This window comes from Arachidicoccus rhizosphaerae (assembly GCF_900107765.1).
GTDB classification, from domain to species: Bacteria; Bacteroidota; Bacteroidia; order Chitinophagales; family Chitinophagaceae; genus Arachidicoccus; species Arachidicoccus rhizosphaerae.
This window is the reverse complement of record NZ_FNQY01000027.1, coordinates 1-54,677: the sequence shown is the minus strand read 5'-3', so window position 1 is coordinate 54,677 and position 54,677 is coordinate 1. Positions and strand designations below refer to the sequence as shown.

Annotated in this window: 39 protein-coding genes and 1 tRNA gene; 15 read left to right on the top strand and 25 right to left on the bottom strand. The window is 43.5% G+C overall.

The features are described 5' to 3' along the window. The 3 genes from BLU80_RS20180 to BLU80_RS16725 form a co-directional block, all read right to left on the bottom strand. The coding region (locus BLU80_RS20180) for an AAA family ATPase (RefSeq protein WP_139188187.1) at positions 1 to 91 on the bottom strand (91 nt) is incomplete at its 3' end. Positions 92 to 152: 61 nt separating this feature from the next. Beyond that, positions 153 to 1,889, bottom strand: coding sequence for a TonB-dependent receptor plug domain-containing protein (locus BLU80_RS16730; protein WP_091400769.1), 1,737 nt, complete (start codon positions 1,887 to 1,889; stop codon positions 153 to 155). Then, positions 1,889 to 2,518: an RNA polymerase sigma factor gene (locus BLU80_RS16725; protein ID WP_211481888.1), complete on the bottom strand. Its 630-nt coding sequence runs from the start codon at positions 2,516 to 2,518 to the stop codon at positions 1,889 to 1,891. Before BLU80_RS16725 ends, BLU80_RS16730 begins: the two co-directional genes overlap by 1 nt. Positions 2,519 to 2,591: 73 nt before the next feature. On the opposite strand from BLU80_RS16725, the gene BLU80_RS16720 reads away from it, so the two are divergent. After that, positions 2,592 to 3,563: a DMT family transporter gene (locus BLU80_RS16720; protein ID WP_244518988.1), complete on the top strand. Its 972-nt coding sequence runs from the start codon at positions 2,592 to 2,594 to the stop codon at positions 3,561 to 3,563. 22 nt (positions 3,564 to 3,585) lie between these two features. Here the strand turns inward: BLU80_RS16720 and BLU80_RS16715 are convergent, their stop codons facing one another. After that, positions 3,586 to 6,030 (bottom strand): glycosyl hydrolase family 95 catalytic domain-containing protein, encoded by a 2,445-nt coding sequence (locus BLU80_RS16715; RefSeq protein ID WP_139188186.1) that lies wholly within the window; start codon positions 6,028 to 6,030, stop codon positions 3,586 to 3,588. 599 nt (positions 6,031 to 6,629) lie between these two features. Between BLU80_RS16715 and BLU80_RS16710 the strand changes: the two genes are divergently transcribed. The 3 genes from BLU80_RS16710 to BLU80_RS16695 all read left to right on the top strand — a co-directional run bounded on the left by BLU80_RS16710 (position 6,630) and on the right by BLU80_RS16695 (position 12,071). Beyond that, entirely contained in the window at positions 6,630 to 8,972 is a 2,343-nt protein-coding gene (locus BLU80_RS16710) for a vWA domain-containing protein (RefSeq protein WP_211481887.1), read from the top strand. A gap of 256 nt (positions 8,973 to 9,228) precedes the next feature. Further along, positions 9,229 to 11,016, top strand: a complete 1,788-nt coding sequence (lepA, locus tag BLU80_RS16705) for a translation elongation factor 4 (protein WP_091400765.1) — start codon at positions 9,229 to 9,231, stop codon at positions 11,014 to 11,016. Between the two features lie 191 nt (positions 11,017 to 11,207). Then, positions 11,208 to 12,071, top strand: coding sequence for a glycoside hydrolase family 25 protein (locus tag BLU80_RS16695; protein WP_139188185.1), 864 nt, complete (start codon positions 11,208 to 11,210; stop codon positions 12,069 to 12,071). A gap of 195 nt (positions 12,072 to 12,266) precedes the next feature. On the opposite strand, the gene BLU80_RS16690 is transcribed toward BLU80_RS16695, so the two are convergent. Further along, positions 12,267 to 13,007, bottom strand: coding sequence for a DUF4290 domain-containing protein (locus BLU80_RS16690; protein WP_091400760.1), 741 nt, complete (start codon positions 13,005 to 13,007; stop codon positions 12,267 to 12,269). 153 nt (positions 13,008 to 13,160) lie between these two features. After that, positions 13,161 to 13,649, bottom strand: a complete 489-nt coding sequence (locus tag BLU80_RS16685) for a YajQ family cyclic di-GMP-binding protein (protein WP_091400758.1) — start codon at positions 13,647 to 13,649, stop codon at positions 13,161 to 13,163. Positions 13,650 to 14,164: 515 nt separating this feature from the next. Between BLU80_RS16685 and BLU80_RS16680 the strand changes: the two genes are divergently transcribed. Genes BLU80_RS16680 through BLU80_RS16670 form a run of 3 tightly spaced genes read left to right on the top strand, consistent with a single transcriptional unit; the run spans position 14,165 to position 16,306 of the window. Next, entirely contained in the window at positions 14,165 to 14,704 is a 540-nt protein-coding gene (locus BLU80_RS16680; RefSeq protein ID WP_091400757.1) for a KdsC family phosphatase, read from the top strand. A 29-nt stretch (positions 14,705 to 14,733) separates the two neighbouring features. Further along, the gene (locus BLU80_RS16675; RefSeq protein WP_091400755.1) at positions 14,734 to 15,669 is read left to right on the top strand and encodes a geranylgeranylglycerol-phosphate geranylgeranyltransferase; all 936 of its coding nucleotides are present in this window, start codon (positions 14,734 to 14,736) and stop codon (positions 15,667 to 15,669) included. A gap of 58 nt (positions 15,670 to 15,727) precedes the next feature. Further along, positions 15,728 to 16,306 carry a Maf family protein gene (locus BLU80_RS16670; RefSeq protein WP_091400753.1) on the top strand — a complete coding sequence of 193 codons (579 nt, stop codon included), beginning with the start codon at positions 15,728 to 15,730 and terminating at the stop codon, positions 16,304 to 16,306. A 20-nt stretch (positions 16,307 to 16,326) separates the two neighbouring features. Here the strand turns inward: BLU80_RS16670 and BLU80_RS16665 are convergent, their stop codons facing one another. From BLU80_RS16665 to BLU80_RS16640, 6 genes are all read right to left on the bottom strand, one after another. Further along, positions 16,327 to 16,953, bottom strand: a complete 627-nt coding sequence (locus BLU80_RS16665; protein WP_091400751.1) for an alpha-ketoglutarate-dependent dioxygenase AlkB family protein — start codon at positions 16,951 to 16,953, stop codon at positions 16,327 to 16,329. 57 nt (positions 16,954 to 17,010) lie between these two features. After that, on the bottom strand, positions 17,011 to 18,162 hold the full coding sequence (locus BLU80_RS16660; protein ID WP_091400750.1) for a hypothetical protein: 1,152 nt from the start codon (positions 18,160 to 18,162) through the stop codon (positions 17,011 to 17,013). Continuing rightward, positions 18,159 to 18,791, bottom strand: coding sequence for an ATP-binding cassette domain-containing protein (locus tag BLU80_RS16655; protein WP_091400748.1), 633 nt, complete (start codon positions 18,789 to 18,791; stop codon positions 18,159 to 18,161). Before BLU80_RS16655 ends, BLU80_RS16660 begins: the two co-directional genes overlap by 4 nt. A 203-nt stretch (positions 18,792 to 18,994) precedes the next feature. Beyond that, positions 18,995 to 21,457, bottom strand: coding sequence for an AsmA family protein (locus BLU80_RS16650; RefSeq protein ID WP_091400746.1), 2,463 nt, complete (start codon positions 21,455 to 21,457; stop codon positions 18,995 to 18,997). Between the two features lie 126 nt (positions 21,458 to 21,583). Next, on the bottom strand, positions 21,584 to 21,940 hold the full coding sequence (locus BLU80_RS16645) for an ArsC family reductase (RefSeq protein ID WP_091400744.1): 357 nt from the start codon (positions 21,938 to 21,940) through the stop codon (positions 21,584 to 21,586). 32 nt (positions 21,941 to 21,972) lie between these two features. Beyond that, positions 21,973 to 22,716 (bottom strand): pyridoxine 5'-phosphate synthase, encoded by a 744-nt coding sequence (locus BLU80_RS16640; protein WP_091400743.1) that lies wholly within the window; start codon positions 22,714 to 22,716, stop codon positions 21,973 to 21,975. Between the two features lie 196 nt (positions 22,717 to 22,912). Between BLU80_RS16640 and BLU80_RS16635 the strand changes: the two genes are divergently transcribed. From BLU80_RS16635 to rnr, 5 genes are read left to right on the top strand one after another with little or no spacing between them, the layout of a single operon-like run. Further along, positions 22,913 to 23,752, top strand: a complete 840-nt coding sequence (locus BLU80_RS16635; RefSeq protein ID WP_091400741.1) for a DUF3822 family protein — start codon at positions 22,913 to 22,915, stop codon at positions 23,750 to 23,752. A 34-nt stretch (positions 23,753 to 23,786) separates the two neighbouring features. Next, positions 23,787 to 24,353: an RsmD family RNA methyltransferase gene (locus BLU80_RS16630; protein ID WP_091400740.1), complete on the top strand. Its 567-nt coding sequence runs from the start codon at positions 23,787 to 23,789 to the stop codon at positions 24,351 to 24,353. Between the two features lie 59 nt (positions 24,354 to 24,412). Continuing rightward, positions 24,413 to 25,012 (top strand): 5-formyltetrahydrofolate cyclo-ligase, encoded by a 600-nt coding sequence (locus BLU80_RS16625; protein WP_091400738.1) that lies wholly within the window; start codon positions 24,413 to 24,415, stop codon positions 25,010 to 25,012. Next, positions 24,999 to 26,066, top strand: a complete 1,068-nt coding sequence (lpxK, locus tag BLU80_RS16620) for a tetraacyldisaccharide 4'-kinase (protein ID WP_091400736.1) — start codon at positions 24,999 to 25,001, stop codon at positions 26,064 to 26,066. The genes BLU80_RS16625 and lpxK overlap by 14 nt, the downstream gene beginning before the upstream one ends. A 2-nt stretch (positions 26,067 to 26,068) precedes the next feature. After that, entirely contained in the window at positions 26,069 to 28,387 is a 2,319-nt protein-coding gene (rnr, locus tag BLU80_RS16615; RefSeq protein ID WP_091400771.1) for a ribonuclease R, read from the top strand. A 349-nt stretch (positions 28,388 to 28,736) separates the two neighbouring features. Here rnr and BLU80_RS16605 read toward each other — a convergent pair whose 3' ends face one another. From BLU80_RS16605 to BLU80_RS16560, 10 genes are all read right to left on the bottom strand, one after another. Continuing rightward, complete coding sequence (locus BLU80_RS16605; RefSeq protein WP_091400733.1) at positions 28,737 to 31,631, bottom strand: alpha/beta hydrolase family protein; 2,895 nt, start codon at positions 31,629 to 31,631, stop codon at positions 28,737 to 28,739. A gap of 97 nt (positions 31,632 to 31,728) precedes the next feature. Further along, on the bottom strand, positions 31,729 to 33,255 hold the full coding sequence (locus BLU80_RS16600; RefSeq protein WP_091400732.1) for a RagB/SusD family nutrient uptake outer membrane protein: 1,527 nt from the start codon (positions 33,253 to 33,255) through the stop codon (positions 31,729 to 31,731). 21 nt (positions 33,256 to 33,276) lie between these two features. Beyond that, positions 33,277 to 36,750: a SusC/RagA family TonB-linked outer membrane protein gene (locus BLU80_RS16595; protein ID WP_170831270.1), complete on the bottom strand. Its 3,474-nt coding sequence runs from the start codon at positions 36,748 to 36,750 to the stop codon at positions 33,277 to 33,279. A gap of 228 nt (positions 36,751 to 36,978) precedes the next feature. Beyond that, on the bottom strand, positions 36,979 to 38,127 hold the full coding sequence (locus tag BLU80_RS16590) for a FecR family protein (protein ID WP_091400728.1): 1,149 nt from the start codon (positions 38,125 to 38,127) through the stop codon (positions 36,979 to 36,981). A 78-nt stretch (positions 38,128 to 38,205) separates the two neighbouring features. After that, positions 38,206 to 38,790 carry an RNA polymerase sigma factor gene (locus tag BLU80_RS16585; RefSeq protein ID WP_091400727.1) on the bottom strand — a complete coding sequence of 195 codons (585 nt, stop codon included), beginning with the start codon at positions 38,788 to 38,790 and terminating at the stop codon, positions 38,206 to 38,208. A gap of 126 nt (positions 38,791 to 38,916) precedes the next feature. Beyond that, positions 38,917 to 41,031, bottom strand: coding sequence for an endonuclease MutS2 (locus BLU80_RS16580; protein WP_091400725.1), 2,115 nt, complete (start codon positions 41,029 to 41,031; stop codon positions 38,917 to 38,919). Positions 41,032 to 41,087: 56 nt separating this feature from the next. Further along, complete coding sequence (locus BLU80_RS16575) at positions 41,088 to 41,897, bottom strand: O-methyltransferase (RefSeq protein WP_091400723.1); 810 nt, start codon at positions 41,895 to 41,897, stop codon at positions 41,088 to 41,090. Between the two features lie 243 nt (positions 41,898 to 42,140). After that, positions 42,141 to 44,768: a TonB-dependent receptor gene (locus BLU80_RS16570; protein ID WP_091400721.1), complete on the bottom strand. Its 2,628-nt coding sequence runs from the start codon at positions 44,766 to 44,768 to the stop codon at positions 42,141 to 42,143. A gap of 271 nt (positions 44,769 to 45,039) precedes the next feature. Continuing rightward, entirely contained in the window at positions 45,040 to 45,636 is a 597-nt protein-coding gene (locus BLU80_RS16565) for a DUF445 domain-containing protein (RefSeq protein WP_091400720.1), read from the bottom strand. Between the two features lie 202 nt (positions 45,637 to 45,838). Continuing rightward, positions 45,839 to 45,912, bottom strand: a tRNA-His gene (locus BLU80_RS16560). A gap of 219 nt (positions 45,913 to 46,131) precedes the next feature. On the opposite strand from BLU80_RS16560, the gene BLU80_RS16555 reads away from it, so the two are divergent. The 3 genes from BLU80_RS16555 to BLU80_RS16545 all read left to right on the top strand — a co-directional run bounded on the left by BLU80_RS16555 (position 46,132) and on the right by BLU80_RS16545 (position 52,181). Then, positions 46,132 to 48,297, top strand: coding sequence for a carboxy terminal-processing peptidase (locus tag BLU80_RS16555; protein ID WP_170831269.1), 2,166 nt, complete (start codon positions 46,132 to 46,134; stop codon positions 48,295 to 48,297). 184 nt (positions 48,298 to 48,481) lie between these two features. Then, a complete protein-coding gene (locus BLU80_RS16550; protein WP_091400716.1) occupies positions 48,482 to 50,986 on the top strand; it encodes a glycosyltransferase family protein in 2,505 nt (834 codons plus the stop codon). Between the two features lie 34 nt (positions 50,987 to 51,020). Beyond that, positions 51,021 to 52,181, top strand: coding sequence for a glycosyltransferase family 4 protein (locus BLU80_RS16545; RefSeq protein WP_091400715.1), 1,161 nt, complete (start codon positions 51,021 to 51,023; stop codon positions 52,179 to 52,181). 11 nt (positions 52,182 to 52,192) lie between these two features. Here BLU80_RS16545 and BLU80_RS16540 read toward each other — a convergent pair whose 3' ends face one another. From BLU80_RS16540 to BLU80_RS20175, 3 genes are all read right to left on the bottom strand, one after another. Beyond that, complete coding sequence (locus tag BLU80_RS16540) at positions 52,193 to 53,194, bottom strand: glycosyltransferase family 2 protein (RefSeq protein WP_091400713.1); 1,002 nt, start codon at positions 53,192 to 53,194, stop codon at positions 52,193 to 52,195. 30 nt (positions 53,195 to 53,224) lie between these two features. Then, a complete protein-coding gene (locus BLU80_RS16535) occupies positions 53,225 to 54,175 on the bottom strand; it encodes a glycosyltransferase family 2 protein (RefSeq protein ID WP_091400712.1) in 951 nt (316 codons plus the stop codon). A gap of 362 nt (positions 54,176 to 54,537) precedes the next feature. Further along, on the bottom strand, positions 54,538 to 54,677 hold a 140-nt coding region (locus BLU80_RS20175), incomplete at its 5' end, for a transposase (RefSeq protein WP_139188184.1).

The following is a 54,677-nucleotide window of genomic DNA, read 5'->3' as shown; positions in this document are numbered from 1 at the left end:
GGTGGATAATCTTAGTTTTATCAATATAAACATAACCTCCCTGCCGGATTTCCCGGAAACTCTGTATGCCAATGGGGTATTTTCTTAACATACAGCGAAGATACGGATATTCCCTGGCTGGCACCTCAAAATAAGATTTAGCCGAAATTATTCTATTCCAGCAGGCTTATCTTTATTTTTGTGGGGGCCTGTTTTTCCGTAGCCCCGGAAGTAGCATTAGCAGAATTATCCGCCGGCGACTCAGGCTGCCACTGATACCAGTTATCCTGTTTTGTCAGCGCCGATTTAAACCATTGAATAAGGTTTGGATTTTTGGCCCGGATATTAAAAATGTCAATTCTATTATTTCCATTACCAGTTAACCGCAATTCAAAAATCAGGCTACCCTTATCCCTTAGACTAATCACACCACTGGATAAATCAGTATCCAGCTGTTCTGAGAGAGATTTTTTAAAGGCCGCAAAACCCGCAACCGGTCTTAAATGACCACTCAGGCGGCTGACCCTCACTTTTGTCTGCTCATACTTCTTATCCATTAGCTTACGGTTAAGACCTTCCCCGCGTACACGGGCGAGTCTGCTGCCTGCTTTGGTCGTAACCAAAACGGCCCCATACTTACCTTTTTCGCCATAGATGGCGGGGGCTTTCTCAGGGGACAAAACTGAAACACTTTCAATACTGTTGGGACTCAGATTTTCAAATTCACCGCTGTTCAAGAGTCTGCCGTCTATCACATACAGCGGTTGCCCATTTTTACCAGGGGGTAAACTGTCTGACACCGGCCTTACGCCCCTGAGTCTGATTTCATGTGCCTGAGCCTTTAGCTTTGAGCGGGCGAATAACTTTTTACCGGATTTCCCATAACCGACAATAACCACTTCAGCCAGTGCGTCTGCAGCGCTATCAGCAGGAAGCCCCGCTACCTTCTCTGATGACATGGCATGGTTATCCTGATCACTTTGCGCATTATAAGCAGCCGCCGGACGAAGCGCTTTTTCCATGGAGGCCGGATTTTTTTTAGGTGACCGGACGCCTGCATTTTCCCTGCTGATGGCGATACCCGCCACCTTTCCCTGTAAAGCAGTTGCCAGCTGTCCGGGATTGGGTAAAGGAGTTCGCAAAAGACTATCATGGATCAGCTGGCCGGCGGAAATATCTGCCGGCTTTAGACTATTCACAGTGCCTGCCAGATCCGCCGCCGGATTCCTTGCCGGATTCGCTCCGGGCTCCGGCAGGTGCGCTGAACGCTCCGTAATCAATGCCGGACTTTTGGGTATTGCCCGTATTGTTGTCTGTGCTTTTGCGAGTTCTTTGGACTGATCCGCCTGCTCACTATCTGCCAGATTATTTTGATGATCAGACAAAGCCTGCGCTACCGCGTTAGCCACATCCGTTGCGGTATCCAATCCCGAATCTGCCACGGAAGGGCGCTGTACATTATCTTTACTTCCCAGTGCGACAACCTCCGTTGCAGGTGTACCTTTTTTAGTTGCGTCTCCACGCTGCAGGACAAAATACAATAGCCCGCCGCTTAATAAAAAGAAAATGGCGGCTGCAGCGGCCCATAGGCGTCGTTTATTAAAATTAGTTTTATGCGCATTAATAGAGGTTACGGGCAGGTTTATCGCTGCGTCTGCGGTGTCACCGTCTTGTTCCGGCCCGGTAACTGTTTTGCTTTGCGCTACCCTTTGATCCAGTCTGTCTGACAGGCGCTGCATGGTTTGCTCCAGGTCCGGTTCAGACACCTCATTATTTTCTCTAAGTCCTTCCAGCGCTTCACTTAGCAAAGGATCTTCCAACGCCTGCTTTTCCAGTTCGTGCATGGCTCTGGCGTCCAGCTTGCCAGCCAGATAAGCCATCAGGGTCTGTATGTCGTATTGCTTTTGCATTACTGCTTATCTTTTTCCATGCAAATTTTAAGGTTCCTTCTGCCGTTTTGAATATAGCTGCGGACTTTTTCAATCGCAAACCCGGTCATCTCTGCCACCTGCTGATAGCATTTCTGCTCCAGATAAAACAGTTGAATACAGATCTGCTGCTGACTCACCAGCGCTTCCAGACATTTTTCCATACTGGTCAGTAGGACCTCTTTATCCTGGGCCTGCGTATCAGAAAGCTCAAATGGAGCGTAGGCTTCGCCACTAAGATGCAGCGCGTCCTCCGATTGCATAAATGACTTCTCCGGCCTAACTACGCTGTCCGGGGATTTTTTGCGTAGCTGCATCAGACAATGATTTCTGGCAACCATCCCCAGCCAGGGCTTAAAATGCTGAATATCATGCTTTTTAGCCTTTTCTATCAGCTGCTCAAAAATATCCATTACGCCGTCTTCGCTGGCGGGAGCCTGCTTAAAATATTTCAAACAAATGCTGTAAACCAGTCCCATATACCTTTTATACAGTGTGCTCAACAGTTCCAGGTCACCGGAAGCCTTATAGGCTTCCAGGAGCATTTCATCCGTATCAGATGACGTGCTATTAGATAAAGTATTGGTTTTTACCTGCATTTGTTCCTGCAATATAGGCAATTTATGTGGATGGTATCATCCTGGCGTCCATCTTCCGGACCGGGCAAAAAAACACTTTTTTCAGATGGGGCGCCTCCCCTGTAATTTTGTTCAACCGGCGCGCCTTACCTTTGCTCCCGGCAAGGGTATGCCCAGGCCGTTAATCATCCCGTCAAATATGAAAAGAGCCTACTGGTATTTACATATTTCTGTGCTTTTTCTGGCACTTTCCGCCATATTTGGCAAGCTGATCAGTCTAAGTGAGTTATTACTGTCCTGGTATAGAGTTGTTTTTGCCGCCATCATTCTTTGGGTATTATTGCAAAAAAGATCGGGCAGGCCAGCGCTTAGCTTAAGAGAAAAATTCCATATCGGGAAATACGGTGTTCTGCTGACACTTTCCTGGGTCTTTTTTTATGGCAGTATCAAATATGCCAATATATCCATAGGCGTTGTTTGTGCCTGTATGGCCAGCTTTTTCACAGCCATATTCTCTCCCTTAATCACCCGGACCCCATTTATGTTATCAGAGTTTTTACTCAGCGGATTAACCTTATTAGGCATCGGACTGATTTTTAGTTTTGACAGTTCCATGCGCCTGGGTATCCTTTTGGGGATTTTTTCTCCGGTCTTCTTTTCGCTTTATTATATCTACAATAAAAAACTGGCGGCGACTTACGATGTCCTGCAAATCAATTATTATCAGATGATCGGGGGCGCTGCGGGCCTGAGCGTCATACTCCCCTTTTATCTGCACTATTTTCCGGGGACCGAACTTATTCCCGGTTTAAAAGATACGGCGTATTTAATCATCCTGGCCTCCGTCTGTACCGTACTGGTGTATATCCTGGTCACAGAGGCGCTTAAAAAGATCTCTGCCTTTACGGCCAATCTCACCATGAATCTGGAACCTATTTACGCCATCATAATAGCCTTTATATTTTTTCAGGAAGGCCGGGACTTCAATAACTCTTTTTACCTCGGCCTGCTGCTGGTCATTTTATCTGTTATCTTACAATCCCGGATTTCTATAAAGGATTCCAGGCTTACACCTTAATGCGTTTTGCCAGAACGGGCCTTTATTTTTTCAGTTTCTTTCCAAAATAATTCCGGGGTTCCGATGGATCAAAACCAACAGCGCTTAAAGGCACCTGCAGGTCCGCTTGATCCGTATACAGCACCACCTCATCGCCTTTATGCATATACAGCTGGTAGTTTTTTTCGTCTGACACCTTACCGGAAAGCCAGGGCTTTACATCACGGGAACTCAGACTGCCGGAAAGGGTTTTTATTAACAGCGGCTGCTTAGCATCAAAACCTGGCTGCAGGATACAAGGTCCATCTGCTGTCGCCTGCACCTTTACCCATAGGGTTCTGCCACCCTTTCTGACTGCACTCACCAGAAATGCGCCCTCTGTTCTCAGATGATCAAAACTGATATCGGCCCATGCGGTGGGTGCGGCCGGGAAAACACGGATAATGCCGTTATAGCTCTGGATCAGCAGCTCCTGAATAGACGTAGCCGCCGCCAGCGGCGTTTCTATAACGGGTCCGCTTTCCGTATACATCGTATTAGCCTTGACATATTTGTGTATGAAAGTCTTTAAATAATCCAAGGCCTGATCTCCCTTACCCATTAAGGCATAGATGGAGGCCCCTCCGGTAAAAGAATAACCCTGCAGGGCGCCGGGCAAACTATGCCAGTGCGCGAGTGACTTTTGAATCAACGGCTTATAGGCGCTATCCTGCCAGGTGATTAAATGCAGCGGGTAAATCATTAACAGATGTGAATAATGGCGGTGCGACTTGGCAAAAGGTACATCTCTTCCTATCATCAGGCCATTTTCGTTCGTCGGATATGGCGTGAGTTCTTCCAGCATTTGCTGCCATCTTGGAACCAGGGAATCCTTTTTCCCTAAAATATGACTGGCCTCTATCAGGGTCTGACAGCCCCACCTGAATAAGGAAAGTGCATAGTTCGCATCGCGAGTCATGCCACCCGGATATTCCGGAGAATACGTATAGGGCAGATGATAATACCCGTCTGCTTCTTTTTTAGCCAGATGCAGATAATAATTGATATTTCTTTTAAGAATGGGATACAACCTTTCCAGCACGGTTGTATCCATGGAATACCGATACTGCAGCCAGTAATAATACAGGTTCCAGGTAAGATCCCCCAGCTCCATATTGCCATCCGGTTTATTTTTATCCGCTGCAGCTCCCGTGACCATTAACGGAGCTTTCATCTCAGGTCCGCTGGCCCGGCCGAGCCCGGCGCTATTATACTGAAAGGCAGCAGGTACGTTGCCATAGAGATTTACCCGGTTGGCATAAATGGCATGGCCTAACACGGAGGCAATGTCCAGATGGTTGGAGGTATACAGTGGGCTGTAGGTAAGCTCTGTATTGAGGTTCCACCAGTTGGCAGGCCAGGGCGTAGCCGCCATCCAGGGGCCCATCAGATCAATCAAGGGTTTGTTTATTCTGGAAGCGGATGCCAGTTTATAGAGTTGTGCCCAGTAAAAGCTGTTGACCACCGGGTCAGGTAAACTGATAAAACTTTTCTGGTAATAGGCATGCCACCAGCTTTCATGATCTTTCAGAAGGGACGGGATAGTCCCGGCCGCTGCCTTGTGAACGGCAAGCTTTGCTTCTTTTAAGCTGGCGGTCAGATCCTTGCTGTCGTTGCCGATACTGATGTAATAGGTTCGCCAGGTTACCGGTAGCTGCCCCGCAGCCTTTGAATGACCATAATATTCATAAAATGGATCCTGCATCCAAAAGGCATTGGCCAAAGTAGCCTCCGCCGGTGCGACCATCTGCCAAAGGGTTGTATAGCCGCCGCCTGCAAGTAAAGACTGCTTTACGTAACTGAAGAGGCCTTCTCTGCCTTCTCTGGCAGCAGGATTAGCGGTATAGCTGTCTTTTAATTCCGGATGAAAATCTATTCTCGGACTTTTAGCTTCAGCGGGATGGAAGTTCCAGCCGGCGTCTTTTTCCCCTGCACTTAAGCCTACCTGAAAAATAATCACATTTTTATTACTCTCGGTCCAGCTGCGCCAGTATATGCTTCCTTTATCCGTCTGAAGGATGCCTTTTGCCACGGCGTTCCAGATATCCAGCCGGGCTGTATTAGAAAGGATATGCCCAAGGGGTTGCAAACTGAAATATCCGATCGGCAGCCTGGCCCTGGAAAACAGATCTCCCAGCACCGTATCCTTTCTGTGGTCTCTTACGTCCGTTCTGCCTACGTCTATCCTCAGCGTGCTGGCATCCCTTATAAAAATAGTATTCCCCAGCAGCCCGTTACCGGTAAACAGGCCATCTGTCCAGGTAGTCGTCAACGTGTCATACACCATATCATTACGCTGCATAAATGACTGCCAGTCGACCTGGTTTTGTGTTTGCTGCGCCCGGGCAGCATTACCCGTAGTCATAACCGTCCCCATCAGACTAAACAGGGCTGCCACTGAAAATTGACGCAGTTGCAGGCGTACAGAAACGAGACTAAAATTTTCCATGGAATATTTTTTTGAGCTCATCAATATGGATTGTGGCTGGGCTGTCCGGCGACATTTTATCCTCCTCTATCCGACCCTGCCGTAAAAGATAATCCGGCCAAGACGACAAAAACAAGGTCAGTTCTAAAACCGGATACCTGATGTATTATCCTGGTAAAGTTAACCAAGACCAGCCAACAGCCACACACGGCTATTAGCTTTTATATATGATAATTTAGCAGACGGGGTAGACTAGAAAACACCTGCCTTCGTGCTTAATGCGCCATGACCAGCACCGAAAGGCAGCTGTCAGATTGTTACTTACCTGCGCCATCTGAAAACAGAAAATTATTTTCAGAAAAACTTACTACCGGTATTATAGCCACCTCAACCGGCTCATTATCAATTAAATAAATCTGCATAAAAAAATTTCGGACGATTTATGTAATCGGGTTTTATTCAGCATCCTAGTTATAAAAGCGATAAGAAGGTCCCCGCTAGTGAACAGCAAAAACCGCTATGGCCGCATTTTTCTAAGCTTTATAAACCTGCAGATTATATCACTGGAAGAATTTCACCGGTCGCTTTTTTGGAAATAATCAACTTTAAAACATTTTCTTATGGCAACAGTACAATATCCGCAATATTCTGCCTCCGGCCTCAGCCCCGCTCCACTTGCTTCAGTAGCCGGTCGTTTTAATCCCTCTCTAAGACAGGTAAATACCATCCACGTAGGCAAAAGGCGTCTTATGAAAAACCAATGGCTTTTTCTTATGCTATTGAGTCTTTTTATCTTCATTACAGCAGAGGCGCTTCCACCACAGACGGCCACTGAAAAGACGGTGTCTTCCGGCTCTACGCCGGCTGCCGGTTTAGGATCACAGCTGAATATCCAAAAAAAAATCAGCGGTGTCATAACAGATTATAACGGTGTTCCCATTATGGGTGTAATTATTCAGACAATCCCTGCCGGCACCGTTGAATACTCGGATGCCAGGGGTAATTTCTCCATCCTTATTTCCCAGGATTGTCAGCAACTTGTCTTTATTAAAAATGGATATACGCAAAAAACACTTGCCAATAAAGATGTCAGGCCACCTTTAAAGATTCAGTTAACCAGGGACAATACTAATATAGCGGACTCTACCAGCCTTGACAAAAATCTGCCTAAGTCATTATCTGAGGTTGTTATCATAGGATATGGTAAAGCTTCCAATACCCGCACAAAAAAAAGCCATGAACCTGCAGCCGTGATCCCGGCCAGTCAAATGATTACCCCAAACAATACTACGACCCTGTCTTCCGCCTTACAGGGACGTGTCGCCGGCCTTCTGGTTTCAAAGGACCCAAACCGTGCCGCGTTATATGGTAATTTCCCGGCAAACGACTTTGCCGAGTCCTATGCACATGAAAAAGAGGGCGGGTTTAAATCGCCACAGAGCAGCCCGCTGTCCACTTTTTCCATTGATGTAGATAAGGCTTCCTATAGTAACATACGCCGGTTTATCCAGCAGGGCAACCTGCCGCCTTCAAACGCCGTACGCATTGAAGAATTGATCAACTATTTTGATTACCAGTACCAGCAGCCAAAGGGGCAGGACCCTGTAGCTATCCAGACGGAGTTAAGCCAGGCGCCCTGGAACCCGCGGCATTATTTATTACAGGTAGGATTACAGGCTAAAAAAGTTGCCACAGATCAGCTACCCGCCTCCAATCTTGTTTTTTTAATTGATGTATCGGGTTCCATGAATGAACCAGGTAAGCTGCCCCTGCTGGTATCTGCCTTTAAAATGCTGACCGACCAGCTCAGAGCTGAAGACCATGTCAGCATTGTAACCTACGCCGGCAACGCACAAGATGTACTTGCACCTACAAGCGGCAGTCATAAACAACAAATAAAGACAGCCCTGGACGGGCTGCGGGCCTGGGGCTCCACCAACGGTGCCGGGGGGCTTGAGAAGGCCTACCAAATGGCAGAAAAGCATTTTAATAAAAACGGGAATAACCGGATTATCCTGGCCTCCGACGGTGATTTTAATGTGGGAGCCACAAGCCTTGAGGATCTGGAAAAGCTCATTACCGAAAAAAGAAAATCAGGCATCTTCCTGTCTGTTCTGGGATTTGGCATGGGCAATTATAAAGACGATAAAATGGAACTGCTGGCAGATAAGGGCAATGGAAATTATGCCTATATCGATAATAGTGCTGAGGCGCGCCGGGTATTGTTAAAGGAGTTCGGAGGTACGCTTTTCACCATTGCCAAAGATGTCAAAGTACAGGTCGAATTTAACCCGGACAAAGTGGAAGCCTACCGCCTGATTGGCTATGAAAACAGGGCACTGGCGGATGAGGATTTTAATCAGGACACGGTGGACGCCGGCGAGATGGGTAGCGGCAGTACCGTCACCGCCCTTTATGAAATTATCCCTAAGGGACTTAAAGATGCCTTTACACCTGCAGTTGACTCCTTAAGATATGGCTATGCCTTACAATCTGCTGGGCAGGCTGCGAGTGTTCAAAGCGCAGAGCTCGGGCTTATAAAAATAAGGTATAAGACGCCAGCGGGCCAGAAAAGCAAATTGATCCGTCAGTTAATAGCAGACAGCAGCCTGCCACTTGCCTCCGCCTCCGGCCGGTTTCAGCTGGCGGCGGCAGCTGCCAGCTGGGGCATGCTGTTAAAAAACAGTGATTATAAACAGTCTGCCAGTTATGACGAAGTGGAAAAATTGATTCAAAAACCGCTTGCTGAGGATAAAACCGGTCAGATCGGACAGTTTTTAACCCTGGTCCAGACCAGCCAGGCATTAATCGGCAACGAAGTACAAGGAGATGCCGTACAAAAACCACCCGTCATCCGTCCTGTCCCAAGACCTTTCCCCTTACCCAGACGTCACCGGGGCCTTAAAGAAGCGCCTCCCGTGGCTAAAATCATCCCGGCAGGACAGGCCGCAACGGAGCTTTAGCAGACCGGTATCAGCGAACAACAACAGCCTATCAGGTCTCTTTCCCAAAGTGCACCGGCGGATTTTCACCGGTAACGGAGATAAAGTTCCCTTTAACCTGTTGGCGAGGTTAAAGGGAACTTTATGCTCCGGAGCTTCTGTTTATTACTGAATTTCAACTATTTACAAGCAAACCGCGCTGCGACTGAAGCGGTGCCTGTGGAATTCAGTAAATAAGCATGAAAATTCAAAATACCCTTGTTATCTTTGCCGCCAGATGAAGCAAATAAGAAATTTCTGCATAATTGCACATATTGACCACGGTAAAAGCACCCTGGCAGACCGCCTTTTGGAACATACCAAGACGGTGGGTGAGCGTGAGATGACCAACCAGGTGCTTGACGATATGGACCTGGAAAGAGAAAAAGGAATTACCATTAAAAGTAAGGCCATTCAGATGGAATATGCCATGAATGGCACGACCTATATATTCAACCTGATTGATACACCCGGTCACGTGGATTTCAGTTACGAAGTCAGCCGCGCCCTGGCAGCCTGTGAAGGCGCCCTTCTGCTGGTGGACGCCACGCAGGGCATCCAGGCTCAAACCATCAGCAATCTTTATCTGGCCATCGATAATAACCTGGAGATCATCCCGGTCATCAATAAAATCGATATGGATGGCGCGATGATTCCCGAAGTCAAGGATCAGATCGTAGATCTGATCGGCTGCAAGGAAGAGGAAATATTACTGGCCAGCGGAAAAACCGGTATCGGCATCGAGGAAATACTGCAGGCTATCGTTGACAGGATTCCCGCTCCTACCGGAGAGGTCACAGCACCTTTACAGGCGCTGATATTTGACAGTGTCTTTAACTCTTTCAGGGGTATTATCGCCTATTACCGTGTCTTTAACGGTACTATTAAGAAGGGAGATAAAATTAAATTCATCAATACCGGTCAGACATATTACGCCGACGAAGTCGGAAAATTAGGCATCGGGTTACAACCCACCAAAGAAGTTAAGGCGGGTGATGTGGGTTATATCATTACCGGTATTAAAAATGCCAAAGAAGTAAAGGTAGGTGATACCATTACGCTCACCGAAAACCCCGGAACTTCCATCAAAGGATTTGAAGAAGTGAAACCCATGGTATTTGCCGGGATCTTCCCGGTGGTAACAGAGGATTTTGAGGAGTTACGGGATTGTATGGATAAGCTACAGCTGAATGACGCCTCTCTGACCTATGAGCTGGAAACCTCCCAGGCACTGGGTTTTGGCTTCAGATGCGGCTTTCTGGGATTGCTGCATATGGAGATTATCCAGGAAAGACTGGAACGGGAGTTTAACCAGACCGTTATCACAACGGTTCCCAACGTTAGTTTTATAGCTTATACGACAAGGGACGAGAAAATCATTGTCAACAATCCGGGGCAGATGCCGGAAACCACTAAACTGGACCGGATTGAAGAGCCTTTTATCCGGGCACAGATTATTACCCAGTCAGACTATACCGGCAATATCATGACCCTTTGCCTATCCAAAAGAGGGACTTTGACCAACCAGACGTACCTGACACAAACCAGGGTTGAACTGACCTTTGAGATGCCCCTTACAGAAATCGTCTTTGATTTCTATGATAAGCTTAAAAGTCAGACCAGAGGTTACGCTTCCTTTGATTATACCCCACTGGACTACAGAGCCAGCGATATCGTCAAAATGGATATCCTGCTCAACAATGAGAAAGTAGATGCACTCAGTGCCCTGATTCACCGCAGCCGTGCCCAGGATTTTGGCCGGAAGCTCTGTGAAAAATTGAAAGAGCTGCTGCCGCGTCAGCAATTCCAGATTGCCATCCAGGCAGCCATCGGCGCCAAGATCATCGCCAGAGAAAACATCAGTGCCATGCGTAAAGACGTTACGGCAAAATGTTACGGGGGGGATATCTCCAGAAAACGTAAACTACTGGAAAAACAAAAAGAAGGTAAGAAAAGAATGCGCCAGATCGGTAACGTAGAAGTACCTCAGGAAGCCTTTTTAGCCGTACTTAAACTGGACGAATAAATCCTGAATGTACTAAAAAGCATGACCCATACACAATGGCAGCCGCTGAGTGAAGCGGCTGCCATTTTATTTTGACTGCCGCCCTGGCTTACAAGGGCTTTATACTTAATTGATATCAGATAAAAATCTTTTCTATTTATCTTCCCTGAAAAGGATAGATTTTCCCTCACCGACCTTTAACTTTGCTGCAGATGGCAACCGGCAACAAACAGACAGGACAAAAAAATAATACCAGCAGGTCAGTAAATAAAAAAAGACCAAAAACAGGCGCAGCGGCTAAATCAGGGACTGGCCGGTTCTGGAAGATCCTTGGCTGGACAACACTCGGACTTTTTGTCTTCTCCGTTTTATTATATATCTACAATGTCCGCAGGAACAAAGACACCTATTTTGCCCACTATAAGGAGTTCGGTATTGACCTGCCAACCGGATATGAAATCCATGGTATTGATGTCAGCCATCATCAGGGTAAAATCAACTGGCCAATGGTAAAATCCATGGAATCGGAGAACGTAAGGATTGGGTTTGTTTTTATCAAGGCCACAGAAGGCTATCAACTGGTGGATAAGAGTTTTACGGATAACTGGTTTCAGGCGGGCCTGTTAGCCATACCAAGAGGCGCCTACCATTTTTTTATTCCCGGCAAAAGCGGCGCCTTGCAGGCTGCCAATTTTATCAGACATGTGCCCAGAGAACAAAGCACCTTACCACCCGTTATAGACATCGAGCAGCGGTACAATGTTGCACCATCTCTTTTCAGAAAAGAATTACAGGTAATGCTGGACAGCCTGGAACACTATTATAAACAGCGCCCCATTATTTATACCTATGCCAGCTTCTACAATGATTATCTGGACGGCCATTTTGATAATTATCCTTTATGGGTAGCCCATTATTTTGAGCTGAAGCGCCCGAGGACCGACAGAGACTGGCTATTCTGGCAACATAGCGAACAGGGCCATGTCTATGGCATTAAAAAACTGGTGGATTTTAATGTATTCACGGGAGATAGCAGCGATTTTAGAAAGCTGCTGCGCAAAACAGATACGCCATAAAAAAGGGTTCTGATCTGCCATAACTCTTCACCATAGGGAAAGCATACCTTACGCATGGCAAGGATTTTAAAAAAAATCGTCCTCAGATCAATTCTTTTTCCGGCCAACCCAGCATATTTTAAGCAAAGGGTGCCGGCAGGGAAGTTAGCTGCCTGAGGACGATCAGAAATTTTATTTTTGGGAGGGGGAGTGAAACTAGTAACGCTTCTTAAAACCGTTATTTCCTCTGTTATTATTGTTATTGCCGCGGTTGTTGTTTCTGTTATTATTGTTGTTGTTATTATTGCCGCGGTTATTGTTATTCCGGTTATTATTGTTGTTGTTATTGTTGTTACGCTGCGTGTAGCTTTTTCTGGCACCCGTATTGATCTGGGAGAAGCTCGGTTTAAAATCTTCCAGTTCCTTACGGATATATGGCGCATTATTAAAGGTGAGCTGCCCGTGACTTAATATATCCAGCTCTGTTTGCAGCACCTGATCAGAAACGGTTTCCTTATGCCAGTTATTATAAGATAGCTTCATATAATAAGCCACCGCATTGGCCAGTCCCTGTCTCTTCTCTTCATTTTCCTCAGCCAGGGCCTTTTCCACCACTACTTCTATATTCTTACCCAGGTGTTTTTTCCTTGGATATCTTTTAGGATAAGGCAGCGGATCCGGTTTAACTTTATAATTTTCCCGGGTAGGGATAGGATAAGGGCTATCCACATCCAGTTTAAAATCGCTCATATAATAGAGGTGATCCCAGAGTTTATGCCTGAAATCCTCTACATTTTTAAGATGAGGGTTCAAAAAACCCATCAGTTCAATTAAAACGCCGGCTTGTTCCTGTCTTTTCTCTTTATCATCAATGGTCAGCAGGTAATCTACCATTTTTTGGATGTGACGACCATACTCTTTCATTGTAAGGCCGCTACGCGCAGTATTGTATTCCATAAAATTATTGAATTGCAAAATTAATTTATTTTGCTGACAAATTGCAGATACGCACCCGCATGAATCAAGGCCTTGACAACAAAGGGTCGTCATTTTAGCCAATTCACTGCTTTTTGCCAGCAGCTCAGGTAAACCGCAGCCGGTTATAGCTGGTTATTTCATATTTATAAAGGTCAGTGGGAGTTTAATATCCGAAGATTTAAGAGACTGGATAACCGCCTGTAAATCATCTATTTTCTTGCCAGTCACCCGGACAACGTCATCCATTATCTGAGCCTGGACTTTTAATCCGGCATCTTTTATATGTTTTACGATTTTTTTAGCATCTGCCTGGTCTAATCCGTTTTGAACCGGCACTTCTTTTTTGATGACTTTTCCACTGGGAAAAGCATCTTTATCAAAATTAAAGGCGGATGGGTCAATTCCCTGTTTCATGGAGCGGCTGATCAGTACATCAATCAGCTGTTTCATTTTCATTTCTGATTCCACTTCCAGATGGATGACAAAAGCTTTTTTATCCAAGGTTACCTCTACCGGTGAACCTCTGAAGTCAAAACGGTTGCTTACTTCCTTTTTAACGGTATTTACTGCATTATCCAGGGTCTGTAAATCGACCTTGCAGGCAATATCAAATGAAGGCATATATCTATACGATGTTTTACAAAAAATTTGCTATGGTAACGGGTTTCTGATTCAATCATCAGCCAGCTATATGAAAGCATACAACCTGGAGACGCAGATACCCGGATAATTTCAAAAATCTATTCATGTCTATAATTACAAAAATCTCGCCAGCGATTAAAGATCAAGCTATTCTATTCAGCTTTGGGCTGTCCTTTATAAAACCTTTATTCCCCTCAAAGATACAATACTAAACCGGGAAGGTACATCAGGATGACTTGGTAGATCTGAGCGGCATTTGCTGTTACACGCCTATTTGCTTTTGTCAGGCTTGATTTGATCCGGACTTCCCGTGCAATATCCGCTTTTTTTCAGGAAAAGTCCTAAAAAGCGTCCTATTTCGTAACAAAGTTGGGAAATCAGTTAAAAACCAGCGGGCTGGCTGGTTACAAAAATAAGAATTTATTGAAACATAACGCCCCTTTTGGCTTTTTAATTTTACTTTTGTTGGTATACAGACCCAAAATTCCCGGAAAATGAACGCTCTTGAACTATTTAAACAGGTAAAAGCATTTGTCTTTGATATTGACGGAGTTATGACTGACAACTCTATATTACTCCTTCCTGATTTCAATATTGACGGCAAGATTGTCATGGCCAGAACCATGAGTGTACGCGATGGTTATGCCATACAGCTGGCCGTTAAACTCGGCTACCCGGTGGCTGTCATCTCCGGAGGTAAGGATACCGGAGCCGGCAAAAGGTTACATGATCTGGGCGTAAAGCATGTTTTTATGGATGTAAAGGATAAAGTTGCCTGCTTTCAGGCCTTTATCAATGATTTCGGGCTGGATCCCGCTGGCGTGCTTTTTATGGGTGATGATATCCCCGATTATGAACTCATGCAACTTGTCGGCATTAAAACCTGTCCTGCCGACGCCTGTAATGAGATTAAAGCCCTGGCGGCGTATCTGTCTCCTGTTAAAGGCGGAGCGGGCTGTGTCAGAGATGTGATCGAAAAAACACTGAAGCTGCAAAACAACTGGCCTTTAACGACCAATATTCAGGCGAAGTAAATCTTTTAAGGAAAACCTCCATTTTTGGCATGTCAGGCATTCAAGCTTTTATAAAACTCATTCGCTGGCCCAACCTGGTTTTTATTTTCATCACCCAGGTGCTTTTTGAATTTACGGTCATTATTCCCGCCTTCCATGAAGCCGGTAGCACACCTAACCTTGCCGGGGGCTATATTTATTTACTGGCGTTTTCTTCCGTTCTGATTGCCGCCGGCGGCAATATTATCAACGATTATTTTGATATCAATATTGACCTGATCAATAAGCCGCAGAAGGTCATCATCAGCAAATTTATTCATCGGCACTGGGCGATCCTGTGGCATATTCTACTGAGCCTGGGCGGCGTTTTATTAGGCCTGTTTATTGAATTTAAGACCCACGCCTATTTACTGGGACTCACAAATTTACTCTGCGTTGTACTGTTATTCATCTACTCCATTGTCCTGAAAAGGAAGCCCCTGTCAGGCAATATCTTAATTGCCCTGCTGACGGCCTGGACGGTCCTTGTGGTCACTTTCTGTGAGACCAATTTGTTATTTGCCAAAGGCTCCGGTCTGCCTCTTTCTAAAATCACCAGGCTGACCTTCCTGTACGCGGGATTTGCTTTTATTCTGGCGCTTATACGTGAAGTGATCAAAGACATGGAAGACGTCAACGGTGACAGTAAATACGGCTGCAGAACGTTCCCCATCCTTTTTGGCATGAATGCCGCCCGGATTTTTGTGGCGGTCTGGCTGGTCGTGCTGCTGGCGCTGCTTGGCATTATGACCATTTATGTACTGCAGTTCGGATGGTGGCTCAGCGCCATTTACTGTGCGGCTCTTTTGATCGTGCCTTCAGTCAAACTCTTTAAACAATTATTAAAATCCAGGGAAGGAAAAGATTTCCATGAAATGAGCAGTCTGGTGAAATGGATTATGTTAACAGGTATACTGACCATGCTCTTTTTAATCCTGCATATTTAATAGGGATACGGCAAACCGGGATCATCCCCCGTCCTTCTCACCACTTTACCAATCACTTATGTCAGCACAACAACCATTCATCCTGGCCTCCGGATCCCCCAGAAGAAAACAACTGCTGGAGGCTTTGGGTATTGCCTTTTCTGTTCAGACGGCCGATACGCCGGAAGATTACCCCAAAGGACTCTCCACTGAGGAAATTCCGGTACATATTGCGATCAATAAGGCAAAGGCAGTCGCCGCCTTACAAACGTCACCGGCGGTTATCCTGGCTGCTGACACCATTGTAGCGCTGGATGACCAGATACTTGGAAAACCAGTGGACGCTTGTCAGGCCAGGTCTTTTTTAAGAAGCCTGTCCGGCAGAACACATCAGGTGGTAACCGGCGTCTGTTTGTATTACCAGGACACGCCACACGGTTTTGCCGTTAAAACCGATGTCCACTTTAACCTGTTGACCGATGATGATATCAATTATTATGTTGACAAATACGCTCCCATGGATAAAGCAGGGGCCTATGGCATCCAGGAATGGATCGGCATGGTTGGAATAGACTATATCCGGGGCGATTATTACAACGTAGTCGGGCTGCCCGTGAGTGCCGTTAAAAAGAGGCTGGACGCCCTGAATTTGCGGTAAATCCTACAAAAAGTTCACCACTACAGGTTTTGCCCTGCTACGATCGTACGGAAAGTCAGATTTACCCGTGGGGCTCCTATTTTTTTGGTTGGCGGCAAACGGTGCAGCCAGTGGCTCTGCGTAGTCCCCGTCATGATCAGTAAGCTGCCGTGTTCCAGCAGGATCTCCACTTTCTCTGCGCTTTTTTTATGTTTAAAGGCAAATTTACGGGCTGCCCCAAAACTCAGGGAACCAATGGCTCCGTTTTTTTTAAGATCCGTCTCTGCATCGCTATGCCAGGCCATCCCTTCCTGTCCGCTATGATAGAGATTCAGCAGACAGGAATTAAAAGATTCATCGGCCTTGCTTTCTATTGTTTGCTTCAGCTCCAAAAGTGCCTTGGTCCAGGGCAGTGCATACTTCGTCGTGTTCGAATAGGTATAACTAAAGGGCTGATCTCCATACCAGGCCACCTTTCGTTTGGTAACAATCTTCTTTCCGTAAATCACGGCCTCATCGTTACGCCAGTTGATGTTTTCCAGCAACTCCTTAAGATAAAAATCCGCCTTTGTTTTGGGCATGATCACCCCGTGATAATACACCTCCCCGTCATAGGGCAGCCGGTTTATAGCCGGATCCGTCATCTCATGCGCTTCAAATAAATTCATTTAATTTCCATTTTAAAAGATAGTTCACTACCATCCATTGATTGAACAAGCTTTCGCTTAGGACAGACAAAAATATCTCCTGCCATATAATGCTACACTTATAACAAAATAGCCCGTCAGCACCAGCCAAAACCATCCGTATAAGGTAAGGACAAAAGCCACGCACAGCAACAAAAATCCCGATTTCAGCAGCGCCTTTAATTCATATTCAAGGTAGGCAGAAAAATAATGATAGAAAAATAACAGGATCAGTTCCGAGAAATATCCGGTTACTGCATAGTGAAAATATCCCCCACCCGCTACAATCAGTAATTCAGGTAATAACAACAGCATATAACAAGGCAGCACGGAAAATAAAAAACCCTGAATAAAGCCCGTCTGTAGCCCCATTAACTGCTTAAAACGGGTCTCCATAAATAAGGAAGTCTTAAATCCAAGCACCACATGAGCCGCACCTATCAATAGAAAACTCAGCCACCACTGCCGGCTGGTCATGATTTGTTCCTTTTGCCAGTGTACCATTAAAAGGGCTAAAATAACACTGCCGCCTTTGGTAAGCAATAATGCGGTCCGCTCTTTTTTCAGACAATACATCAAAGCCATCCACATCGTCTGGTTCCATCTTACTTTTATATAACTATTGACAAAAGGTACCTTCACGCAGGGCACTCTTATTAACTGGCGGAAGTTCAGACTGGCGATTACCGCCATCCCCAATATAAGGAAAACCGTTATGATCATACCATAGAGCACCACCCCTTTAAATATCGACATAATCAGGCAGGCCACGCCGTAGATCAGCAGCGGCAGGCTGAGAGAGATCTGCAACTTAAACCAGTGCCACCACTGCTTTTTCTGATTCAGGCTGCCAAGACTGTCCCGTAAAAAATAGTAGGCGGGGCTCATCATCAGCCCCTTAACGAAAAGCCTGGATTTGATCAGATAACCCGCCGATACGACCAAAAACAACAGAACCATAAACTGATGGGTCACTAAAAAAATCAGCAGTATAAAATGCCAGAAAAAACTATCCCCTGACGACATTTTCCCCAGGTAGTTGATAAACATAAAACTCCCTAAAAACAAAACAAATAAAAACAGGAAACTACCGGCATGCTGTTTATAAAAGGGCGCCATGAATAATCTGCGCATAAATGCATCCATTCCAAGGCGGGAGTCCAAGGCCTGCGCTGTATTATACTTACTCATACGAATTTTAATTTCCCGTTTTCCAGCAGAACGACCTTTTCAGATCCGCCGGCTAACAGCGCCTCATGGTGCTGATGGGATGCGATAATAAATCCCACACCATACCGGCTGCTTAAATCATTTACATATTCTGTCAATACGGAGCCGGCAGCTATATCCAGCCCGTTAAAAGGTTCATCCAGTAATATCCACTTTGGATGGCCCGTAAAAGCCAGCAACAGTTCCAGCTTTTTCAGCATCCCGCTGGAATAAGTTCCGGTAGGTGCCTGTAGAAATCCAGCTGTCCCAAACCCTTCCATCAGCTCCTCTAAAGACCAGGCGGGGCTGCCTTTTGTTTTCAAGAAAAAATCATACAGATCTTCGCCGCTTATAAATTCGGGAAACAAGGGTTCGCCGGTCGCATAACTCACATCCGCCCTGCACTTTTTCGGACTTTTCTTGATCCGGTTTCCACCGATCAGTATATCTCCTTCAAAAGGCAATCTGGCCGCAATGGATTGTAACAGGGTGCTTTTCCCGGATCCGTTGGCGCCTTTGAGATGATAAATCCCTTTTTCAAATTGCCAATCCGCCAGATCCAAAACGGTCACTAAGTGATATTTTTTACGGAAATTCAACAGTTTAATCATGAGATCTGCCTTTAATCAGAAAATGGATACCGATTCAATTTTAAAAGTAAACGCTTCCTTTAAAATAAATAGTCCGGGCATCACAAAACAGCAATTATATTCCATAAACGGCAATGACACAACCTGGCAATTGGTTGAAATATGAAGCGGGAATCCGTTCATTCAGTGGCTTTTACCGCGACCTAAGTCGTTTAAGATGCGGATCAATCATCCTCGCCCTGCGGCCCCTTATGCAGCGGATCCCAGACGATTTTCACGTCTCCGTTCTTATCGTCTCTGGCCCGCAGATATAAAACAATACCTTTGTTTTTTCGGGGCTTTAATCCTTTGGCCCGGCGTTCTGCCACTTTTTGCGGATTGCGCAGCGGCACTACAATTCCTATATCCGTTCCGCGTTCAAAGGCATAAGTCCCATTCAGACTCAGATTAATGGCGGTGGACTGGATATTCATTTCCGGGATATTCACCTTACCGTTTTTGATGGTCAGCGTATTGGATACAGGCTCAAAATAAATATGATCCAGATTACGGCGTTTGAATACAAATTTCTGAATGGTCTCAAAAGGCCCGAAATTTATCAGCTCTCCGTTTTTCAGGTTAAAGGACACCACTCCGGAGAGACTTCTCTTTACAATGTCAGACTGGTTATTTAACCGGCCATTGATATTTATTTTCCCGGAAAATTCTCCTGCTATATTTTTGGACGTCAGGGTTTTCTGGCCGAGATTATCCAGCCCGTAGAAAAGTTTGGAAGTATTGATGCCGTTCAGGTTAGCGGACAGCTTAAAGGGAACCTCCACGGAATCCGGTTCCATGGAAATGGCCGCATCCAAAGAACCATCCGCAAACTGCATGGAAATAGGGGATAAATTAATTTTATCCTGTTTTAATTCCAGCACCCCCTTAACATTTCTGGCCGTGAATGAACTATAGTACAGCCGGCTTACGGAAGCGTGAATCTTCATGGAACTCTTCTCCATCATTAAAGCCAGTCTTTCATTCACTTTATGATACTGCCTGCGCTGCTGACTGGCCGTTTTATTTGCTTTTACCTGCGTCAGTCCTTTAAATTCAGCGAGGTTCAACGTATCACTATGCAGATACCACTCAAAGGAAGCTTTCTGAGGATCATCAAAATATACATTTAAAAAGTCCCTGGCAATACCATGCAGCTCGATATCGCTTTTGCCTGTAGACAAAGTACTGTTATTAATCACCAGGTCGCGACCATTTAAATCCAGATCGATGAAACCTTCACTAAAGTGAACATTATGGGGAACATAGGTAAAGGCCGCATTTTTAATTTTCAGTCCTCCGGTAATGCTGTGGCCCAATGTATCAATGGTGGCTACCCCACCATGATAATGTACTTTTAATTCTGCTGTACCTTTGGTAAAATTAAAGGTCTGATTCAGCGCCGTATTGAGTTTTTCTACCGCGAATCCGCTGCTTAAGTTAAAATCAAGCAAAGGATGAATCAGGTTCATCAGGCGTATACTATCGGCAATAATTGGGATATCCATATAGTTTGCCGTCAAATGATTGACCGTTATCGCTGAATTATCATCTCCCCTGCCCTTGCCGGCAACCACCTCATTGTTAAAGGATCCGGCAAAGCTTGCCTTTTTAAGCACCCCGAAATTTGTCTGAAAATCATTGCCCGTTGTCTGCCATCTGGCATGAACAAGAGGTGTGTCGGGCGAGCTGAACTTTCCGTTTAAAGAAACCTGCAGGGAAATATCACTAGCCAGATTAAAACGTCTTAATTTATCCGCAATACTCTTGCTTAATATGGACAAGCTTTCTTTGTAGCTGATTTTGGAAGCATCCACCTCAATTTTAAATCCCGGTTTTGCTGCCTTAAAATCAAAAGTAGCAGCGAGCTTCATGGGCGTACTGCCCACCACCAGTTGCTGAAAAGGCAATTGCAATTGCCCTTTTGCCCGGTCATACACCAGCCGCATTTTTCCTTTAAAGTCCTTATCCACCAGATAGCCGCCCTTGTCCAAATTAAAGCCCAACTGACGAATATGAAACCAGGCACCGGCAACAATATGCATCAGGTTATTTTTTTCGGTGGCGGCCCCGTCAAAAGTCTTGATCAGTATCTGGATCTTCTTGTTTTTAATCTTATGATCAAAAGTGAACTGGATGTTTTCCAGGGCGAAATTGGCAATATGTACCTCCTTTTTATTTTTTTTAGCGGGTGAGCCCGGTTTCTTTTTTAATAAATATCCATTGGAATACCCCGTAGAATCAGTAAAAAGATTGACCTGTCCGTCCGACACTGTCACTTTTCGGATTTGCGGATCTCCCCCCACCAGGGAAAACAGATTAAACTTCACATATACTGATTTAAACTGCATTAAAGGCTTGTGGTAAATCCTGTCCAGGCTATCGGTTAAAGTGACATCCTGTAATTCCAGGGCGACATCCGGAAACCCCTTAAAGAAGGCCGGATCCATATCCCGGACCGTAAACTTCCCGTCAATATGCTCACTGACGGAACTGGTGAGTTTCTCCAGCAGCGCCTGCTTATGACTGTTGATATACCATCCGGCTAACAGCCAGATGAGAATCAGTAGTATGAATATCCCGCCTACAGAAATCGCAGTGATTTTTGCCCACCTTGGGAACTTACGTGGAGATTTGGTTGCCGCTTCCATATTTACTTAAACGGTGTTTTCGGGTGGATAAAGTCAATTCCCATCTGCATCGACCTACTTCAATTCAGCAGTAACTTATTGTATGCACCGCTTTCCCCGACTGCAAAGCTCAAAGGCAGGAAGGCCTTAGGAATGCCAGTCTATATTGTCGTATGTCTGTTCATCAAAACCTAATGCAATTACTTTGCCATCCAGTTCAATCAACGGTCTTTTAATAACACTGGTTTTGGCAATAGCCAGGTCAAAGGCGGCCGCTTTACTAGTGATGCTGTTTTTGGTCGCTTCATCCAAGGCCCGCCAGGTAGTGCCTTTTTTATTAATCAGGGGTTCCCACCCTATTTGTGCGGACCAGCTGGATAACAGCTTTTTTGTCACCCCAGCTTTTTTATAATCATGAAAAGAATAGGTTACTCCATGCTGACTGAGATAATCCAGGGCTTTTTTAACGGTATTACAGTTTTTTATGCCATAAACGATATACATAAGATTGTTTTTTAGGTTAGAGGTTACAAATTTCAGGCTGGATTTACGATTGCAGCAGGTCCTGCCAGTCTTCTTCTATACATTTGAATGGTGTTTTCCAATCCCAGATAAAGCGCATCACAGATCAGGGCATGGCCTATGGACACTTCATCCAGATAAGGAATATTATCTTTAAAGAATTTCAGGTTACTCAGATCCAGATCATGGCCCGCATTCAATCCCAACCCTAAGGATCTGGCCTTTTCGGCAGCTGCGATATAAGGAGCAATGGCTTTGGTCCGATTTTCCATAAAGCCGCTGGCATAAGCTTCCGTATATAATTCCACCCGGTCAGCACCGGTAGTTGCAGCGGCAGCGACCATTTCTTCCACGGGGTCTACGAAAAGGCTCACCCGAATCCCTTTTTGTTTAAATACCGCCACGATCTCTTTTAAATAATCCTGGTTTTTAATCGTATCCCAGCCATGATTACTGGTAATCTGTCCGGCGCTGTCCGGTACCAGGGTTACCTGATGGGGCTGAACTTCCAGGACCAGATCCACAAACTTCTGTTCCTGACAATTGCCTTCCACATTAAACTCCACCTGGATATTCCTTCTGATTTCCCTGACATCACTATAGCGTATATGCCGTTCATCCGGCCGAGGATGCACGGTAATCCCTTGTGCCCCAAATCTTTGAGAATCAATGGCTGCCGCAAGTACATCCGGGTTATTTCCTCCGCGGCTATTCCTTAAAACGGCAATTTTATTTATATTTACACTAAGTTTGGTCATAATTTATATTGATTTTACTTGATAGTGGATGCCGACATGTAAGTTCAGCAAAACATTGTACAACTGAACGGATACATTTGCGGCTGCAATATGGATGATTCCCAGGCCACTTCTCTCAAAGTTACATTAAAATTAATCAAAAATTTATGGGCAGCTTTCGTATTATTGCAAACAAACCTTTTTTATATTGAATTATATGCTACAGAAAACCTTTGAATTACAAGCATCTGCCCCTGAAAACGGGATCTTACAACTGGAGTTAGGGAAAAACCATATTACCCTGACAACCTTTTCAGCGGACAATATTGCTTCAGGGCAACTGGAGCATTTTAATTTTAAGGAACAGGATAAAAAGGATTACGGCACTTTACTGCAGCAATTAAAAACGGATTCTACCATCCTGCTTTCAGCAGGCAGCCACCAAAAAGTAATCCTCTGCTGGGAAACAGATTTAGTTCAACCCATACCTGATCCTTTATTTAAACCCGGCCATTTAGCCGACTATTTTAGGTATTACAAGGAAAGCATCGACAAAGACCCGGCAGATTTTGAACATCTAACCGATGCAGGCGCAGGGTACCAGTTTGTATATAGCGTCCCCAAAGAACTCTTTGATTTGATTCAAAAGGACTTTGCCCGGGCCAGCCACCGGCATAAGCAGGCAGCTATTGCCCGTCAACTGGGTGGGTTTACAGACAACTACCCATTAAAGGCACTGCTGATCTTCTACCAGGATCATTATATTTTAACTACCTTTGCGAGCGAGCGTTTGCAGTTAATTATCTCTCGGCCTTTTAATCATGGGGCAGATGTGGTATATCAACTGCTAAGTGCGATCAAAGAAGCAGGATATCATACGGATCAGTGCTGCGTTTACCTGTCTGGCCTGATCGATGGAGATTCGGCCTTATTTAAGGAAATTTACAAGTTTGTGCCGGTTATTGATGTGGACAAAATGGAACATATGCAATCCCTGTCGGCACATCCGGACTACCCTTCCCACTTCTTTGTGCCTTTTTATAAATATGTCCGTTAAATAAATTACAGGACTTTCAATCGGGAATAAAGTTATGAGAATCATATCCGGCATACATGGTGGCAGAAAAATAAAACCACCGGCCAAAATGCCTCACACAAGGCCTACTACAGATATTGCCAAAGAAGGGCTCTTTAATATCCTCAATAACAGAATCAGTTTTGAAGACATTAAGACCCTGGATCTTTTTGGCGGAACAGGGTGCATCAGTTATGAACTGGCCTCCAGAGGCGCGGCTGATTTGACGATCATAGAAAAAGATGCCATCATGAGCCAGTTTATTCAACAAAATATGGAGATGCTTCGTGTGGTGGGCGCTAAAGTGCTCAGACTGGACGTCTTCCAGTATATTGAAAGCTGCAGAGATCAGTACGATTTTATCTTTGCGGGTCCCCCTTATGCACTGGGCACTATTGATGAACTTCCAAGAAAAATTGTGGCAGGCGGCCTGATCGCACCGGAAGGCTATTTTGTTCTAGAACATACGCCCCGCAATAACTATGAAGGCTACCTTGGATTTGAAATGCAGCGCAATTATGGTACTACTGTATTCTCTTTTTTCAGAAGAGTAGAAAACAGTGCCACCAGGCCGCTGTCATAAAGTATAAACAGTCCTCAGACAGCCCGTTATAATCATTCTAAAAATAATACAATTCCATCATGGTCATCTTACGCAGCCATAAAAAACAGGCTTTACGCACTTATTACAAGAAAGTGCGGGCTGAACTGGATCCGGTGGAAATGTCCAAAATGGATGAACAGATAATGGTGCAGTTTTTGAAACTAGGGATTCAGGACAGCGGTTTCCGCTATGCCATGAGTTATATACCCATCCGCATGACAGCTGAAGTTTCCACCGAACACATTAACAATTATCTGTTTAATCATTTGCAGCCTCCTATTCAGATCGCTTATCCCAGAACGGATTTTAAAACCCTGGAAATGGAAGCCGTATTACCGGATGCGCAGACCCGTTATAGTCAGAAATGGCTCCGATTAACGGAACCGGAATCAGGAGAGATCCTGGATCCCCAAAAGCTGGATCTGGTTATCATGCCCCTGCTTGCTTTTGATGTAAAAGGCAACCGGGTGGGCTATGGCAAAGGATTTTATGACCGCTATCTGGCAAAATGCCGGCCGGATGTCCTGAAAGTGGGCATCAGCTACTTACCAGCGGTCAACCAAATCGAAGATGTTGACCAGTATGATATACCTTTAGACTATTGTGCAACACCAGAAAGATTATATGAGTTCAGCTAATCGCAAAAAAAAATTCTGGCAATACCTCTTACTGCCTTTCGCCTGGCTTTATGGCGGGGTTATTTATCTGCGCCATTTTCTATTTGACAGCGGCCTGTTGCCGTCTCAAAGCTTTGCGATCCCTGTTATCTGTGTAGGCAATCTTTCCACCGGAGGCACAGGAAAGACACCTACGGTTCTTTACCTACTTAACTTATTGAAAAACAAAAGAGTTGCTACCCTTAGCCGAGGTTATAAACGAAAAACCAAAGGATTTTTAATCGCGGACGCCACCACCGGTGCAGACCGGATCGGGGATGAACCTTTTTTATTTTATCAGAAATTCCCGGACGCTGTCATCAGTGTAGGCGAAGACCGAACCAGCGCCATCCGGCAGTTGCTTGAACCAACACCCGGTCCCGAGGTCATATTACTGGATGACGGCTACCAGCACCGCAAGGTCAAACCGGGCTTTTCTATTTTACTGACAGACTTTAACGACCTGTTTACGGAAGATTTTTTCCTGCCGGCCGGTCATTTAAGAGACAGCCGGACTGCTGCCAGGAGAGCCCAGATGATACTGGTCACCAAATGCCCCCGACAGATTTCTTTGGCAGATAAGGAAAAAATAACCGGAGAACTCATCAAGTACGGACCAAAAATTGTATTTTTCAGTAATATTAGCTATCAGACACCCTATTGCCTTAAAGATGGACATCTGGCAAAGATGGATCAGCCTTTGCATATTTTGCTGGTTCACGGCATTGCCCGGGCAAAAACGCTGAGAGCCTATACAAAGGAACTGGACCCGGATTTTATGGAAATCGCCTTTGAAGATCATCACAATTACACGAAGGCAGACATGGAACGAATCAGGGCAAACTTCCAGAAGCTGCCGAGCGGGGCAAAAATGATTTTAACCACCGAAAAAGACAGTGTTAAATTAGTACCCTTCAAACAGCAGCTGGAAGATCTGCCATTTTATATACTACCCATTGAGCTGGATATATTATTCCGGCAAAAGGAGGACTTTGACCAGACCATCCTCCGATATATCAACAATCACAAGAAATGATTATGTCAAAAAATAAAAGAAACACCAAAATCAAACATAAATCCAAGACCCGCAGCCCGCAGGCGGCCAGGGCAGCCTCCACCATGGTGGGCACCCTGGACATCACCCGTAGTGGAATGGGGTATGTTATACTGAAGGATCCCGATCTTAAGGACATCCTGGTTCGTTATCCGGACCAGGGGACAGCCTTTCACGGGGATACCGTAGAAGTTAAAATCACCAAAGTAAGTGGCTCGAGCGGCAGACTGGAAGGGAAAATCACCCAAGTAATCAAAAGGCACCAGACTGAATTCATCGGCACCTTAAGTGTCTCTGAAAATTACGCCTTTTTTATTGCCAATTCAGTGGCACCCATGCCGGATTTTTACATCCCCAGAGGCAAATACCAGAATCTTCCAGATGGCACCAAGGTCATTGTAAGGCTTACCTCCTGGGATAAACGCAGCAGAAAACCGGAAGGCATTGTTGTTTCTACCGTTAGCCCGGAAAAAGAAAACGACTTTGCCATGAAAACCCTGCTGACCAATAATGGGTTTACTATTGGCTTTTCTCAGGAAGTAGAAGAAGAGACAGCGCAGCTGCCCACCATCATTTCAGAGCAGGAGATCAGCAAAAGGAAAGACTTCAGAGATACGCTGACCTTCACCATTGACCCGGCGGATGCCAAGGACTTTGATGACGCGATATCTTTTAAAAAGATTGACCGCAGCTGGTATGAAATAGGCGTGCATATTGCGGATGTCAGCCACTATGTCCGCCCTGGCACAGCGCTGGATAAGGAGGCTGCTCTAAGGGCTACTTCCGTTTATTTACCCGACAGAGTGAATCCAATGCTGCCTGAGCAAATATCCAATGTCCTTTGTTCATTAAGACCGGGTGAGGAAAAGCTCACTTTTTCAGCTGTCTTCATCATGAATAAAAAAGGGCAGGTAAAAGACACCTGGATCGGCAAAACGGTTATTCATTCCGATCATCGGTATACTTATGAAGACGTACAGACCATTATAGAAGGCGCAAAAGGCCCCTATGAGAAAGAGATTCTCTGGATGAAGGAGATGACACAGACCCTGAGGGGCGAACGTTTTGAAAAGGGCGCGATTAACTTCTCCAGTCAGGAAGTGAAATTCAAACTTGATGAGAACGGCAAGCCGGTTGGCATAGAAATTAAAGAAAGCAAACCCGCTCATCAGCTGGTTGAAGAAATGATGCTATTAGCCAATAAGGCCGTAGCCTCCTATGCTTCCTCTATAAAAATAGGCGGAGCACCGCTGCCCTTCCCCTACCGCGTACATGATCAGCCGGATGAGGAGAAATTTGCAAGCTTTGTCCCCTTTGCCCGCAAATACGGATACACCTTTGATGTCAGTACGCCTGAAAAGATTGCCCAGAGCTTCAATGAGATGCTCCGACAAGCTGCCGGCAAGCCAGAGCAGCACCTGCTGGAACAACTCGGCGTCAGAACCATGGCAAAGGCTATTTATACAACAGACAACATCGGTCACTACGGTCTGGGATTTAAAGACTATTGTCATTTCACCTCCCCTATCCGGCGTTATCCGGATGTACTCGTACACCGCATTATTGAAAGTTGTCTGCAGGGCCACCCGATCAATGATAAACAGCTGGAAGAAAAATGTAAACACTGCAGTGACAGGGAACGTGCCGCCATGGAATGTGAAAGGGCCGGCAATAAATACAAACAAGTTGAATACATGCAGCAATTTCTGGGAGAAACCTTCCCGGGTGTTGTCTCCGGCGTGGCCGACTTCGGGTTCTGGGTGGAAACCATCAATGAAAAATGTGAAGGCCTGGTCAGCATACACTCCTTAATGGAGCCATATGCTTATATAGCCTCTGATTATATGCTCAAGGCAGAATTTTCTAAAAAGAAAATTCAGATGGGTGACCCTGTAACCATTCAGGTCGTCGCTGCAAATCTGGATAAGCGGCAACTGGACTACCACCTGGTAGAAGAGAAAGAGAACAGCGGGCCGGGTAAAAGCGCCCAAAAGCCTGCATCCTCCGCTAAAAAGAAAGCCGATAAAACGCATCCAAAAGCTGATAAAGGAATAAAAAAGTCATCCGGATATGCCGGGAGCCGGCCAGAAAACAGCAGCAAAAAAAAGAGAGAGCAAGAGCTGCAGAGTGGACAATCCGCCAAAGAGAACTACGGCAAAGAAAGACAACCGGCTGACAAAAATAGGGCGACGCCCGTAAGTGCCACCGTGTCAGAGCATAAGACGCCCGCCAAAAAGAAAAAAGAGAGTCAAAATAAACCCGTAAGCAAAACAAAAAAAGTGGGTCAGAAAAAAGAGAAATAACGCAGCAGCCTATGCCGGGATAAACCACCCACCAACTATATAAAAAGGGTGACGAAGTCCCCGGCAAAAGCGTGCAGCATGCGTTATGCGGAAGTGCAGGTTGGACGCAATTCAAACGGCCTTTAAAACACCGATTAATGTTAGGCTATTAAAGCAGATTAAGGCCATACTTCCATAAAAAACTACTAAAAAAAAGAGGAATGCAGCAGCTCGATATAAGTTGCCACATTCCTCTTTTTTAACAGTGGATACAAAAACATTTACTGCTCCCCCCAAAAAAAACTGCAGTTTCATTTCAGTAATCCCGCTTCCCGGTATTAAAGCAACGTAATAGTACCACGGCAAATCACTAAAAGGTCCATCCGGGCCTTGAAGCGCCCTTTAGTTGCCAGTCAAAAAATTCCGCCTCTTTTTTCTGTATATCAAGTTTATTAGATCTTTTAACCAAATTATGTTCTTCTCCTCTGTAATTTAATAACCAGGCTTTTTTGCCAAATCTTCTGAGGGCCATAAAAAATTCAATCCCCTGATACCAGGGCACCGCCCCGTCGCCGTCATTGGACATAATCACTAAAGGGGTATGAATCCGGGGAATATTAAATAATGGAGAGTTTTCGATATATAGCCCTTTATTTTCCCAGGGAGTAGCCCCTATCCGGCTCTGTCCCTTCTCATATTGCATGGCACGACTAGCGCCTGTTTTCCAGCGAATACCTCCATAAGCACTGAACATATCGACAACAGGTGCCCCGGCCCAGGCCGCTTTAAACAGATCAGTGCGCGTTACCAGATAGGCGACCTGATAACCGCCCCAGCTCTGTCCCTGCATTCCTAACCTTGTGGTATCTATAAATGGATGCGTGCCGGCGACCGCCTTAACGCCACTTATTACATAATCATAGGCCGACTGTCCGGGATGACCGATGGTATACCAGATATCCGGCACAAATACGACATAGCCTCTGCTGACAAAAAAAGAAATATTTAATGCACTGCCCGTCGGCTTGGGTGGAATGTATTTATAGAGCGTCTCGTTTCTCCTCTCATAGAAATAAGTAATCATAGGATACTTTTTAGTGGTATCCAGATGGTCAGGCAGGTACAGAATCCCTTCGGTTTGTTTGCCCGTATAAGCTTTCCATTTAAAAAGCTGTGCATGCCCCCAGCAATATTTTTCCTGCTGCTGGTTAATCTGAGAAAGTCGCTGACTCATTGAACGGGTCTTCAGGTACACCTGTGGCGAAGTCTCATAATTTTCCAGCGTATACATGCTATTTTCAGCATTGTCCCGCGCATTTACTAAATGTGAGGCCATATGATCAGATAACTCATTGACCGCTTGTATTTGACCAGGTTTATATACAGAAAAACGGACGAACTGATTTTTTTTACTATCCTCCGCATAGCGGTCAAAAGATAGTTTTTGACGGCCATTAAAATAAAAGGGGCCTCTTTGCTGATAAGTCTCGGCCAGACGGGTCTGAAGTTTTTGTTCACGACCACTTTTACCGACCAAAGACGGTTTTAGGCTTTTAGGATCAATGCGGTAAATATCATATCTGTCATATACATACACGGCGTGACTGAGCGTATCCCATCCCAGGACTCCGTAGTTGGAAGGCGCCTCAGCGTGATCATCCTGTTCATCATACAAGGGATAGGAAAATCCGTCAATGGCGGTTAAACTATTTTTAAACGCATCATATAATTCATATTGCCTTTTATTGCGATCATAAATCAGCGCTTTATCTCCTTTATAAGACGGATAGATCCGGCCCTCAAAACCCTGTAATATTTTCGTTCTGGCCCCCGTATTCATATCCACAATAAAATAATCCTTGATGGTATAACCCAGCCATTGTTTGGCAATCCTTCTGGATGAATCCGTACCCAGATAAAAATAACGTCCGTCTCCTTTATAAGTACTGACAAGGTCTGCATATACGGAGTCTTCCAGCTGCCATAATTTATCCTGATTGATCAGATATACGGCTTTGTACCCTCTTTTATTAAACCGGTCCATATTCGCCTGATGTTCCGTAAATAATATATCGCTTTGCGTATTCCAGATATCTAGCGCAACCGCCGGTTCCAGACTATCCGGCTCAGGTTTCAAGGGAGCCGTCTCAAAGAACAGACGCTCACCGGAGCGGCTGAACTGCAGTCTAGCATAGGGGCTGACTCCCCAGTTCTTATATAAAACAGACTGATTATAAGAAACCACTTTGCGGACACCTCCCGCCTCCTGCCACAAATAAAGGTCATTGTGCTTACCCAGCGTATCCTGATGATCAACGCCGGTGGCGATAAAAGCCAATTTCATAAGGGAGCCTTTCCCGCTTTGATCCGTCATTGCCAGCGCCTTTACTTCCTTTGCCTTTTTAAGGACGGCCGTTAACCGGCCGCTTTTAATTTGCACCACTTCCAGGGACTGACTGTCCAGATCCCGTCCGGCGAGACTCGTTAGCGCCACATCATCACTTGTCGTATCCGACTGAAAGGACTTTACATGACGCAGTGTTGTGAGGCTATCTAATCCTTTTGCGGTTAAAGACCAGATGTTAAGCTGATAATCAGCCTTAGCCTTATCCTTTTTATGATCCTTTTCTGTATCAACCATAGGATACTTATCCATACGCTGCAGCTCCGCCGGCGGCGCTGCCGGGGAAGCCGTTTTTTTATTTGCAGCATTTACCGTTACGCTGTCTTTTACTTTTGGCTGCAGTTGAACCGTATCCGTTTCAGATAACCATGCAAGGACATTTTGCGTAAGACCGGCTATCTTATAATCACCTTTCAGCGCTGCAAATTTATATTGTCTTGCCGTAACCAGATCATAGATCAACAAAGAATCCAGGGACATATCCGCATCTTTCCGCCCACGGGCCTTACCTTCAGCCGGTTGTACTGCGGACTGCTTCACAGCTTTTGCTTTTGCCTCCTTATCCACAAAAGGCGCCGCAATTTTACAGATAAAGTATTTATTATCCTTTGTAAAAAGTCCGCTTTCACCCCGGTTTACTTTCACAATGGTATCTCCCGAGCTGGATTGCACATACAGCATTCCGTCTCCTTTTTGTACGTTAACTTCATAATAGACAAAGCGGCCATTAGAAGAAATATTCATTTTACCAATATCCTGCCAAAGGTCATATACGCTGTGATCAAGTGGTATTTTGGACTGTGCTTTTGCGCCGAAAAGGCAGATCAGAATCAGTATTAAAGATGGGATCAGTCGTTTCATTCACTTTTTTTTCTGTTCAACAATACATTACAATAAAAGAGAAAGCGCACAATGAAACGAATTCCATCGTACGCCTTGCACTTTTCCTAGTTAGCTATTATAATGCGTCATTATAATAGGTTTCTTTTGTAGGGATTACCCAAGTCCAGTTATTATTATCTTCAGGTGCAATGGTAAGCGCCAGCGAGGCGACCCAACTTCCACCCTCATCATAGGTATGCCTTACAATTTTATCACCCCAGCGTTTATAATCAAACCAGTCAAATCCTTCACCCCATAGTTCAATCTTGCGATACAGTTTGATTTCATTTAAGAGATCCGTACCTGTTTTAGTACAGGTATAGGCAGTATCTCTACCAGACCCCTGATTGAGTTCTACCAGTAAGTTCTGGATATCAGCCGCAGATTTATTCAGGTGATAATCCGCTTCAGCCTGAATCAGATACATTTCTGAAGACCTGAAATTATTCAGGTTACCGACTCCCGGCTGATCTTCTGCCTTTACTTTAAACTGCATATAAGCATACACTTTGGAAGTTGAATAAAGATCAGGATACAAGGCAAATGCATGACTGGTTAAATCCGTTCCGGCAAGACCCGTAGAATGCGTATAGGAATAGCCCGTTGGATCCAAAAACAGGCCTTTTCTGATATCAGTAGCCGGAATTTCATCAAATAACTCTTTGCTGATACATTTGGGATAGCTCCTTACCGCACTGGCTGAGGAGTTATAGGCCATATAGGCAAAATAAGAATAATAATAAAGCGTCTCATCAGAAGCGCCGTAGCAACTCCAGATCCATTCACTTGTGGGCTCATAAAATCCTGCCTTATAGTCAGCCGTACTCATTAAAGGATAACCGCTTCTAGCCTTTTCAGCATAAGTACTGGCATTCGCCCAGTCTTCTTTATCAAGTGCAGCTCTTGCATAAACCGCATAAGCCACATTAATATCCGGTTCATAGTTATTGGCCCTGGTTTCACCGGAGCTGGTATACAGACTGATGGCCTGATCTAAATCGGCATAGATCTGCGTGTAGACTTCTGCCAGGGTAGACATCGCTAAATCCCCGATGGACTCATCCAGTCTTAAAACAACTCCATCCGATGCGCCATTATTGGAATCACTCCATCTGTTGCTATAGATCTGCACCAGCATCATATAGCAATAAGCCCGGTAAGTTAAAGCCTCAGCCTTTAAAAACGCCTTCTGTTCATCTGAACCAGAAGCGGCATCCACTCCCAGAATAATAGCATTCGCATTGGAGATGATTTTGTAATAATAATACCAGGGATAATAATCGTATATCGTTGTATTATTGGTATTATAAGTGCCATTGATAATGGAAGCCCAGCCAGGCAGATTCACGGTAAAATCTCCGCCTGGATAGTTCCCGTAATACATTTTAATGGTTCCTTCCCCATTAAAACCCTGGGAGCTCAGGTATTGAATGGTCATCAGTTTTGCCAGACCGTTCACCGCTAATTTCACATTATCCGTCGTCTCAAATACAGTAACCGAGCTCACATCTGATGTAGGCGTCTGATCCAGATAGGATTTACTACAAGATCCCAGTAATCCCCCTATCAATAAAATTGCAGATATCTTTAATATATTTTTCATAATAATGATTCCTTTTAATAATTATAAAGAGATAGATACACCCACATTAAACACTCTGGCAGTCATCAGATAGTTCCCAGTGGTTCCGCTATATGAATACTGCGGATTCATCCCTTTTAAATGCGTGAAAGTAAATAGATTCTCTACGCCCAGACTTGCTTTTGCGCCCCGTATACCAACATGGTTCAACCACTGTTGCGGTAATTTGTAGCTTAAGGCAATATTTTTAATTACCCAATAAGAACCATTTTGCAAAAACCGGCTGGAAGTCGCGTTATTATAGGAGCTTAAGGTATAGTTAATGGAAGGCGTTCCATTGGGATCGATTCTGTTGGCAGAACTTTCAGTAACGCCATCCGGCACCCCGTCCCATGACTTCAGCACATCCGTGGATAATGAATGAGGGTTTGACGTTACCTGCATTAAATCCTGATAGTTGCCATCATAGGTTTTGCCGCCCAGGCTAAAGGTAACCAGGGTATACAAAGACAGGTTTTTCCAGCTCAGCGTAGAGTTTATACCGCCATAGATTTTAGGAATGGCGCTACCGCTCCAGTCTTGTTTTGCATAAGTCGTATTGGTGGTATAATATTTATCCCCAATCTGAACCAGATAATCAGTAGGTACATCTGCACCATTGACACCAAAATCTGTTTCATTGACCAGATATAAAGAGTTACCTGTAAACTGATCTACACCCACAAACTGGTACAGCCAAAAATCATAAACACCATGACCTTCCATATATTTTTTCGTACCATTGATCAATCCATTCTCCCGGTTTTCTTCAGGTAAGGTCTTGATTACATTTTTATAAGTTGTTGCGTTTACACCCAGGTTCCAGGTCCAGTTGGTAGACCGCACAATATCAGCATTCAGGGTAACTTCCCAACCACGATTGACAACATTCCCGATATTTTGCGTCTGTATATTTTCAGCAGTACTGGTAGATGTTGAACCGCCAGATAACGGATAATTTACGTCAAAAAATAAGTCTTCATTTTGCTTATTAAAATACTCTACTGTAAAATTCAGTCTTTTAAAGATTCTACCTTCCAAAGCTGTGCTAAAGGAGTTCTCAGATTCCCAGACCAAGTCAGGATTCGCATACTGCTTTTTGTAAAAGGCAGCCAGATTTGCATTCTGATCTTGCTCATAAAGCGACAGGAAACTATAATAGCCTGCACCAGCATCGTTACCCACCTGTCCGTAGGATGCGCGCAGTCTCAGGTCATTTACAAAACTGATATTTTTCATGAAATTCTCTCTGGTAATCAACCAGGCAGCACCCAATGAATAGAATTCACCCTGTCTTTTCTTTTCGGAAAATCTGGAAGATCCATCACGCCTATAAGAACCATCTGCAAAATACTTATCCTTATAACTATACCTGACCGTTCCGAGATAACTTTCGGTGGTCGCATTATTGGAATACCCGTCCAGACTGGTGATATTAGTGAAGTTAATCAGCTCATCATCCCCCGCGAAAGTTTGAGTGGTTTTATAACCATACTGATAGGTATAATTATATTTATAATTTTCATGTGCTACAAGCGCAGTTATATCATGATCTTTAATATGCTTTTGCCAGTTTAACTGCTGACGGAATGTATAGGTTTTATAGTTATACTCTGTTCTGGAAGTGCGGCCGTTGTTACCCGCGCCATCGCCGATAATCGCATTATTATAGGTACGCTCCTGAGAATTTCTATAATTCACATCCGCTGTAGTGGACGCTGTAAAGTCTCTTAAAAATTTGATTGCTGTATAAAACTGTCCACTTAAAGTGGTTCTGGTGGTATAATCATTATCCAGTTGCAGTTCCCATACGGCATTTCTACCAGAATTCTGTGGACGTGTATAAGTAGTAGCGCCATCATCGTATTGTTTATTGCCAAATTCATCCAAAATATAATCCCCCGTAGCAGCATCATGCAGATGCACTGGATAAATCGGTGCCATATTACGGGCAAAATAGATAGGATTGGCGTAAGCCGTAGAAGAGCTTTGTGAGACATAATTAGACTCTTGTCTGGAACCCGACATATTAAAACCCATATCAATCCAGGTTGTCGGCTTGACAGACCCTTTAATTAAGCCGTTAAAGCGTTCAAAACCACTTCTTTTTACAAATCCATCTTCTTTCAGATAGCCTGCAGAAAAGAACAAACTACTTTTATCAGTGGCAGCACTTCCGGATACATTATAGTTTCTGCGGTAACCATTACGCAGCACAGGATCATACCAATTCAGATCCCCTTGATAACCAGATAATACTGCTGCTCCGTCTACTAATTTTCCATTCGCATCAAATAACTGATCGGCATCTTTATTATAGATATTATATCCCAGAATATCAGAAATCAAGGTACTGGATGCCTCCGCTCCTGCTAAATCAGCGGTTGGATATTTGCTGGGACTGGAAGTCATCAAAGAGTTGCGATATCCTTTCCACATCACCTCCATATAATCGTCCGTTCCCAGTTTGTCGTATTCCGCAATACCTCTATTATAGACCCCCTGGTTTGTGGAAGCCTCTAAACTGGTAGTACCTTTTTTGCCAGACTTTGTTGTAATGACGATAACCCCATTAGAGGCTCTGGAACCATAGAGTGCTGCTGAAGTTGCATCTTTTAATACAGAGATACTTTCTACATCCGCAGGATTAATATCCGCGATACTTCCTTGAAACACAACACCATCCAATACATATAATGGATCATTTTCTCCGTTTACTGAAGCAAAACCACGTATTCTGATAGTAGGGGAAGAACCGGGTTGCCCATAAGCGTTATTCACCTGAATACCAGGATCAACCCCCTCCAATGCACCGGTAACGGTTGTCAGCGGACGTTTTTCAATCTGATCAGATGTTATACTGGAAACGGAACCCGTAATAGACTGACGTTTTGCCTTACCATACGCAATGACCATTACCTGATCCAGTAATTTATCTTCAGGTTCCATGGTGACAGCCAGCGTATTTTTACCTTCAACCTGCACTATTGTGCCTCTGTATCCTACATAAGAAAAGGCCAATTGTTTAATCGGGCCGTTTTTCTTATCAACTTGTATTAAAAATCTACCATCAAGATCTGTTAGAGTGGCAACATCCGTTCCTAGGGCTCTGACCTCCACATTTTGTAAAGGATGTCCCGCAGAATCCAAAACACGGCCCTTTACCTGGTCCTCCTGACCGGGCGCCTGCTTTCTTTTGATAACAATGGTTTTGTTGACAATTTCATATTCAACGGGCTGGCCTTTAAAAATAAGGTCCAGCACATGATTAATCGAATCATTTTTCACATCCAGGCTTACACTGTGCGTACCTTGTAAAAGCTTTGAGCTATAAAAGAAGGTATAACCAGATTGATTCTGGATTGCCTTTAAGACTCCTTCCAAAGGGACCTTATCTACTTTCAGCGTGATCTGCGCTGAAGCAAAAGCAGTTAAAAACACCGTAAATAAACAAAGCAATAAGACTTTCCTTTTCATAAGCAGTCTGCTGTTTTTTAGATTAAACAATAATTTGTACATGCGCTTTGGGTTAATTAAAAAAATTTGGATATATATAATAGAGGGGCAGAAGGAAAAAAATTCCCTTCATTTTAGACAATTATTATATAATTTTTAAATTAAAATATGTTAACAATTGAAAACATTGTCTTTAAAGCCAAAAAATGCTTAAAGAAAATGTACAGTAATATCTGTTATTGTTAAAACCTAATGGGAGGACCTGGCAAATTTACCCGCAGAGAGAACGACAACGTCGCCCTGCATGGTACAATTGAGATTACTTAACTCCAGAATCTTAAGGACGTCCTGCAATTGGCTGTCTCTGCGAATGCTACCGGTAAAAGAAAGATCATTGAAATAACCTTCCAGCTTAAAGCTTACATTATACCATTTGCTTACTTCCTGCGTAACCTGATCAATACTGGCGTGATCAAAATAAAACAGATTATTTTTAATACAGGTCGCAAAAGCGGTATCTACAGTCAGAAGCGTCGTTTTCTTACTGACCGGATCCACCTGAATCTGTTCTCCCATATCATCTAAAGGAAAATTTTGCCGGGTTATTGAATCATATACGACCACACTTCCTTTGGCAAGGGTTACCGTTGTTTTCTGCTCCGGATAGGCTCTTACCTTAAATTCTGTTCCTATATCTCTGATATTCAATCCTTCAGTCAGCACATGAAAAGGAAGACTATCCATATGCCGGACGATAAAATAACCCTCTCCCCATAAAGAAACCGTCCGGTCTGTTTTACCATAGTCCAGCGGAATATGCATTTTTGAACCCGGGTTTAACCACACTTCGGTACCGTCTTCCAGATTAAAATGGTATTTGCAGCCATTGGGGATTTCTATGCTGATAAAATCATACTTAGCCGTATTACCGGAAAGATTTTTTTCAATTCTATGATGTAGCGGGATCTCAGGATCCATAAGTGCGCTTACCGTTCCGTCCTGAGTCGTCAATATGGCTTTTTCTATGGCGGGCATATGAGTCTTTGCAGTCCTGGGCTGTTCAACCTTCTGCCCCTTATATACATATACCCCTCCTATAGCCATAATAATGACGGCAGCTGCGGCGGCAGCCCACTTTAGGAATTTAATCATGGCAGGCTTTGGTGCAGGCTTGGATTCAGCACCTTCCAGATTCAATTCCGAGTGCATACGACGTTGCATACGCATGCGGATCTGTTCTTTTTCCTCAAAGGATTTTCCGCCCAGATAATTGGGATCCGATTCAAATGACTGATAGTACCATTCAACAAAGTCCTGCTGCTTTTCAGTAGCAGTCCCCTGTCGGTACTTTTTCAGCAATTGCTGCAAACGGCTTCTTTTCCCCAATTTTCTCATCATAAAATTACGTGCCGGATACGGCCCGAATGACCTTCCTTAAAATAAGAGTCCAAAAATGCTCCAAATTCCCTTTTATTTTTAAAAAATATCTTTAATTGCCTCAAAAAGCAGGATCAGATGTATTGCTCCACTATTTTTGAGGTTTTTTAAAATTACGCCTAATTGATTTTGAATCGTCTTTCTGGAAAGCTTCAGATACAAAGAAATTTCCTTGGTATCATACCCCTTTAAATGGAGCAGGAATAACTGCTTTTTCTTTTCAGGCAGGGTATCAGCATATTGATAAGCCACTTCCAGGAGTTCCTTCTGAATAATATGCCCATAGCCCGCATCCCCCAGCACTTCTTCCAATTGTTCAAATTTCTCATAAAACGCATCTACCTGTTTATTCTCAGACAGAATATGTATACACTCATGCATCATGGCCGTCGTCAGATATGCCCTGAAATTGATAATATCCAACGAAGCCCGTTTCAGCCAGATACGGCCAAAGACGTTCTGAAGGGCATCTTCTACAATATACTGTATACCAATACGCTTATAGGCATGATTATATAGATGCTCCCAATGTTCGTTATAAATGCATTCAAAAGCCCACTGCTGATCCTGTTTCAGCAGCTGCATGAGTTCTATATCAGAATATGTTGACCTACTCTTTTCCATGTTCGGCTAAAATTAGCCTGAATTTTAACATTACCAATTTCTTAATCGATAAAGACAGGGAATTAAACTATTAACAGGTAATTTTTACCTCCCTGGGATTCCTCACCAAAGTCTTCATCTTTATTACTACTTTTCTCCGGGATCTTTAGGTTTTTCCTTTACAGCCACCAGATCGGAAAGTTCCACCTGCATCGGCAGCACCCCTATTTTCACCACCGCTCTTTTCCCCCGGATTTCAATCACCTCACCCACCTGATGATTCCTTTTTGATTTCACCTGCATGCCCACTTCAATGGGCGCATCCAGTTCGTCATAGGTGGATTTTAATTTTCTGGCCATTTTCCCTGTCACTACTTTTTCGTTTTTAGGGAATAAAATGGCCGCAAACTCTTTAATAACTGCATCTTTTTGTTCAGCCTTACGCCAGCTGATCATGAGCTGGCGCAGTTTTCGTTCCGTATCTTTTAAATACTGCAGTTTCTCCTCGGAGAGTTTATTCTGATGCTTCAATAATTCTACCTGTTGACGGTGCGTCTCCTTATCAAGGACCCGCTCCATTTCTGCTTTCAGCTTATCGTTTTCCCGGATAAGTTTATGCAATTTCCTTTTTTCCTTATCCAGTTCCTGTAGTCCCTGCTCGGTAGAGTTTAATAACTGATCCAGTTTAAACTGATTTTCATCTACCAGGGTCCTGGCCCTTGCAATCAGCGCCTGAGGTAAACCGATACGCTCGGCTATGGAAAAAGTATAAGAACTGCCAGGTTTACCTACCAGTAACTGATATAGTGGCTGTAACCTGCTTTCGTCAAAGGCCATGGCTCCGTTAAAAATCCCGGCGGTTTTGCCCGCCATCACCTTAAGATTCAGATAATGGGTGGTAACAATACCCATGGCATGTTTTTTGGCCAGTTGTTCCAAAATAACCTCAGCGAAAGCCCCGCCCAGATTGGGATCTGATCCGCCCCCCAGCTCATCAATAAAAAACAAGGTCCTTCCGTTGGCATTTTCAATAAAATGCTTCATGTGGAGCAGATGAGAAGAATAGGTGCTTAACTCAAATTCAATGGATTGGGTATCTCCCATATGAATAAAAAGCTGTTTAAAAATCCCCATCTGAGAATCAGGATGAACCGGCACTAATAAACCTGCCTGTAACATAATTTGTAAAAGACCTACCGTCTTCATCGTTACAGTTTTCCCGCCGGCGTTGGGGCCGCTTATAATCAGAATCCTGTTTTTATCATCAAAGGTCAGATCTACAGGAATGGTTTTTTTCTGACTCTTTTTATTATATAATAATAACAATGGATGGTAACCATGAATTAAGCGCATCTGGGTCTTATCCGTCACTACCGGCAGGCTGGCCTGCATATCAATGGCCAGCAGGGCTTTGGCACGGATAAAATCATACAAACCGATGATGCGGTAATAAGTCTCCAGCAAGGGAGCATATACGGATAAGGAGGCCGTAAGAGATCTGAGAATTTTCTGAATTTCTTTTAATTCCTCATTTTCAAGCTCATATACCTGATTATTCAGTTCCGTTGTCTCTTCGGGCTCCATAAATGTCGTCCGGCGACTATCGCTCTCCCCATGAAAGACCCCTTTAATCTGCCGTTTATATTCTGAGAGTATGGCAATGACACGCCGGCCATTACTAAAACTTTCACTAATATCAGCTGTATAACCCGCTTTATTGAGTCTGGCCACCACCTTTTCAAACGTCCTTCTGAGTTCCTGGCGCTTTTTATATAAGCTATGTCTGATTCTGGCAAGATCCACGGAAGCGCTGTCCTTTACCTGTCCGGTTTCATCGATGACTTCATCAATCATGGCAGCTACTGCCTTTTCATAATAAGTATCTTTTACCACCAGCGTCATGTTGGGAAAGGCTTCCCGTCGCTGATTATTTAACCATCTGAAAATATTCTCCGTAGCCAGTAAAAGCCTTCTTACCTGTATCCATTGTTCCCCTGTAAGCATGCTTCCGGAAATCCCCAGTAACCTGATCTCCTTTTTTAAATCACCCGCCTGATCACTGGGAAAATACAGCGCCTGTTCAATTATCAGTTTATATTCATGCACTTGACGCAGTTCCATCAGGAGATGATCCAATTTGGTATGCAGCCGCATATGTGCCACCCTGTTTTTAGCAAAACTGGTCACACAATGCTCCTCCAATAAGGTTTTCACCTTATCGAATTCCAATTGAATAAATGCATTATCTGGATATACTTTCATGCGAAATATCTAAGAGAGAACTAGATTAAAATTGCTTGGCCCAATCGCCATCCATACTAAAAGCGGATAGTAAAATCCTGTTTTACTTTGTTTTCCTTTCTAAAATATACGATACCAATAAAAAATAAATCGATGGAAAGCGTTACCGCAGGAGATTTTTTAATCTCCTCCCAAGCCTCCTCCATCTGCTCACTCCAATGGATATCATCAAAAACCAAAACGGACTCCTCCTGTAACAAGGGTAACAGCTGTTCAAAATAACGTACAGTCGGCTCCTTGCGGTGGTTCCCGTCGATAAACACAAAATCCAGCTGTTTGCCTTCTTTGCTAAGCGATTGTAATAACTCAGGGAGTCGTACATCAAAATTACCTTCAATCAGTTCGATATTATGGAGTTGCAACTCACTAAAATTATGTCGGGCTACTTCAGCGATCGCTGGAGCCCCTTCCATCGTAAAAACGCGGGCATTTTTATTCCCGTTAGCCAGATAGGCGGTCGTCACACCAAAACAGGTCCCCAATTCCAGGATGGTTGCCGGCTTATATTCCTGAACCATTCTGAAAAGTAACCGGCTGTATTTTTTAGGCTTGAGGGAAGATTTTGCAATATCGCCAATACGCCTGGTATTGCTGGCAATTACCCTGGAACCGGCTCCAAAATCCTGGACTTCTACGGAACGTTCGTCTGTTGCCAGAAGCCTTCTTAAAGCAGCCAGCGGCTGGTAACAGGGATAGGACCGTTTATCTCCCAGCACCTCCCGTACAAAACGGTACACAAAGGGAGAATGAATGCCATGTCCCTTACCATTTAAGGCAATTTTTCTGTATTGCAGGTATTTACGAACTAAAGCGTATTTTGAAAACATGGCGCAAATATACGAGCGCGGGGGCAATTTAGCCGCATATTGTATTATTTCCTGTTGGCATTACTTGTGTCCTTCCGGCAGAGGACCGGCTATTTAAAACAGCAAGGCCTGATAAGATAATGATTTAAAAATCAAATGCTTATCAGACCTTTTATATATTTGAACGACCATTTAGCAGCCGTCTGTTACTTTTTTGGCAGCTAGTTACTACGGGGCCTTCTTTCCATATCCGGAACCTCGGTTTTACATGCCGCCCATGTCACCGCCTTGACCGCCCATATTTCCTCCGCCATTATCGCTGCCCTGATCCGGCTGCGCCTTGCGCTTAAACAGGGATTTGTCGATCTGACCAAAACGCCAGCTTAGGGTTAAGCGAACAATTCTCGGCGTACGGAATCTGCTGGAATATTCCTCCGTGATCGCCGTTTTGGAATAAGAATCTCTTTTTTCCGTTCCGAAAATATCATTAATGGAAGCGGTCAATGACAAAGAGTTGCCTTCTCCCCATTTCCAGTCTTTTTTAATGGCTGCGTCAAAGCCGTAATAAGGAGAAATATAACCCTGAGCTGTACCCAGATTGCTGCCTCCGAAACCACCGCGACGATTATCTGTTCCGTTCGGTAACACCGTCTTGGCATGATAGTCACCGGACCATTGGAAAGAAAAGCCTTTAGGCAGTTTAAAAGTGTTATTGAGTTTGGCAAACCAGCTCCACTGCTGGTTACGGATATTGGAACCATCCAGGTCTCTGGTATTGATAATTGAATTAAAAATATTTATGTTCCCTGTCAGATCCCAGATCTTAAGTAGGGTCATTTTGTCCGTCAACTCCAGCCCGTAGGTATAACTGGTATTGGCATTGATGTAGCTGTTGACAATAGTTGAATCATTGGAAGGATCCACTTTACTATCAATATACTGGTATCTTGTAATCATATCCATGGTCTGGCGCATGTAGCCTGAGACCAGGAAGTTACTATTTGCGCCATAGCGGATATTATAGTTTAATTCAAACAAGTTGGTAAACTCAGGTTTCAGACTTGAATTACCTACCCGGATATTATAAGGATCCGAATAATCATAAACCGGTATCAACTGCCAAAAATTCGGGCGGTTGGTTTTGCGGGAATAACTGGCCTGCAGGTCCTGTTTATCCGTTATCGTATAAGTCAAAAAGGCACTGGGAAAAAGATTTAACGGATAGTTCACGGCGAACGGAGTATAGGTTTTACCATCAATGGAATAATTCTTCCCGCTGTACTCATAACGCTCTGCTCTTAGTCCCAGCTGATAGGTAAACTTCTCAGAGAGCCTGGAAGACCAGATGCCATAGGCCGCATAGGTTTTTTCATCATAAGAATACAGGCTGGATACCCTGGTATTGAGTTTCATTCCATCCAATCCACCGGTGGAATCCTCATATTGGTAATTGGAATTATCGCTGTTCTGACTGTCAAAACGCAGACCTGCCTCTATTTTATTGTCTTCACTGATGGGATTAACGTAATCCGCCTGAACGGTATAGCGCTTACGTTTACCATCACCATAAGTGGTTCGTAAAATATTGGGGATTCTGGGATCCGTAAACTGAGGGTCGTTATAAATACCCGTATTCAAATCGGAATTATTGCCATTATCAGAATTGCTGTAACGTGCATCAAAGGTCAGATTATGATCCCCATCCTCATTAAACAAATGCTTATAAGATAATTCTCCGTTTAAATCTTTAAAATGAAATCCTGAGCTTGAGGCTAGTCTGCTATAAGAATAAGCGTCACCTCCTGCCAGGGAGTCAACAAAGGTGGGCTGATCCTGGTCAAAGGTTCCTCTGACGTAACGGCCCTCCAGGGTAATGGTATTACGGCCATTCATCAGATAGTCAATACCCGCATTATAAAATCCAAAGGATCCTGTATTATGCGAAGTTCCGGTCTGAACAATTGAGGTATCATTGTTTAAGAAGTTACGTCGGGTAGAGTTCTCAGATTTCGAATCCCGGCCCCTGTGCATGCCACGGGCAAAGAAATTGAATTTACCCTGTCTGAAGGCAAAATCACCACCAAAGTTGGTCGCACCTCTGGTATCAACACCTGCAGTCAGGCCACCATTATAACCGCTTTTACGGTCTTTTTTAAGAACAATATTAATGATACTGCCTCCGTTGCTGGAAGCGTCAAACTTGGCAGACGGGTTGGTTATCAGCTCCACCTTATCAATGATATCAGAAGGAATCTGATCCAGGGTCAGGGTAGTTGGTTTGCCATCGATAAACAGCTGCGGTGAGCCACCTCTTAGGCTTACGTTCCCATCCATATCAACGTCCACAGAAGGAATTTGAGCCATAACTTCAGCAGCTGTCTGACCAGTGCTCACCAGGCTTTGTGCCACACTGAAAATTTTCCGGTCTACACCCATTTTAAAGAACTGATCGGAAGTGGCGTTAACTGTCACGTCTTTCAGATTTGAAGTTGAGCTGACCAGTTTAAGGGTACCCATATCCTGGACTGAACCATCTGTGGTAAGACTAAAGACCTTCTGGTAGGTCTCGTGGCCGACAACGGCCACCACTAACTTTAATTTTGAAGGAGTTGGAAGATTAGCTAATTCAAAGGTTCCGTCGGTTTTGGAAATCATGGAACCCACTAATAGCTGTCGCACCTTATGGCTGGTAGTATCCAACACATCCTGATAAATCTGAATGGAGGCACTTGCTATAGGATCTCCGGATTCCTGTTCGGTCACCAGACCTTTAATCGTCCCGTTTTTTTGCGTGGACACTATAATTTCAGGGCCGGCGGCTGCCTGCTGACTAAATACTGATGAACATGCTAATGTGGATGCGAATAATAATGCGGCGGTAATAAATTTCATAAAATTGTTAAACTAATCAGAATTTTCAGCGTCTTAAAAATAGAAATAAACCCTGCAGGGTCTTATTTCAGAAGATATCACAACAATAAAGATGTAATTATAAATTGCACTTTATCTATAAGCCATTTGGAATAATGCAAAATTGTGATTTAAAATGCATTAACGTTGTTATTGAATTACAAATAGCCTCCCTCCTGTAGACCATTTTATGGGCTGATAGTTAATGCCGGTCCATCTTAAAATCGGTGAATACGTGAAAAGTTTAGGTGAACTACAAAATAATCCAACTAATTAACAATCCATATGCTAAACCAAAGACGAAAGCCCCTAATTTAATTTTAAAAAACAGTTTGGAAAGGTTGGATTTCATGGCAGTCACATAGTTTAAAACGCTGGCAGATTGCAATTTTTCTGTTAAAAGCGGATACAATCGGTCATCTTCCATAAGGCCATCCATATACTGACCGATTAACTCCGGAAACAGGACTTTAATTTCGGTGACAAAAACCTCCTTGATTTGTCCGATGGTCTTATCTCCTATCAACATGGCAATCATCGGCATGGACTTTGGCAATTTTTCCCGAAGAAAAAAATCAATATGTGATTCTATATGGGGCATCAGTTTATCCATTTTTTCGGGGGCGGTCACCTGAACTTTCAGGTCCTCCTTATGGCTTAACAGCAGCTGGTATATGATATCCGAGAGTTTCTGACTTAATTTTTTAAAGTTGGCAGGAACCATTCCCTGAATTTTAATGCCCGGCAAACGGACGGGCTTCTCAGGTTTAAATAACAGATAAAGCATCAAAGAGACACATAACCAACAACCAATAGCATGCAAAAAAGCAGATAACAGAAAAGCCCACATAATATTATAAAAATTAATAATCAATAAATATTTAAATACCCAAAGCTGAATTCTGGCCCATTGAATTTTAAATAAGCCACTAATTTCCGGACAGGATAGCGGTTTTAAATACTATATAAAGGTAATTCAAATGCTGCTTTCAGGGCATAAAAAAACCATAATCGCCTAGATAACAATTACGGTTTTCACTATTTTTATTTAGGGAGAACAATGGGTCTCGAACCCACGACCTTCGGAACCACAATCCGACGCTCTAACCAACTGAGCTATGCTCTCCGTTTCGGGTTGCAAAGATATACAATTCAATATCTCTTCCAAATAATTCCTGAAAAAATATTGCGCATTTATTGCAAAAAAAGGCTTTGAATATTAAAAAACTGCCAAATATGTTCGACGGCGACAATTTTTTAAGCTTCTAAGCCAAATATTAATTCTAATTGTTTATGTTTACCATCGATTATTTTGAACAAAATGATATTAAAAATATACAATTTTATGATGAGTAAAAAAGCGCTACCTGTATTTGCTTTGGTTTTAATGGGCGGTATCCTGGGCGCTCTTTCCTGCAGAGGCAGCAATGAAAACGATACCCTTACCCGCCAACAACAATTGCTGGTAGGCCTGGGGATGATTATTGAACAAAGGCACTATTCTCCAAAACAGATCGATGATCAGTTCTCACAAAAAATCTTTGATGAATTCCTTTCTTCTTTAGATGGAGAAAAGAATATTTTCCTGCAAACAGATATTGCTAAGCTGGCTGTCTATAAGGATCAGATTGATGACGAAATCCATGGTCGCGCTGCCATGAAATTTTATCCTACTGCAATTGAAATTTTTCAGCAGCGTATCGCTGCCCTGAAACCTTTATACCACGATATCCTTTCAAAACCTTTCGATTTTGAAAAGAATCAGACTTTTCAACCCATTAGTGACAGTCTGGATTATCCGGCAGATGAAGCTGCAGACAAGCAGGCATGGTTTGACCGTTTAAAATACCGTACACTGGTCGCTTACAACGATTTACTCAGTCAAAAAGCAAAAGCTAAACCAACAGATTCTCTGTCTAAGAAATCTGATGCCACACTGGAAAAAGAAGCCAGGGAGACTGTAAAATCCTATTATGACAGGTATTTTGACAAACGTTTCAACCCGGCGACTTTTAATGCCACTCAACAGTTTAGTCTTTTTGTCAACACGATTACACATGAGATGGATCCACACTCCGATTATATGCCACCACTGGATCAAAGAGAATTCAATGAGGAGATGAGTAACCGCTTTTATGGTATAGGTGCGCAGCTCCTGGAAAAAAATGGCGCAATCAGCATCGAATCTGTCATTGCCGGAGGCGCTGCGTGGAAAAGCAAAAAGATTAATGTAGGTGATATCATCCTTAAAGTGGCTACTGGCGACGCACCTCTGGTAGATTTAAGTGGCTATGAAGTTACCGAGGCCGTTAAACTGATTCGTGGAGCTAAAGGATCCACCGTAAAACTGCAGATTAAAAAGGCCTCCGATGGCACCATTGAGACGATCAGTCTGGTGCGCGAAGAGGTCAAGCTAGATCAGGCAGCTGCTAAAAGTTTAATAATCAACCAGAATGATAATAAGATCGGCTATTTAAGTCTGCCGCAATTCTATGCGGATTTTCAGGATGACAAAGGAGCCCGCTCAGCAGTTGATGTGGCCAAAGAACTTAAAAAATTAAAAGAATCTGGCATTAAAGGCCTGATCATTGACCTGCGTACCAATCCGGGAGGCTCCCTGGCGGACGTCAATAAAATGATTGGATATTTTGTAAAATCCGGTCCGGCCGTTCAGGTTAAAAACCGTAGTGACCAGAGTCAGCAATTAATGGACAATAATGATTCTGACGGAGTTCTTTATGACGGACCGATGATCGTTATGGTCAATGAGTTCAGTGCATCAGCCTCAGAAATTTTTGCAGCCGCCATGCAGGATTACCACCGTGCCATTATTGTAGGGTCCACTTCCACTTATGGAAAAGGTACTGTGCAGACGCAGTTACCCCTGGGTAAACCCAATGCCAATGGGATGCCTGAATTTGGAGGATTAAAACTCACAGTGGAAAAATTCTACCGTATTAATGGCGGATCCACCCAATTAAAAGGTGTTTCCTCTGATATTGTATTACCGGATTTATTAGAATCTGTAAAGGCCCGGGAAAAAGATAACCCTACTGCCCTTCCCTGGGATAAGATTAATCCGGCTACTTATACCATCTGGCAACCAGCTTACAATCAGGATTCAGTTATTGCAAGAGCGAAACTGCGCATTACACAGAACCCTGTATTCAACGCCATCACCCAGACAAACACCTGGATGGATGCCAACGAGAACAGACCCGTTAGTTTAAACCTGAAACAATACAAAGCAGATCAGGAAAAGATCCGCAAAATGTTTGATAAGGATGACAAAGGGGTTCAGTTAAAAGATCCATTATCCATCAGTATCATGCCGGTGGATACCAAACAATACCTGGAAAATCAGGATAAAACCAAGGTTGATTTCTATAAAAAATGGAAAACTGATGTTTCCAAAGATGTCTATATTAAAGAAACCACCCAGATTATGGATGATATGATCAGTCAGCAAAAATATTTTGCTTCTACAGCAACTGGTCAGGCTACCCAATAAAAAACATTAAATATTACTAATATTTATATATTTAAGTTAATTAATTTTAGGGCAGTCAATCAAGACTGCCCTTTTTTATTGCTTCCTGAAAGGCAGGCCGGCTCAAAGAACCCATTGAGGGCGCAAATATTTGCACAATTGGAATTTTCCCGTTAGGTTTGTGGTAATACAAAATTGTAATTTGATGAAGTCTATTAATTGGAAACAGGCCTTTCCCCACCTTTTCGCCATTTTAGTGTTTTTAATCATAGCCGTTATTTATTGTCATCCGGCCCTTAGTGGTGAAGTCTTACAGCAAGGTGATATTCTTCACTGGAAAGGTATGGCACAGGATGCCTTCAATTATAAAGACCTTCATGGTCATTTCCCTCTTTGGAATACACACGCCTTCAGCGGGATGCCAAACTATCAGATCGCGATGAATGACTCTGGTATTTTACCCAATTTTACGGCTATCCTTACTTTATGGCTTCCCAAACCCATCTCCTTTTTCTTCTTAGCCTGTATTTGCTTTTATATCTTAACCCAGACGCTTCGTCTAAAACCAGTCATTGGTGTCCTGGTTAGTCTGGCCTTTGCCTACGCGACCTATACACCGGTTATTATTATAGCGGGTCATGAGACCAAAATGTTCGCAATGGCTTATATGCCTGCCTTAATTGCAGGTCTTATCCTGCTCTATGAAGGACGTTATGCTATTGGAATGATTGTTACTACCTTATTTGCCACCATGGAAATCGGGGCCAATCACCCGCAGGTTACCTATTACCTATTGATCTGTATAGCAATCATGACGATTTCTTACCTGATCTCCTGGATAAAGGCTGCCAAGTGGAAGCGTCTGGTAACGGCACTTGGGCTCGCGATTGTAGCAGCCGCCATAGGACTGGGCAATCAGGCCATGGCCATATTCCCAACCTATCAATACTCAAAATATACGATTCGCGGCGGAAGTGCCATAGATCTCAGTTCAGGTACGCCTAAGGCCGCAGCTCAGAAAACAGGGCTTGATGAAAGTTATGCTTTCCAGTATTCTCTTGGGAAAGCTGAAACTTTTGAACTCGCCATGCCTAATGCCTTCGGAGGCTATACAGGCAATATGTTTGATGAAGGTTCCGACATCTACAATCAGGCCATGCAACTCGGAAGCCAGCTAAACGGAAAATTACCTCCTCAGCAACTCAATAGCGTATTACAGTCCGTTGTCTCTAAGTACTGGGGCGGAGTGGTTCCCTTTACATCCGGTCCTATTTATGCAGGTACTTTAATTGTGCTTCTGGCCATTTTGGGATGGGTGGTTTGTCCTTCCAAACATAAATGGTGGATACTTATTGCCACCCTGATTACGACCTTTATGGCATGGGGTAGTTATCTGGAAGGATTTAATCAGTTCCTGTTTGATCATCTGCCGCTCTATAATAAATTTAGAGCACCTTCCATGGCTATGATAATCCCGCAACTACTGCTGCCATTGATGGCAGGTGTTGCTCTACAGAAGCTCTTCTTTAATAAAGAGGAAGTATCCTTTATCAAGAAAAACAACAAGCAGATTTTATATGCGCTGGGAGGCTTTATTGTTTTATTGCTGCTGATTTATGTCGGCAATGATTATAAATTAAATAATCCTACCATCGTTGATTTTCTTAGACAGCCCCAGGTGGGAGGTGCAGGAATCCTCACCGCACTAGAATCTGCCAGAAAATCCATGTTTTTGGCTGGAATCGGCAGAGTTGTTTTATTTAGCATCATTTTACTGGCAGCCATTTATGCTTACACTAAACAATTATTAAAACCAGGCGTCATCATCGGGATATTACTTATTATCACCATGGTAGATCTGCTAAAAATCGACAGCATTTACCTCAATAAGGATCATTACATGGAGCCGGAAACACTGGAAGCCTCTGCCTTTGCAGAATCTTCTGCTGATCAGGCTATCTTACAGGATAAAGATCCGCATTACAGGGTGCTGAACCTGGCAGCAGGTGATCCCTTTACAGATGCATCTACTTCTTACTACCACCGGTCATTAGGAGGCTACCATGCAGCCAAACTATTGATCTACCAGAATATGGTGGCAGCCCATATGAGCGGGCAGCTCAGTCAGCCTATATTAAATATGCTGGATACCAGATATGTAATCGTGCCCGGACAACAACAAGGGCAACTGGCTGTTCAAAAAAACCCGGGCGCTTTGGGAGCCGCCTGGTTCGTACAGCATGTCACAGCTGTTCCTACCGACGTGGAAGCACTTAAATCCATTAGCAATTTTAATCCAACGGATACAGCCTATATCCTGCAATCAGATTTAAAGAAGGCGGGTGCCGTTCCTCAATACGACAGTACGGCTACCATTCAGCTGGTTAGCTATGACAATGATGCGATTCAGTATAAAACAACCGCAAAAGCGCCCCAGTTTGCAGTACTTAGCGAGATCTATTACCCTGCAGGATGGAACGCCTATATAGATGGAAAGAAAACAGACTATGTACAGACAGACTACGTTCTAAGAGGCATAGCGGTACCTGCGGGACAGCATGAACTGAGTTTTAAATTTGAGCCTTCCGTGATCCAGCAATCAAAAACTGCGGGATTTGTATCCGGGATTTTATTTTGGATTTCTATACTGGCCTCGGTGTTTTTTATCTGGCGCAGGAGTCAAAAACAAAGTGGCGATGCTAAAGCATAAAACAGGAAAATATAATCCAATTGTAGTTTAAATTTTGAACGCCATCTCTTCTATAAAGAAACAGGGTAATGGAAAGAAAATTCTGACGATTGCCCCCTATACGTTCCTGCCTGCAAATTCCGGAGGGCAAAGAGCCATTTATTATCTGGATCAGCATCTTGGAATGCATTCGGATTTACTTTGTATTTCCACAAATGAAAATGACACCAGCTATATGCAGGAGCCTTTACATTTCAGGCTGCTTCCGACATTGGGGTCTGGCATCCGTAGGTATATCAATCCCTTGAACCTATGGAAAGTAAAAAAACTGATCCGCTCAAATGATATCCAAACCATTGTCATCGAACATCCATATATGGGTTGGTTGGGCTGGCTGTTAAAAATAACGATGGGGATTCCGCTGGTCGTTCGTTCCCACAATATAGAGGCACTTCGTTTTAAGGAGCTCGGAAAATGGTGGTGGCGCATACTGGCAGACTACGAAAGATGGGTTCATAAAAAGGCCAGCCATTCCTTTTTTATCACTCAGGAAGATGCCGATTATGCAGTCAAAACTTATGGCATCAATCCAGCTGATACATCTGTCATCACTTATGGAATTGAGAGCCTGATGGCGCCAACGCCTGAGCAAAAATTAAAAGCTGCTACCAGCTTTAAGGAAAAATATCAGATAGACCAGCGAAAGACGCTATTGCTTTTCAATGGCATTTTTGGCTATGCACCTAATGATTCTGCCTTGCAATTGCTGATAGAAGAAATTATTCCCGAGCTCCTGGCCACTGACCCGTCATTTCATCTGATCCTTTGTGGAAAGAACATTGCTGAAAAATTCATAGGTCTCAAAAATGAGTCTATCACAGTTCTTGGTTTTGTAGAGGATATCCAGGAAGTCTTTCTGGCAGCTGAAATCTTTTTAAATCCAATCTGGCAAGGCGGCGGTATTAAAACTAAACTGGTTGAAGCCCTGGCTAAGGGTTCGGCCGCGGTCTCTTTTGAAAGCGGAGCTATCGGGATTGACCCCGAGTTGTTGGAGGGTAAACTAAAACTGGTTCCAAATCTGAATACCCAACTTTTTATTGAGGCCGTGCAAGAGGTTAAATCCGCTGTTTATAAACCAACCCCCAAAGCTTTTTTAGACTATTTCGACTGGGATCAGATCGCCCGCAAAGCCTTATATTCCATCCGTGGTCTATAAAGCATACTTGCTTATAACAATTTATAAAAATGCGGTTTGCCTTGGATAATTCTTGGAACATATGTCCATAACACAAAAACATTTTTCACAAACCCTCCCACAGCTCCAAAGTTTTTAAATGGCATTTTTAAGCCAATCAGGTTTTCTATTATCAAGCCGATTATAAAAACAGGAATTCCAAGGGTATAAATAATTGTGTCAAACAAAAACCAGCCAACGCCAAATTGCTTGCGTATTCTAAGAAAATTTGAAATGATCAGCTGCCTGCCTTTCTTATCATATAAATTGTAATAGCCTTTTCCCTCTGACTGGTAAGCCTCGTTCGCAGTTTCACCTTGCAGATGTAAAATATGAAAATCACCGTAGATCAACATTTTTCCCTGTTTCTTTAACCGATGACACCATTCAGCTTCCTCAGCATACAAGAAAAAGTCCTCATCCAGTAATCCCGATTTTGATAAAATGGAACTTCTCACCATAAGGAAAGCTCCATTAATCCAATCCACCTCCTGAACATCTTTAGCTTCTCCAATATTAGGCTTTTTTACCTTTATAAGATTGCCAAGATTTTTCAAAAAGTTACCGATATACGGTAAGGGTAATAAATAATTAAGTCCGCCTTTCATGGCAAAATTGCCGGCAATCTGAAAAGACTGGTCCTCGTTTAATAACTGTACACCACAAGCCGCGGCACCGGAATCCATAAATAATGGATATACCTTATCTAAGGTATTTTCCAAAATAATTGTATCGGGATTCAGCAGCAATATTGCATCCCCCTTCGCCTCCCTGATACCTTTATTATTGGCTCGTGCAAATCCGCCATTATATCCCATTTCCAGCCATTGCACTTCTGGATAAAACGACAAAATTTTACTTCTGCCTGTGGTATCTGAACTATTATCGACAATTATAACTTCATACGCTATAGCTCTAGTCTGATCTTTTATGGATTTCAGACAATCCAGGATCAGATCCGCACTATTGAAGTTAACAATGATAATAGATAACATAAATACATTAATTAAAAAAATACAGAAAAATTATCTTTTCAGCCCCTTATTGGACCCAAAGGATAAAAACATAAAAAGCTTGGACATAACACCGATCTTTAAGCATACTTTTGGCGTCTTTTCCATAAAGTCCAAAAGATTTTTAATTACTAGTGGCCACTCTTCTGGTACAACTTGTCGCAACTCTTCATAAGACGTAACTTTTAAATTACGCATCATTCTCCACCAACTGTCATAAATGATCCAGTTTCTTAGCGGACCGGTTCCATATTTTTGAAGCAATATATAAGCCTCAGGGAGTTCAACTGAAGGTATATTCTTTGTCTGATTGGTCACCTGATTTTCATTCATACCAACGCCGATAAGCAAATCCTCTAATAATTCCATTTTTGAATTTTCACTTAAAACGGCCTTATAATAATCAATATCCACTCTCCATCTAAGTCTAGTATCATATCGTGCACCAACAGAGGCGCGCACCATACAAACACTTGGCGGACCCACTTTATTGTCTGCCAGCAAAAGCAAGGGCTCCTGGGCGATAGCACTTAGGCGGTATTTGGGAAATACCATGGGAACTTTCTTGACTATTTCATCCTGTTGATTGAGGAAGGTATTTTCGTAATTGCTGAAAATAAAATCTGCCTCCGTATTAATCTTTTCAGCAAACTTGGCTAATGTCTGTTCATTCAGGAACCAATCATCATCATGCATTATTTTAATCCATTCTCCTCTTGCAAATGAAATAGCATTATTCCAGTTCTCGGGCATTCCTTTTGATGGCTGATTTCTTACATAATAAATGAATGGTAGCTGGCCCTGATAATTTTCCACCAATTGTTCTACCTCCCCATCTGGGCTATCATCTGAAATGATCACTTCAAAATTTCGATAGGTTTGCAGACAAATACTATCGAGTAACCTTTTTAAAAAGTTTACATTTTTATATGCAGGAATACAAATCGAAATTACAGGTAACATTTTGCAAAAATACTGTTTTAAAAGGGTTCTATGACAATTTGTATGGGGAAGTCGAAAATTACGGTGTTTCAATTATATGAGCCGTTTTAGGACGGCCTCCTCAATCTTGCTTTTTTGACTTCAGTAAATTATTTCTATTATTATTGATTTCAAACCGATTGGCATTCATCGAAGGATTGCTTAAGGATAACAGTTTATTTGAATCCATATTCATAAAAGAGTATTGTCATTTTAAGAAATATCTACAAAAAGCGTAATAGCTTTTTAAAGTTTTCTAAATAAGCTCATAATATAAAGAAATTCAATTACTTAACTTTTTATTAACATTATTTAAATTTAGATTAGATGGGTATACTAAATAATTAATGGTCGTATTGTAAATTTCCGTAATAAAATAGGGCATTTATTCTGAACCTTTCGAAGTTAGCAAACCCTCTTGCTTTTGCAACAATTGCTTGGATTCTACCGTTTGTATTTTCATGTAATCCACTTGATGTTCTAG

Bases quoted from the DNA above. Each gene is read 5' to 3' on its own strand.
- rnr (WP_091400771.1), top strand. From the start codon at position 26,069: ATGTCAAAAAATAAAAGAAACACCAAAATCAAACATAAATCCAAGACC.
- BLU80_RS16575 (WP_091400723.1), bottom strand. From the start codon at position 41,897: ATGTTTTCAAAATACGCTTTAGTTCGTAAATACCTGCAATACAGAAAA.
- BLU80_RS16585 (WP_091400727.1), bottom strand. From the start codon at position 38,790: ATGGAAAAGAGTAGGTCAACATATTCTGATATAGAACTCATGCAGCTG.
- BLU80_RS16540 (WP_091400713.1), bottom strand. From the start codon at position 53,194: ATGTTATCTATTATCATTGTTAACTTCAATAGTGCGGATCTGATCCTG.
- BLU80_RS16675 (WP_091400755.1), top strand. From the start codon at position 14,734: ATGTCAGGCATTCAAGCTTTTATAAAACTCATTCGCTGGCCCAACCTG.
- BLU80_RS16730 (WP_091400769.1), bottom strand. From the start codon at position 1,889: ATGCAAAAGCAATACGACATACAGACCCTGATGGCTTATCTGGCTGGC.
- BLU80_RS16715 (WP_139188186.1), bottom strand. From the start codon at position 6,030: ATGGAAAATTTTAGTCTCGTTTCTGTACGCCTGCAACTGCGTCAATTT.
- BLU80_RS16625 (WP_091400738.1), top strand. From the start codon at position 24,413: ATGGTCATCTTACGCAGCCATAAAAAACAGGCTTTACGCACTTATTAC.
- BLU80_RS16590 (WP_091400728.1), bottom strand. From the start codon at position 38,127: ATGATGAGAAAATTGGGGAAAAGAAGCCGTTTGCAGCAATTGCTGAAA.
- BLU80_RS16550 (WP_091400716.1), top strand. From the start codon at position 48,482: ATGAAGTCTATTAATTGGAAACAGGCCTTTCCCCACCTTTTCGCCATT.
- BLU80_RS16580 (WP_091400725.1), bottom strand. From the start codon at position 41,031: ATGAAAGTATATCCAGATAATGCATTTATTCAATTGGAATTCGATAAG.
- BLU80_RS16720 (WP_244518988.1), top strand. From the start codon at position 2,592: ATGGGGCGCCTCCCCTGTAATTTTGTTCAACCGGCGCGCCTTACCTTT.
- BLU80_RS16535 (WP_091400712.1), bottom strand. From the start codon at position 54,175: ATGTTACCTGTAATTTCGATTTGTATTCCTGCATATAAAAATGTAAAC.
- BLU80_RS16635 (WP_091400741.1), top strand. From the start codon at position 22,913: ATGCTACAGAAAACCTTTGAATTACAAGCATCTGCCCCTGAAAACGGG.
- BLU80_RS16565 (WP_091400720.1), bottom strand. From the start codon at position 45,636: ATGTGGGCTTTTCTGTTATCTGCTTTTTTGCATGCTATTGGTTGTTGG.
- BLU80_RS16660 (WP_091400750.1), bottom strand. From the start codon at position 18,162: ATGAGTAAGTATAATACAGCGCAGGCCTTGGACTCCCGCCTTGGAATG.
- BLU80_RS16685 (WP_091400758.1), bottom strand. From the start codon at position 13,649: ATGCCTTCATTTGATATTGCCTGCAAGGTCGATTTACAGACCCTGGAT.
- BLU80_RS16650 (WP_091400746.1), bottom strand. From the start codon at position 21,457: ATGGAAGCGGCAACCAAATCTCCACGTAAGTTCCCAAGGTGGGCAAAA.
- BLU80_RS16595 (WP_170831270.1), bottom strand. From the start codon at position 36,750: ATGAAAAGGAAAGTCTTATTGCTTTGTTTATTTACGGTGTTTTTAACT.
- BLU80_RS16655 (WP_091400748.1), bottom strand. From the start codon at position 18,791: ATGATTAAACTGTTGAATTTCCGTAAAAAATATCACTTAGTGACCGTT.
- BLU80_RS16645 (WP_091400744.1), bottom strand. From the start codon at position 21,940: ATGTATATCGTTTATGGCATAAAAAACTGTAATACCGTTAAAAAAGCC.
- BLU80_RS16605 (WP_091400733.1), bottom strand. From the start codon at position 31,631: ATGAAACGACTGATCCCATCTTTAATACTGATTCTGATCTGCCTTTTC.
- BLU80_RS16710 (WP_211481887.1), top strand. From the start codon at position 6,630: ATGGCAACAGTACAATATCCGCAATATTCTGCCTCCGGCCTCAGCCCC.
- lepA (WP_091400765.1), top strand. From the start codon at position 9,229: ATGAAGCAAATAAGAAATTTCTGCATAATTGCACATATTGACCACGGT.
- BLU80_RS16640 (WP_091400743.1), bottom strand. From the start codon at position 22,716: ATGACCAAACTTAGTGTAAATATAAATAAAATTGCCGTTTTAAGGAAT.
- BLU80_RS16690 (WP_091400760.1), bottom strand. From the start codon at position 13,007: ATGGAATACAATACTGCGCGTAGCGGCCTTACAATGAAAGAGTATGGT.
- BLU80_RS16555 (WP_170831269.1), top strand. From the start codon at position 46,132: ATGATGAGTAAAAAAGCGCTACCTGTATTTGCTTTGGTTTTAATGGGC.
- BLU80_RS16670 (WP_091400753.1), top strand. From the start codon at position 15,728: ATGTCAGCACAACAACCATTCATCCTGGCCTCCGGATCCCCCAGAAGA.
- BLU80_RS16630 (WP_091400740.1), top strand. From the start codon at position 23,787: ATGAGAATCATATCCGGCATACATGGTGGCAGAAAAATAAAACCACCG.
- BLU80_RS16600 (WP_091400732.1), bottom strand. From the start codon at position 33,255: ATGAAAAATATATTAAAGATATCTGCAATTTTATTGATAGGGGGATTA.
- BLU80_RS16665 (WP_091400751.1), bottom strand. From the start codon at position 16,953: ATGAATTTATTTGAAGCGCATGAGATGACGGATCCGGCTATAAACCGG.
- BLU80_RS16695 (WP_139188185.1), top strand. From the start codon at position 11,208: ATGGCAACCGGCAACAAACAGACAGGACAAAAAAATAATACCAGCAGG.
- lpxK (WP_091400736.1), top strand. From the start codon at position 24,999: ATGAGTTCAGCTAATCGCAAAAAAAAATTCTGGCAATACCTCTTACTG.
- BLU80_RS16570 (WP_091400721.1), bottom strand. From the start codon at position 44,768: ATGAAATTTATTACCGCCGCATTATTATTCGCATCCACATTAGCATGT.
- BLU80_RS16680 (WP_091400757.1), top strand. From the start codon at position 14,165: ATGAACGCTCTTGAACTATTTAAACAGGTAAAAGCATTTGTCTTTGAT.